At 60.4% G+C, this 55,386-nt stretch carries 56 protein-coding genes, 1 other RNA gene, 1 pseudogene and 1 riboswitch (2 of these 59 running past the window's edge); of the genes and pseudogenes, 35 read left to right on the top strand and 23 right to left on the bottom strand.

What is annotated here, in order from left to right:
* The 5 genes from phrB to NF676_RS22560 all read right to left on the bottom strand — a co-directional run.
* Window positions 1-549, bottom strand: the 5' portion of a protein-coding gene (phrB, locus tag NF676_RS22580; protein ID WP_252886791.1) for a deoxyribodipyrimidine photo-lyase. The gene continues 897 nt to the left of window position 1, outside the view; 549 of the gene's 1,446 nt are visible here — the first part of the coding sequence; it begins with the start codon at window positions 547-549; the stop codon falls past the left edge of the window.
* A 16-nt stretch (window positions 550-565) separates the two neighbouring features.
* Window positions 566-1,507 carry a MerR family transcriptional regulator gene (locus tag NF676_RS22575; RefSeq protein WP_016773222.1) on the bottom strand — a complete coding sequence of 314 codons (942 nt, stop codon included), beginning with the start codon at window positions 1,505-1,507 and terminating at the stop codon, window positions 566-568.
* Window positions 1,507-2,469: a YbgA family protein gene (locus tag NF676_RS22570; protein ID WP_041479992.1), complete on the bottom strand. Its 963-nt coding sequence runs from the start codon at window positions 2,467-2,469 to the stop codon at window positions 1,507-1,509. The genes NF676_RS22575 and NF676_RS22570 overlap by 1 nt, the downstream gene beginning before the upstream one ends.
* Before the next feature lie 214 nt (window positions 2,470-2,683).
* A complete protein-coding gene (locus NF676_RS22565; RefSeq protein WP_076564097.1) occupies window positions 2,684-2,899 on the bottom strand; it encodes a TIGR02450 family Trp-rich protein in 216 nt (71 codons plus the stop codon).
* Window positions 2,896-3,882, bottom strand: a complete 987-nt coding sequence (locus NF676_RS22560) for an NAD(P)/FAD-dependent oxidoreductase (RefSeq protein ID WP_041479990.1) — start codon at window positions 3,880-3,882, stop codon at window positions 2,896-2,898. The genes NF676_RS22565 and NF676_RS22560 overlap by 4 nt, the downstream gene beginning before the upstream one ends.
* 197 nt (window positions 3,883-4,079) lie before the next feature.
* Between NF676_RS22560 and NF676_RS22555 the strand changes: the two genes are divergently transcribed.
* The gene (locus NF676_RS22555) at window positions 4,080-4,982 is read left to right on the top strand and encodes a TIGR01777 family oxidoreductase (RefSeq protein WP_236168901.1); all 903 of its coding nucleotides are present in this window, start codon (window positions 4,080-4,082) and stop codon (window positions 4,980-4,982) included.
* Between the two features lie 13 nt (window positions 4,983-4,995).
* Window positions 4,996-6,021, top strand: coding sequence for a ferrochelatase (hemH, locus tag NF676_RS22550; protein ID WP_122507857.1), 1,026 nt, complete (start codon window positions 4,996-4,998; stop codon window positions 6,019-6,021).
* 106 nt (window positions 6,022-6,127) lie between these two features.
* Here the strand turns inward: hemH and NF676_RS22545 are convergent, their stop codons facing one another.
* Both NF676_RS22545 and upp read right to left on the bottom strand, forming a co-directional pair.
* The gene (locus tag NF676_RS22545) at window positions 6,128-7,402 is read right to left on the bottom strand and encodes a uracil-xanthine permease family protein (protein WP_071173568.1); all 1,275 of its coding nucleotides are present in this window, start codon (window positions 7,400-7,402) and stop codon (window positions 6,128-6,130) included.
* Between the two features lie 2 nt (window positions 7,403-7,404).
* A complete protein-coding gene (upp, locus tag NF676_RS22540; protein ID WP_024014279.1) occupies window positions 7,405-8,043 on the bottom strand; it encodes a uracil phosphoribosyltransferase in 639 nt (212 codons plus the stop codon).
* Between the two features lie 164 nt (window positions 8,044-8,207).
* On the opposite strand from upp, the gene NF676_RS22535 reads away from it, so the two are divergent.
* The 3 genes from NF676_RS22535 (at window position 8,208) to NF676_RS22520 (ending at window position 9,776) form a co-directional block, all read left to right on the top strand.
* Window positions 8,208-8,765 carry a hypoxanthine-guanine phosphoribosyltransferase gene (locus tag NF676_RS22535; RefSeq protein WP_016773231.1) on the top strand — a complete coding sequence of 186 codons (558 nt, stop codon included), beginning with the start codon at window positions 8,208-8,210 and terminating at the stop codon, window positions 8,763-8,765.
* A gap of 180 nt (window positions 8,766-8,945) precedes the next feature.
* Window positions 8,946-9,425: a hypothetical protein gene (locus NF676_RS22525; RefSeq protein WP_056790257.1), complete on the top strand. Its 480-nt coding sequence runs from the start codon at window positions 8,946-8,948 to the stop codon at window positions 9,423-9,425.
* Window positions 9,426-9,488: 63 nt separating this feature from the next.
* Window positions 9,489-9,776 carry a PA4642 family protein gene (locus NF676_RS22520; protein ID WP_041479985.1) on the top strand — a complete coding sequence of 96 codons (288 nt, stop codon included), beginning with the start codon at window positions 9,489-9,491 and terminating at the stop codon, window positions 9,774-9,776.
* A 138-nt stretch (window positions 9,777-9,914) separates the two neighbouring features.
* On the opposite strand, the gene mqo is transcribed toward NF676_RS22520, so the two are convergent.
* Both mqo and NF676_RS22510 read right to left on the bottom strand, forming a co-directional pair.
* Window positions 9,915-11,423 (bottom strand): malate dehydrogenase (quinone), encoded by a 1,509-nt coding sequence (gene mqo / locus NF676_RS22515; protein WP_024014277.1) that lies wholly within the window; start codon window positions 11,421-11,423, stop codon window positions 9,915-9,917.
* Between the two features lie 703 nt (window positions 11,424-12,126).
* The gene (locus NF676_RS22510) at window positions 12,127-12,360 is read right to left on the bottom strand and encodes a hypothetical protein (protein ID WP_252886790.1); all 234 of its coding nucleotides are present in this window, start codon (window positions 12,358-12,360) and stop codon (window positions 12,127-12,129) included.
* A 205-nt stretch (window positions 12,361-12,565) separates the two neighbouring features.
* On the opposite strand from NF676_RS22510, the gene NF676_RS22505 reads away from it, so the two are divergent.
* On the top strand, window positions 12,566-13,150 hold the full coding sequence (locus NF676_RS22505) for a YajG family lipoprotein (protein WP_024014276.1): 585 nt from the start codon (window positions 12,566-12,568) through the stop codon (window positions 13,148-13,150).
* 247 nt (window positions 13,151-13,397) lie between these two features.
* On the opposite strand, the gene NF676_RS22500 is transcribed toward NF676_RS22505, so the two are convergent.
* Window positions 13,398-13,604: a hypothetical protein gene (locus NF676_RS22500; protein ID WP_095181665.1), complete on the bottom strand. Its 207-nt coding sequence runs from the start codon at window positions 13,602-13,604 to the stop codon at window positions 13,398-13,400.
* 193 nt (window positions 13,605-13,797) lie between these two features.
* On the opposite strand from NF676_RS22500, the gene NF676_RS22495 reads away from it, so the two are divergent.
* Window positions 13,798-14,076 carry a hypothetical protein gene (locus tag NF676_RS22495; RefSeq protein WP_016770663.1) on the top strand — a complete coding sequence of 93 codons (279 nt, stop codon included), beginning with the start codon at window positions 13,798-13,800 and terminating at the stop codon, window positions 14,074-14,076.
* A 132-nt stretch (window positions 14,077-14,208) separates the two neighbouring features.
* On the opposite strand, the gene NF676_RS22490 is transcribed toward NF676_RS22495, so the two are convergent.
* A complete protein-coding gene (locus NF676_RS22490) occupies window positions 14,209-15,375 on the bottom strand; it encodes a 1-acyl-sn-glycerol-3-phosphate acyltransferase (RefSeq protein ID WP_041479984.1) in 1,167 nt (388 codons plus the stop codon).
* Between the two features lie 138 nt (window positions 15,376-15,513).
* Here NF676_RS22490 and NF676_RS22485 point away from each other — a divergent pair, with 138 nt between their 5' ends.
* Genes NF676_RS22485 through NF676_RS22475 form a run of 3 tightly spaced genes read left to right on the top strand, consistent with a single transcriptional unit; the run spans window position 15,514 to window position 16,625 of the window.
* Complete coding sequence (locus tag NF676_RS22485) at window positions 15,514-15,696, top strand: CPXCG motif-containing cysteine-rich protein (RefSeq protein WP_041479983.1); 183 nt, start codon at window positions 15,514-15,516, stop codon at window positions 15,694-15,696.
* 9 nt (window positions 15,697-15,705) lie between these two features.
* Complete coding sequence (locus NF676_RS22480; RefSeq protein WP_041479982.1) at window positions 15,706-15,966, top strand: putative signal transducing protein; 261 nt, start codon at window positions 15,706-15,708, stop codon at window positions 15,964-15,966.
* 35 nt (window positions 15,967-16,001) lie between these two features.
* Window positions 16,002-16,625: an SOS response-associated peptidase gene (locus tag NF676_RS22475; protein ID WP_039761324.1), complete on the top strand. Its 624-nt coding sequence runs from the start codon at window positions 16,002-16,004 to the stop codon at window positions 16,623-16,625.
* 208 nt (window positions 16,626-16,833) lie between these two features.
* Here NF676_RS22475 and NF676_RS27875 read toward each other — a convergent pair whose 3' ends face one another.
* Together NF676_RS27875 and NF676_RS27870 are read right to left on the bottom strand one after the other, a co-directional pair.
* Complete coding sequence (locus NF676_RS27875; RefSeq protein ID WP_370695149.1) at window positions 16,834-17,538, bottom strand: methyl-accepting chemotaxis protein; 705 nt, start codon at window positions 17,536-17,538, stop codon at window positions 16,834-16,836.
* Window positions 17,539-17,736: 198 nt separating this feature from the next.
* Window positions 17,737-17,796 (bottom strand): annotated as a pseudogene (locus NF676_RS27870) (hypothetical protein); the annotation flags it as partial.
* Window positions 17,797-19,226: 1,430 nt separating this feature from the next.
* Here NF676_RS27870 and NF676_RS22465 point away from each other — a divergent pair.
* Window positions 19,227-20,045: a M48 family metallopeptidase gene (locus NF676_RS22465; protein WP_016773242.1), complete on the top strand. Its 819-nt coding sequence runs from the start codon at window positions 19,227-19,229 to the stop codon at window positions 20,043-20,045.
* Window positions 20,046-20,202: 157 nt separating this feature from the next.
* Here the strand turns inward: NF676_RS22465 and NF676_RS22460 are convergent, their stop codons facing one another.
* The 3 genes from NF676_RS22460 to NF676_RS22450 all read right to left on the bottom strand — a co-directional run bounded on the left by NF676_RS22460 (window position 20,203) and on the right by NF676_RS22450 (window position 23,036).
* Window positions 20,203-20,787, bottom strand: a complete 585-nt coding sequence (locus tag NF676_RS22460) for a TMEM165/GDT1 family protein (protein ID WP_041479980.1) — start codon at window positions 20,785-20,787, stop codon at window positions 20,203-20,205.
* A gap of 88 nt (window positions 20,788-20,875) precedes the next feature.
* Window positions 20,876-21,000, bottom strand: a riboswitch (yybP-ykoY riboswitch).
* A gap of 39 nt (window positions 21,001-21,039) precedes the next feature.
* The gene (locus tag NF676_RS22455) at window positions 21,040-22,038 is read right to left on the bottom strand and encodes a methyltransferase (RefSeq protein WP_056790248.1); all 999 of its coding nucleotides are present in this window, start codon (window positions 22,036-22,038) and stop codon (window positions 21,040-21,042) included.
* Window positions 22,039-22,070: 32 nt separating this feature from the next.
* Window positions 22,071-23,036, bottom strand: coding sequence for a 2-hydroxyacid dehydrogenase (locus NF676_RS22450; protein WP_252886789.1), 966 nt, complete (start codon window positions 23,034-23,036; stop codon window positions 22,071-22,073).
* 240 nt (window positions 23,037-23,276) lie between these two features.
* On the opposite strand from NF676_RS22450, the gene NF676_RS22445 reads away from it, so the two are divergent.
* From NF676_RS22445 to NF676_RS22415, 7 genes are all read left to right on the top strand, one after another.
* Window positions 23,277-23,906 carry a LysE family translocator gene (locus NF676_RS22445; protein WP_056790244.1) on the top strand — a complete coding sequence of 210 codons (630 nt, stop codon included), beginning with the start codon at window positions 23,277-23,279 and terminating at the stop codon, window positions 23,904-23,906.
* A 267-nt stretch (window positions 23,907-24,173) separates the two neighbouring features.
* Window positions 24,174-25,856, top strand: a complete 1,683-nt coding sequence (locus NF676_RS22440; protein ID WP_252886788.1) for a fatty acid--CoA ligase — start codon at window positions 24,174-24,176, stop codon at window positions 25,854-25,856.
* 337 nt (window positions 25,857-26,193) lie between these two features.
* Entirely contained in the window at window positions 26,194-28,083 is a 1,890-nt protein-coding gene (locus NF676_RS22435) for a DUF1302 domain-containing protein (RefSeq protein WP_073473478.1), read from the top strand.
* Window positions 28,084-28,110: 27 nt separating this feature from the next.
* Entirely contained in the window at window positions 28,111-29,475 is a 1,365-nt protein-coding gene (locus tag NF676_RS22430; RefSeq protein WP_024014265.1) for a DUF1329 domain-containing protein, read from the top strand.
* 253 nt (window positions 29,476-29,728) lie between these two features.
* Entirely contained in the window at window positions 29,729-32,464 is a 2,736-nt protein-coding gene (locus tag NF676_RS22425) for a winged helix-turn-helix domain-containing protein (protein WP_252886787.1), read from the top strand.
* 60 nt (window positions 32,465-32,524) lie between these two features.
* Window positions 32,525-33,169, top strand: a complete 645-nt coding sequence (locus NF676_RS22420) for an MBL fold metallo-hydrolase (RefSeq protein ID WP_024014263.1) — start codon at window positions 32,525-32,527, stop codon at window positions 33,167-33,169.
* A gap of 120 nt (window positions 33,170-33,289) precedes the next feature.
* On the top strand, window positions 33,290-34,024 hold the full coding sequence (locus NF676_RS22415; protein WP_041479972.1) for a YiaD family glycine zipper/OmpA-like lipoprotein: 735 nt from the start codon (window positions 33,290-33,292) through the stop codon (window positions 34,022-34,024).
* A gap of 226 nt (window positions 34,025-34,250) precedes the next feature.
* Here the strand turns inward: NF676_RS22415 and NF676_RS22410 are convergent, their stop codons facing one another.
* A complete protein-coding gene (locus NF676_RS22410) occupies window positions 34,251-34,685 on the bottom strand; it encodes a Z-ring associated ZapG family protein (RefSeq protein WP_016773251.1) in 435 nt (144 codons plus the stop codon).
* Between the two features lie 144 nt (window positions 34,686-34,829).
* On the opposite strand from NF676_RS22410, the gene NF676_RS22405 reads away from it, so the two are divergent.
* The 3 genes from NF676_RS22405 (at window position 34,830) to zapE (ending at window position 38,024) form a co-directional block, all read left to right on the top strand.
* Window positions 34,830-35,459, top strand: coding sequence for an alpha/beta hydrolase (locus NF676_RS22405; protein WP_252887985.1), 630 nt, complete (start codon window positions 34,830-34,832; stop codon window positions 35,457-35,459).
* A 24-nt stretch (window positions 35,460-35,483) separates the two neighbouring features.
* On the top strand, window positions 35,484-36,839 hold the full coding sequence (locus NF676_RS22400; RefSeq protein ID WP_150638824.1) for a tryptophan--tRNA ligase: 1,356 nt from the start codon (window positions 35,484-35,486) through the stop codon (window positions 36,837-36,839).
* A gap of 90 nt (window positions 36,840-36,929) precedes the next feature.
* The gene (zapE, locus tag NF676_RS22395; protein WP_150638826.1) at window positions 36,930-38,024 is read left to right on the top strand and encodes a cell division protein ZapE; all 1,095 of its coding nucleotides are present in this window, start codon (window positions 36,930-36,932) and stop codon (window positions 38,022-38,024) included.
* A 173-nt stretch (window positions 38,025-38,197) separates the two neighbouring features.
* On the opposite strand, the gene NF676_RS22390 is transcribed toward zapE, so the two are convergent.
* Window positions 38,198-39,094 carry a GlxA family transcriptional regulator gene (locus tag NF676_RS22390; RefSeq protein ID WP_163012735.1) on the bottom strand — a complete coding sequence of 299 codons (897 nt, stop codon included), beginning with the start codon at window positions 39,092-39,094 and terminating at the stop codon, window positions 38,198-38,200.
* Between the two features lie 250 nt (window positions 39,095-39,344).
* Here NF676_RS22390 and NF676_RS22385 point away from each other — a divergent pair, with 250 nt between their 5' ends.
* Window positions 39,345-40,481, top strand: a complete 1,137-nt coding sequence (locus NF676_RS22385; RefSeq protein ID WP_041479969.1) for an acyl-CoA dehydrogenase family protein — start codon at window positions 39,345-39,347, stop codon at window positions 40,479-40,481.
* 156 nt (window positions 40,482-40,637) lie between these two features.
* On the opposite strand, the gene NF676_RS22380 is transcribed toward NF676_RS22385, so the two are convergent.
* Complete coding sequence (locus tag NF676_RS22380) at window positions 40,638-41,678, bottom strand: NADP(H)-dependent aldo-keto reductase (protein WP_056790225.1); 1,041 nt, start codon at window positions 41,676-41,678, stop codon at window positions 40,638-40,640.
* 244 nt (window positions 41,679-41,922) lie between these two features.
* Between NF676_RS22380 and rplM the strand changes: the two genes are divergently transcribed.
* From rplM to NF676_RS22345, 7 genes are all read left to right on the top strand, one after another.
* A complete protein-coding gene (rplM, locus tag NF676_RS22375) occupies window positions 41,923-42,351 on the top strand; it encodes a 50S ribosomal protein L13 (RefSeq protein WP_003228062.1) in 429 nt (142 codons plus the stop codon).
* 14 nt (window positions 42,352-42,365) lie between these two features.
* Window positions 42,366-42,758 carry a 30S ribosomal protein S9 gene (gene rpsI, locus NF676_RS22370; RefSeq protein WP_003228056.1) on the top strand — a complete coding sequence of 131 codons (393 nt, stop codon included), beginning with the start codon at window positions 42,366-42,368 and terminating at the stop codon, window positions 42,756-42,758.
* A 273-nt stretch (window positions 42,759-43,031) separates the two neighbouring features.
* Window positions 43,032-43,625 (top strand): ubiquinol-cytochrome c reductase iron-sulfur subunit, encoded by a 594-nt coding sequence (petA, locus tag NF676_RS22365; protein WP_007917031.1) that lies wholly within the window; start codon window positions 43,032-43,034, stop codon window positions 43,623-43,625.
* Window positions 43,625-44,836 (top strand): cytochrome b, encoded by a 1,212-nt coding sequence (locus NF676_RS22360; protein WP_016773261.1) that lies wholly within the window; start codon window positions 43,625-43,627, stop codon window positions 44,834-44,836. The genes petA and NF676_RS22360 overlap by 1 nt, the downstream gene beginning before the upstream one ends.
* Window positions 44,836-45,618, top strand: a complete 783-nt coding sequence (locus NF676_RS22355; RefSeq protein WP_016773262.1) for a cytochrome c1 — start codon at window positions 44,836-44,838, stop codon at window positions 45,616-45,618. Before NF676_RS22360 ends, NF676_RS22355 begins: the two co-directional genes overlap by 1 nt.
* A 146-nt stretch (window positions 45,619-45,764) precedes the next feature.
* Complete coding sequence (locus tag NF676_RS22350; RefSeq protein WP_007961620.1) at window positions 45,765-46,382, top strand: glutathione S-transferase N-terminal domain-containing protein; 618 nt, start codon at window positions 45,765-45,767, stop codon at window positions 46,380-46,382.
* A gap of 16 nt (window positions 46,383-46,398) precedes the next feature.
* On the top strand, window positions 46,399-46,812 hold the full coding sequence (locus tag NF676_RS22345; protein ID WP_016773263.1) for a ClpXP protease specificity-enhancing factor: 414 nt from the start codon (window positions 46,399-46,401) through the stop codon (window positions 46,810-46,812).
* Between the two features lie 48 nt (window positions 46,813-46,860).
* Here NF676_RS22345 and NF676_RS22340 read toward each other — a convergent pair whose 3' ends face one another.
* The 4 genes from NF676_RS22340 to NF676_RS22325 all read right to left on the bottom strand — a co-directional run bounded on the left by NF676_RS22340 (window position 46,861) and on the right by NF676_RS22325 (window position 50,304).
* Window positions 46,861-47,439 (bottom strand): BON domain-containing protein, encoded by a 579-nt coding sequence (locus NF676_RS22340; RefSeq protein WP_024014250.1) that lies wholly within the window; start codon window positions 47,437-47,439, stop codon window positions 46,861-46,863.
* Complete coding sequence (locus tag NF676_RS22335; RefSeq protein WP_008082788.1) at window positions 47,436-48,029, bottom strand: phosphoheptose isomerase; 594 nt, start codon at window positions 48,027-48,029, stop codon at window positions 47,436-47,438. The genes NF676_RS22340 and NF676_RS22335 overlap by 4 nt, the downstream gene beginning before the upstream one ends.
* Window positions 48,030-48,130: 101 nt before the next feature.
* Complete coding sequence (locus tag NF676_RS22330; protein ID WP_016773265.1) at window positions 48,131-48,493, bottom strand: YraN family protein; 363 nt, start codon at window positions 48,491-48,493, stop codon at window positions 48,131-48,133.
* Complete coding sequence (locus NF676_RS22325; protein ID WP_252886786.1) at window positions 48,493-50,304, bottom strand: penicillin-binding protein activator; 1,812 nt, start codon at window positions 50,302-50,304, stop codon at window positions 48,493-48,495. The genes NF676_RS22330 and NF676_RS22325 overlap by 1 nt, the downstream gene beginning before the upstream one ends.
* A 177-nt stretch (window positions 50,305-50,481) precedes the next feature.
* Here NF676_RS22325 and rsmI point away from each other — a divergent pair, with 177 nt between their 5' ends.
* From rsmI to NF676_RS22295, 6 genes are all read left to right on the top strand, one after another.
* Entirely contained in the window at window positions 50,482-51,387 is a 906-nt protein-coding gene (gene rsmI / locus NF676_RS22320) for a 16S rRNA (cytidine(1402)-2'-O)-methyltransferase (RefSeq protein ID WP_016773267.1), read from the top strand.
* A gap of 73 nt (window positions 51,388-51,460) precedes the next feature.
* Window positions 51,461-51,814, top strand: an RNA gene (gene rnpB / locus NF676_RS22315) — RNase P RNA component class A.
* 402 nt (window positions 51,815-52,216) lie between these two features.
* Window positions 52,217-52,672: a division/cell wall cluster transcriptional repressor MraZ gene (gene mraZ, locus NF676_RS22310; protein ID WP_007917012.1), complete on the top strand. Its 456-nt coding sequence runs from the start codon at window positions 52,217-52,219 to the stop codon at window positions 52,670-52,672.
* Window positions 52,669-53,616: a 16S rRNA (cytosine(1402)-N(4))-methyltransferase RsmH gene (gene rsmH, locus NF676_RS22305; RefSeq protein WP_024014247.1), complete on the top strand. Its 948-nt coding sequence runs from the start codon at window positions 52,669-52,671 to the stop codon at window positions 53,614-53,616. The genes mraZ and rsmH overlap by 4 nt, the downstream gene beginning before the upstream one ends.
* On the top strand, window positions 53,613-53,906 hold the full coding sequence (ftsL, locus tag NF676_RS22300) for a cell division protein FtsL (protein ID WP_016773269.1): 294 nt from the start codon (window positions 53,613-53,615) through the stop codon (window positions 53,904-53,906). The genes rsmH and ftsL overlap by 4 nt, the downstream gene beginning before the upstream one ends.
* Window positions 53,906-55,386 carry the 5' portion of a peptidoglycan D,D-transpeptidase FtsI family protein gene (locus NF676_RS22295; RefSeq protein ID WP_174823877.1) on the top strand. 259 nt of this gene lie beyond the right edge of the window, so the window shows 1,481 of its 1,740 coding nt (coding positions 1-1,481); it begins with the start codon at window positions 53,906-53,908; the stop codon falls past the right edge of the window. The genes ftsL and NF676_RS22295 overlap by 1 nt, the downstream gene beginning before the upstream one ends.

Below are 55,386 nucleotides of genomic sequence, written 5' to 3'. Positions count from 1 at the left end.
TGCATCGCTGGCGATATCCAGCGCGGCCTGCTTGCCGGGTGCCTTGACCAGTGCCGGCATCGAGCGATGCAGGCGTTCGTAGCAGACTTTGCGAAACTGACTGAACACCTGGAAGTAGGTGCCGGTCTTGGTCAGCACTGTGCCGGGTTTGAACAGCAACTGATCCAGGTAACTGTGGAATTCGATGCCTTCGGCTCGCAACGTTTCGGCCACGGTTTCATCACGGCGGCTTTCGTGAACGCCGTATTCCTCGTTGGCGTGCACCGCCTCGATCTTCAAATGCCGGCAGAGTTTGAGCAGCTCCGCCGGTGCCTGATCCCAGTGCGGTGCGCTGCGAATCAACAACGGGATGTTCAGCGCGCCGAGGCTCTGGCTCAGTTCGCGCAGGTTGCGCAGCCAGAAATCCACTTTGCACGGCGCATCGTCGTGCTCCAGCCATTGCTGCGGACTCAACAGATACACCGCCACGGTCGGGCCGCGCGCTGCGGCGGCCGCGAGGGCTGTGTTGTCATGTAGGCGCAAGTCGCTGCGCAGCCAGATCAGTTGCATGTGATTAAACCCATCATCAAATCAATCCGCGCTCGAGCAGCGCCTGGTGTGCGGCAAGCGGATCTTCAGCCAGGAACAGATCGGCAGTCTGGGCGGTGCGTGCGGACAACTCGGTGTGGTGGATGTGCACCGTGGGGCCAGCAATCAAGGTCGGGCAATTGACGTTTGCCAACAGCTTGGGCAACTGCGCCAGTTGCATGGCTTTGCTCGAATACAGCAGCACGCCACGGGCTTGCAGATGCTCGACGGTCAGCGCCAGTTCACCGGCCGGCAGTGGCCAGTCGAACACTTGCACCGGGCAATCGGCACTGCTGATCAGCCATGCGCACAGCCACAGATGCGGCTCCAGCGGCAGGTCGGAATGATTGATCAACAACAGCGGCGCCGAATGCAGCTGACGGTTGTTATGGTAGATGCGTGCGCCGAATTTGCTGCGCAACCAGGAAAAGAAAAACGTCCGTTCCATCTGCGCACCGAACTGGCCCTGCCAGCGCTGTTCGAGCTCGGCCAGCAGCGGCATCAGCAATTGCTCGCACAACGTCCGTGGCGGATACAAGGCGATGGCCTGATTGACGCTGTCATCCAGCGCGCGCTCATTGAGCGAGGTGACCGCCGACAGCAACGTCTGATGCAGACGCTGCCAATCGTTTTCCACAGTTTCCGTGAAGGCCTGCGGCGCGTCGAGGAGAGGCTTGACCTGACTGACCGCAACGCCACGGTTGAGCCAGGTAAGGATGGCCATGATCCGCTGCACATGTTCAGCGCTATACAGTCGATGGCCCTTGGGCGTGCGCTGGGGCACCACCAACCCATAGCGACGTTCCCACGCGCGCAGGGTGATGGCGTTGACGCCGGTCTGCCGCGCGACTTCGCGAATCGGCAACCAGCCCTCGTCGAGGGCTTTCTTGAAGTCGGCGCCGAGGTCTTCCCGGGCGCTGCTATCGGTTTTATCGTTCATTAGATCGCGTTTCGCAGACTGAGGTTTTCCGGGTGCGGCTGCAGGTAAACCTGCTGCGCGATGTACGGGTCCGGATGGAGTCGAAAATGGTGTTTGAGCAGCGTCAACGGCACCACGAGCGGCACGATGCCCTGGCGGTACTGGCCGATGATCTGCTGCATTTCCTGTTTGTCTTCGGCGCTCAGCGATTGTTTCAAATAACCGCTGAGGTGCAGCAGCACGTTGCAATGGGTGCCGCGAGTGGCGCATTTCTTCAGCGCGGCCATCAGCTCGCTGAAATAGCGCGGGCCGAGTTCGGCGGGATCGCTGTCGGCCATGTTGCCGAGCATCTTGCCGAGGTTTTTGTATTGCAGCGGGTTGTGCGCCATCAGCAGGTACTTGTAGCGCGAATGGAACTCGGTAAGGGCGCGGCGGCTCAGGCCCTCGGCGAGCACTTGCTGCCAGGCGCTGTAGGCCAGCACGCGGGTGATGAAGTTTTCCCGCAGCACCGGATCGTTGAGGCGCCCGGCTTCTTCCACCGGCAAATCCGGATGCTGTGCACAGAATGCCTGCGCATAGATGCCGCGTCCGCCACCATTCACTGGCGCGCCGTTGTCGTGATAGACCTTGACCCGTTCCAGCCCGCAGGAGGGCGACTGCTGCATGAAGATGTAGCCGGAAAGGTCCTGCAGCTCGGCGGCCATTTTCTCGCCGTACTCGGCCAGCGGCCTGGTGACGTTGATGGTCCGGTCAACGGTGCCGACCGCCTCGGGTTGCTCAGGGTCGCCGACCAGCCGAATCGGCTCACGGGGAATGCCCATGCCGATAGCAACTTCCGGGCACAGCGGGACGAAATCGAAATATTCGGTAAGGGTGCGGCTGCACAGCCGCGATTCCTTGTGCCCACCGTTGTAGCGCACTTCTTCGCCCAACAGGCAGGCGCTGATGGCGATCTTCGGCTTGGACAGGGAAGCAGTAGACATGAGCACCTCGAATCTATACCTGTACAGAGAGTTATCTCTGTACAACTTTTCCTCAGCATAGATCGATGGATGTACAAGTCAAATGATTTGTATAAGATTTTTCTACAGCGCTGAATATGTGGGAGCGAGCCTGCTCGCGAAAGCGGTGGGTCAGTCAGTGATTTCGTATCCGATACAGCGCTTTCGCGAGCAGGCTCGCTCCCACAAGGGAAATCTATTTCCAGCCCAGTAACCAGTGCTCGCTGTCTTTCAGCACCTGCCAATCCAGTCGCTCGCTACGCTGGGTCAGCACCGCCTGCAATTCAACTTCCAGCACCGTACCTTCCTCGTCGCGGATCAGTTCGGTGACCAGAAAATGTTTTTCGCGATTTTGCGGGTGGGCTGCTGTCCACTTCGACAGCAGCAATTTGCGCGGATTGATGCGATTCATTGCAGGTGTTCGTGCAAGCGACGTGCAGCCTCCTGACCGCTCAGCCAAGCGCCTTCAACGCGGCCCGACAGGCACCAGTCGCCGCAGGCGTACAAGCCCAGGTCGGCGTCGGCCAGCGTGGTCCACTCGTGGCCGGTAGCGGGGCGGGCGTAGAGCCAGCGGTGGGCGAGGCTGAAGGTCGGCGCAGGCATGGCGCTGTGCAGCAATTCGGCGAACGCACCGTGCAGATGTTCGATTACTGCTTCCTTGGAGAGGTCGATGTGTTGCCGGCTCCAGGCGCTGGTTGCATGCAGCACCCACGTGTCGAGAGTGCTGTCGCGCCCGGGTTTGCTGCGGTTGCGCGCCAGCCAGTCGAGCGGGCTGTCCTGCACGAAGCAGCCTTCGATCGGCGTATCGAGCGGGGTTTCAAATGCGAGGGCGACGGCCCAGGTCGGCTCCATTTTCACCCCGGCAGCGACGCCGGCAAGTTTCGGTGCGGCGGCCAGCAGCGCGGTGGCTTGCGGTGCCGGCGTGGCGATCACCACATGGCTGAAGGGGCCGTGGGTGCAGCCGTCGGCGTCCTGCAGATGCCAGTGCTCTTCGCCGCGATAGACCTCGGTGATGCGGCAGGCAAACTGCACGTCCAGGCCATCGAGCAGGCCACGGGTGATGGCGCTCATGCGCGGCGTGCCGACCCAGCGGGTCTGCTCGTCCGGCGACATGTTCAGTTGGCCGCCCTGGAAGGTGTACAGCTGCGGCGTCCACTCGGCGGCCCAGCCCCGGCTCTGCCAGCGCTGCACTTCGGTGACGAAGCGCCGGTCGCGCGCGGTGAAGTATTGAGCGCCCAAGTCCAGCGAGCCGGCGTCGCTGCGCTTGCTCGACATGCGCCCGCCGCTGCCGCGGCTTTTATCGAACAGTTGGACGGTATGCCCGGTCTCTGTCAGAGCCTGAGCGGCGGAGAGCCCGGCGATGCCGGTGCCGATGATTGCGATAGGTACAGTCATAGGGGCCTCGTTTACCTTTCTGTACAGACTACGCCGTCGATGAAACCTGTACAATTCTGTTTTTTGGTATAACTTCTAGCGTTCTCGTTCTGACAGCTTGGCCTATTGTTAAACCATAGAGCCTGCCCGATCGAAAAGATCCCTGCCTATAAAAATAGACTAGTGATCCGGGTTAAACGCCACGCGAGGAAGATGTCATGCACATATTGCTGACCGGCGGTACTGGTTTGATCGGACGTCAGCTCTGCCGGCACTGGCTGGAGCAGGGCCATCGGCTGACGGTGTGGAGTCGCCGCGCGGAAAAAGTCGCGCAGATCTGCGGCGCGCAAGTGCGCGGGATTGCCCGTCTGGAGGACCTCGGCGAAGAGCCGCTGGATGCGATCGTCAATCTCGCCGGCGCGCCGATTGCAGACCGCCCCTGGACCCATCGTCGCAAGGCGTTGCTGTGGAGCAGCCGCATCACGCTGACGGAAACGCTGCTGGCGTGGCTGGAAACTCGCGCGCAGAAACCGTCGCTGCTGATTTCCGGCTCGGCGATCGGCTGGTACGGCGACGGTGGCGAACGCGAGTTGACTGAAGAATCACCGCCGGGCATCGACGACTTCGCCAGTCAGTTGTGCATCGCCTGGGAAGAAACCGCCCTGCGCGCCGAAAACCTCGGCATCCGCGTGGTACTGGTGCGAACCGGTCTGGTGCTGTCGGCTGAGGGCGGCTTTTTGTCGCGGCTGTTGCTGCCGTTCAAGCTCGGGCTGGGCGGGCCTTTGGGCAATGGTCGGCAGTGGATGCCGTGGATTCACATCGACGATCAAATCGCCCTGATTGATTTTCTTCTGCACCGGAATCAGGCCAGCGGTCCTTATAATGCCTGCGCGCCGAAACCTGTGCGCAACCGCGAATTTGCCAAGACCCTGGGCAGTGTGTTGCACCGCCCGGCGTTCATGCCGATGCCGACCCTGGCGCTGAAAGTCATGCTCGGCGAGCTGTCACTGTTATTGCTCGGCGGCCAGCGCGCGACGCCGGCACGCCTGGTGGAAGCGGGGTTCAGCTTCCGCTTTACGGATTTACGCGCGGCTCTGGATGATCTCTCCAGCCGCCTCTGAAATAGGACGTTGCATGACCGATCACGCTTTGCTTCTGGTCAACCTGGGCTCTCCGGCCTCCACCTCGGTGGCGGATGTGCGCAGCTATCTCAATCAATTTCTGATGGACCCCTACGTGATCGACCTGCCATGGCCGCTGCGGCGGCTGCTGGTGTCGCTGATCCTGATCAAGCGTCCCGAGCAATCGGCACACGCCTATGCCTCGATCTGGTGGGAAGAGGGCTCGCCGCTGGTGGTGCTCAGCCGCCGTTTGCAAGAGCAGATGACCCGCACGTGGAAACACGGCCCGGTAGATCTGGCGATGCGTTATGGCGAGCCGTCGATCGAAACCTGTCTGCTGCGTCTGGTCAAAGCGGGACATAAGAAGATCACTTTGGCGCCGCTGTACCCACAGTTCGCCGACAGCACCACGACCACGGTGATCGAAGAAGCCCGCCGCGTGCTGCGCGAGAAGAAACTCGACGTGCAGTTGTCGATCCTGCAACCGTTCTACGATCAGCCGGAATACATCGAGGCACTGGCCGCCAGCGCGCGTCCGCATCTGCAGCAGGATTACGATCATCTGCTGCTGAGCTTTCACGGTTTGCCTGAGCGCCATCTGAGCAAACTCGATCCGACGGGCAATCACTGTCTCAAAGGCGCCGATTGCTGCCAGACCGCCTCGCCGGCGGTATTGGCAACCTGTTATCGCGCGCAGTGTTTCCGTACCGCCGCCGCCTTCGCCAAAAGCATGGGGCTGGCGGACGGCAAATGGTCGGTGTCGTTTCAGTCGCGCCTGGGCCGGGCGAAATGGATCGAGCCGTACACGGAAGCGCGGCTGGATGAACTGGCCAAAAGCGGGGTGAAAAAGATTCTGGTGATGTGCCCGGCGTTCGTCGCCGATTGCATCGAGACGCTGGAAGAGATCGGCGATCGCGGCAAGGAACAGTTCCGCGAAGCGGGGGGCGAGGAGTTGGTGCTGGTGCCGTGCCTGAACGACGACCCGCAATGGGCCAAGGCGCTGGCGACCCTCTGCGAACGAGCGCCGCTGGCCCTTTAAAAACTTCGCGAGCAGGCTCGCTCCCACAGGTTGAAATGCATTCCAGACCTGTGGGAGCGAGCCTGCTCGCGAATGCTATCTGTCAGGCGATGAAGATCCGAAAGCCTTAGATCAGCGGCTCATCCGCCTTCTTCTGCTTCCAGCCATCATTGCCCGGCAGGATCAGGTTCAGCGCAATCGCCACCACCGCGCACAGCGCGATGCCTTTGAGGCCGAAGTCATCAGGACCGGTGCCGGTGCCGACCAGCACGCCGCCGATACCGAACACCAGCGTCACCGAAACAATCACCAGGTTGCGCGCTTCGCCCAGGTCGATCTTGTGACGGATCAGGGTGTTCATGCCCACCGCTGCGATCGAACCGAACAGCAAGCACAGAATCCCCCCCATCACCGGCACCGGAATGCTCTGCAGCAGCGCGCCGAACTTGCCGATGAACGCCAGGGTGATGGCGAAGATCGCCGCCCAGGTCATGATTTTCGGGTTGTAGTTTTTGGTCAGCATCACCGCGCCGGTCACTTCGGCGTAAGTGGTGTTGGGCGGGCCACCGAACAGGCCGGCGGCCGTGGTGGCGATGCCGTCACCGAGCAGGGTGCGATGCAGGCCCGGCTTCTTCAGATAGTCGCGACCGGTCACGCTACCCACGGCAATCACGCCGCCGATGTGTTCGATCGCCGGGGCCAGCGCTACCGGAACAATGAACAGAATCGCCTGCCAATTGAACTCGGGCGCGGTGAAGTGCGGCAGAGCGAACCATGGCGCTGCAGCAATTTTCGCCGTGTCGACCACGCCGAAATAGAACGACATGGCAAAACCCACCAGCACGCCGGAAATGATCGGCACCAGACGGAAGATGCCTTTGCCGAACACCGCCACGATCAGCGTGGTCAGCAGCGCCGGCATGGAAATCATCATCGCCGTCTGATAGTGGATCAGCTCGCTGCCGTCGCCGGCCTTGCCCATCGCCATGTTCGCGGCAATCGGCGCCATGGCCAGGCCGATGGAGATGATCACCGGACCGATCACTACCGGCGGCAGCAAACGGTCAATGAAGCCGGTGCCTTTGATCTTCACAGCCAGGCCGAGGAAGGTGTAGACGAAACCGGCCGCCATCACCCCGCCCATGGTCGCGGCGAGGCCGAACTGGCCCTTGGCGAGGATGATCGGCGTGATGAAGGCGAAGCTCGACGCGAGGAACACCGGCACCTGACGCCCGGTGACGATCTGGAACAGGATCGTCCCCAGACCCGCGGTAAACAGTGCCACGTTGGGGTCCAGGCCGGTGATCAGCGGCATCAGCACCAAGGCGCCGAAGGCCACGAACAGCATCTGCGCGCCGGACAGCACCGTGCGCCAGAGCGGATCGTTGAACTCTTGCTGCATGGTTACGCGTCCTTCTGCTTGGTGCCGAAGATCTTGTCACCAGCATCGCCAAGCCCAGGAATGATGTAGCCGTGCTCGTTCAAACGTTCATCGATGGACGCGGTGTAGATGGTCACGTCCGGGTGCGCCTGTTCGACGGCAGCAATGCCTTCCGGCGCGGCCACCAGGACCATGGCACGGATGTCGCGGCAACCGGCCTTTTTCAGCAGGTCGATGGTGGCAACCATGGAGCTGCCGGTGGCGAGCATCGGGTCGATGATCATCGCCAGGCGTTCGTCGATTTCCGGTACCAGTTTTTCCAGATAGGTGTGCGCTTGCAGGGTCTCTTCGTTGCGGGCAACGCCCACAGCGGAGACCTTGGCCCCCGGGATCAGGCTGAGCACGCCTTCGAGCATGCCGATACCGGCACGCAGGATCGGCACGACGGTGATCTTCTTGCCGGCGATTTTCTCCACCGACACGGTGCCGCACCAACCGGCAATGTCGTAGGATTCGAGCGGCAGATCTTTTGTAGCTTCATAGGTCAACAGGGCGCCGACTTCCTGAGCGAGCTCGCGGAAATTCTTGGTGCTGATGTCAGCGCGGCGCATCAGGCCGAGTTTATGACGGATCAGCGGATGGCGGATCTCGAGGATGGGCATGGGAAAGGCTCCGGCGGCGGGCAAAAAAACCGGCCTAGATTAATCTATCCGAGGGTGATGTCCTATAGGACATTCTGTACGTTAGTCCATAAGAGCTTGATTCGACCTCGCGGGATGCGTACCTTTGCCCGCTTTTCCAATTCCGCCAACCCCTGGAGAGCGCCATGTCCGCTGATCTCGAGCATATCCGTCAAATCATGCGAGAGGCTGACTGCCTGTACACCGAGTCTGAAGTCGAGGCGGCCATCGCTCGCGTCGGTGCACAAATCAACGAACAACTGGCTGACAGCAATCCGGTGGTGTTCTGCGTGATGAACGGCGGCCTGATCTTCTCCGGCAAACTGCTGACGCATCTGCAATTCCCGCTGGAAGCGTCCTACCTGCACGCGACCCGTTATCGCAACGAAACCAGCGGCGGCGACCTGTTCTGGAAAGCCAAGCCGGAAGTCTCGTTCATCGACCGCGACGTGCTGATCATCGACGACATCCTCGATGAAGGTCATACCCTGGGCGCGATCATCGACTTCTGCAAACACGCCGGCGCACGCAAAGTGCACACCGCCGTGCTGATCGACAAGGACCACGACCGCAAGGCACGTCCTGACCTGAAAGCCGATTTCGTCGGCCTGCCGTGCATCGACCGCTACATCTTCGGTTATGGCATGGACTACAAAGGCTACTGGCGCAACGCCAACGGGATTTACGCCGTTAAAGGCATGTAAGAACCTGCATTGCCCCCTGTGGGAGCGAGCCTGCTCGCGAAGGCGTCGTGTCAGTCAGCATCATTGAAAACTGACACACCGCTTTCGCGAGCAGGCTCGCTCCCACAGTTGTTTTTGTGTGTGCTGATCCTTGCGCGACAGCCATGCTAGAGTGCTCGGCCCCGCCCCCCGGAGCCTGTCATGCGCCTCTTGATCCGCAGTCTCGCCGCCCTGTTGCTGTCCCTCAGCCTGCCGCTGTCCGCCGCGCCGATGCACAGCCAGTTCCTGCCGCCGGACGATCTGACCCTGCGCGACGCTGAACCCGAGCAGCAGCAACTGCTGCAAGTCAGCGAGTATTCGGTGGTGGTCGGTGCGCAGCGCCAGTCCAATCAGCAGCCGATTCCGGTCACCTCATCCTTGTTGATCCGCCTCAAGGGCAAGTCTCTGAACAAAGGCGCGAACATCAACCAGGTGCTGGTGAGTTTCGACGGCGAAAGCAAAAGCCTGAAGAAACCGGCATATGACGATAAAAGCAAAACCCTGACGCTGTTCTATCCGCTCGCTCAATACCGCGTGGTGATGGATCTGCTGCGCAACGACACGGTGTATGTGCAGTTCCTCAGTTATGCCAATGGCCATATCTGGGCCGATCTTCATACCGGGGCGATTCGTCCGCGTTGAGCCGGGCGGCCGGGCAAGGGTAAACTGCCCGCCCCGTGTCATGTCTGCGAGCTGGAGTCGGCAATGCGTAAAGATAAGAAACAAGTGATTGGTGACGAGATCGGCGATGAGCAGATCAAGCTGTTCCTCGATTTTGAGCCGGTCGACGCCACTTCGCCGTCGCTGCACAAACTGATCAAGGCCTATCGCGGTTTGCGCATCGATGATTTCGAGCGCTTTCTGGGCTTCTTCGTTGCGGCGGGTTATGACGTTGATGGCAAGGATGAGCAGGGCAAGACCTTTGTTGACCTGATCGCCGATCAGCGCAACGCCCCGGACTACATCGAGCTGATCGAAAAGTCCCGCTCCTGAGATCAAAAGATCGCAGCCTGCGGCAGCTCCTACAGGGTGTAAATCAATCCCGTGTAGGAGCTGCCGAAGGCTGCGATCTTTTGCTTTTCAAGGCCATGAAAAAACGCCCCGATCGGGGCGTTTTTTCATGCCGCAAGATCAAGCGAAGCTTGGCGTCTCGCTGCTTTCTTCAACCAGTTCCAGGGCGATGTTGTTCTGCGTGTTGATCTTGCGATACAGCGCAGCATCGGTTTCCAGAACCTTTTCACGGGCCGGGAAGATTTCCGCGAGTTTGCTTGCCCACTCGCCTGACGCCTTGGCCGGGAAGCACTTCTCGATCAGTTCGAGCATGATCGAAACGGTCACCGACGCGCCTGGCGAAGCGCCGAGCAGGGCGGCGAGGGAGCCGTCCTTCGCCGCGACCAGTTCGGTACCGAACTGCAGGATGCCGCCCTTTTTCGGGTCCTTCTTGATGATCTGCACCCGTTGCCCGGCCACTTCCAGGCGCCAGTCTTCGGCTTTCGCCTGCGGGTAGAAACGCCGCAGCGATTCCAGGCGCTGTTCCATCGATTGCATCACTTCGCTGACCAGGTACTTGGTCAGGTCCATGTTGTTTTTCGCCACCGCCAGCATCGGCCCGATGTTGCCGGCGCGCACCGACATCGGCAGGTCCATGAAGGAGCCATGCTTGAGGAACTTGGTGGTGAAACCGGCGTATGGCCCGAACAGCAGGGATTTCTTGCCGTCGACGACGCGAGTGTCGAGGTGCGGCACCGACATCGGTGGCGAACCCACGGCCGCCTGGCTGTAGACCTTGGCCTGGTGGTGCTTGACCACTTCCGGGTTATCGCAACGCAGCCACTGGCCACTGATCGGGAAGCCGCCGAAGCCTTTGCTTTCTTCGATGCCCGAAGCCTGCAGCAACGGCAGGGCCGCGCCACCGGCACCGAGGAAGACAAACTTTGCGTCGACTTCGCGGGTGTTGCCGTTGTTGACGTCCTTGATGCTGACGGTCCAGCCGGCGCCGTTACGCTTGAGGCCGGTCACGCGCTTGCAGTATTTGACCTGGGTGTCCGGGGCACTGCTCAGGTGCTTGAGCAACTGATTGGTCAGGGCGCCGAAGTTGACGTCGGTGCCGTTCATCACACGGGTGGCGGCGAGGACTTCGTCGGGCGAGCGCCCCGGCATCATCAGCGGCATCCACTCGGCCATCTTGCCCTTGTCTTCGGTGTATTCCATGTCGGCAAACGCGTGGTGCTTGCTCAGGACATTGAAGCGTTCCTTGAGGAACGACACACCGCTCTCGCCCTGAACGAAACTCAGGTGCGGTACCGGGCTGATGAAGGATTTGCACGAGCCGAACGTGCCCTTCTTGGTCAGGTACGACCAGAACTGCTTCGACACCTCGAACTGGGTGTTGATGTGCACGGCTTTCTTGATGTCGACGCTGCCATCGGCAGCCTGCGGGGTGTAGTTCAGCTCGCACAGGCCGGCGTGACCGGTACCGGCGTTGTTCCACGGATTGGAACTCTCGGCGGCGCCGGAATCCATCAGCTCGACGACTTCCAGCTTGATCGCGGGGTCTAGCTCTTTGAGCAGTACGGCGAGGGTGGCACTCATGATGCCGGCCCCTACCAGAACTACGTCGACTGCTTCGTTATGCGCCATTTAACGCGTCTCCCAAATCTGCAGCACCAAATTGTCGGCATGGCTGCCAGGCGTTCCAGGGCAGGTCAGTGGGCCCGGGCTATCCGTGGTCAGGTGGGCCATGTCCGAATCTTCGCAATTTTTCGCAACTTCGACGGATGCGTGCGGCCTGGTTTCAAGCGTTCCATGAACGCATTTTCGCGCAGGGCTGGCAATTCGACTTATGGTCGAGTCATCCGTTTTCGTGCAACCAAATCCGTAGCGGACAGGCTTCAGGCTCCGATGTTCGAGGTATACCCGGTCCTGTGTCGTTGGGCTGTTTCAGACGCTAATGGTGCATGTTCAGACGCAAAACTATTCATTTGCTCGCCACACTCTTGTGAAGTTGTGAAAACCCGTTTTTTTCACGCTCTTTTGAAGACGTGAACCTCAAAAAGGGCTGCCTTGGCCTGGCACCTGCCCGCTAGGGCAAAACAACGCGGTGGCCGAGCGAATGACAGCTCTGCAGATTCGCGAAAAGCGGGTTTTTGCCGGAAGAACAGGCAAGCGCGCCAACTTCACTCGATCTGTGTGGGCGGCTCTCTGTGGGCGATTTTGATGTCGATGCATGCGCATTGACGCTGTTGCGGGGCCCGATCAGGAGACGTCCTTATAATCGGGGGGAGATTGTAGCGAAGAAATGCGCGCAGTTGCTCGTGTTTAATGACTTTTATTAGGCATCCGGTCAGATGCTCAACTGCACCTGACCCCGTGCGCGCATTTGTCGCGGTACGACCCGGGCGCTGGCGGGCAGCGGCTGGTTCAGCCAGGTCAGGCGGATTTCTTCGATTTCCACCCAGTCGTCGCCCATCGGTTGCAGGCTGCACTGCTTGAAGGCCTGGCAATGACCGTTGCGGTCGAGCAGGGCAAAGCTGCGATGCAGCGGGCGTGGGGCGAACAGCGAGATCAGATAACGCATGGCAGAGTTCCTTGAAGGAGGACTGCTTTGAAGCTTGTCGGCAAGCCATGACGCCAGGGTGTATGGACGGTGAAGAATGTGTGACAGGAACCGCTTTCGGCGGGGTTTGTCTGACATTGCAGTATTCACTGTGCGACGCTGGTTACGTGCAGTGGCCCACCGCTATACTGCCGGCCTGTTTGTGCCTGATTCTGGAGAGAAGAGCATGTTGCAACGCCTGTTGTTCGGTTTGATCACTGTCGCCGGTTTGACCCTCGCCGGCTGCGCCCACAGCCCGCAACAACTGAATCCGGAGCCGAAGCTGACCACGCAACTGCCAGCGGTCGGTCGCGGCCAGCCTGTCATCGTGCGTGTGGTCGACGGTCGTCCGTCGCCAACCCTCGGCACCCGTGGCGGTCTGTACCCGGAAACCAGCGCCATCACCGTGCAGCGCGAGCAGATCCTGCCCAAGCTGCAGGCCCAGGCCGAAGCCGCCGTGCGTCTGCTCGGCTTCACCCCGACCACTAACGCACCCAACGCGCCGCAACTGACCGTGACCCTGGCCGAGCTGAAATACCAGTCGCCGAAAGAAGGCATGTACGTGACCGAAGCGACCATCGGCGCGACCTTCCGCTCCGACGTGCAGAACGCCAACCGCCGTTACAGCGGCCGTTACGGTGCGTCGCTGGACCAGCGCTTCGGCATGGCGCCGAATCAGGAGACCAATACCAAACTGGTCAGCGATGTATTGAGTGACGCACTGACGCGTCTGTTCAAGGACCCGACCGTGGGTCAGGTTCTGGCTGAGTAAGTTTTCCGTAGATGTGAAAAAGCCCGGGGCCAGTGATGGTTCCGGGCTTTTTTGTGGATCTGAGATTTGTGTCGTATGGGAAATCGATTCCCCTCACCCCAGCCCTCTCCCGAGGGAGAGGGAGCCGATCGCGTGTGCTTCAAAACCTGAATTCGGCGCGGTATCTCATGTCGGCGTATCTACCGCAAACACCTCGGTCAGTCCCCTCTCCCTCTGGGAGAGGGCTAGGGTGAGGGTCTTTTGACGTTCAGGCAGCCTGAGAATAAAAATCGAGCACGCTCACTCCGGTCAGCAAATCCGTCTCGGGCAAGTCCGCATGCTGATGCCCGCCCAGCGCGCAATACACCAGCCAGTGCCGATCCTGCACGTTGAAGGCAAGGCTGCCGATCAGGCTTTGCTGGTCGTCGTAAGGAGTGATGAGGTACAGGCGATCCTGGTTTTCCGCGTGCAGCATGTCGCATTCCATTCGGGTTTCGAGGCGCGCAGGGTGAAGCATCCACGTGACGATGCCATGACACAGGGCAGCCATCGGTCGATTGTCAGGTTATTTGTCGCAAAGGCTGGGGCAGGGCGTCAGGGTTTGGGTAGAATCCGCGCCGCGGTCGTCGGTCTGGCGTCTGCCACACCGGTTAAGTTCGAGGTCTGTGATGTCGCTGCACTTGATGACGCTGTTTACCGCCCATCCCGCCAAGTTGATCAACCTGCTGGCCTTGCTGCTGGCCTTTCCGGGCAGCTGGCTGCTGCACGCGACCCGCCGCCGTGAGCAACGCGCCCAGGCCAGTCTCGCCGCCCAGCGCCAGGCGCAGCCCAATGCCGAGCCGATGCTCGATTGGGCGACGTTGCGCATGAACCGGTTTTTCTATCGCTTCGGATTTGCTTGCCTGGGCCTGGCCCTGATCGTCTCGTGGATCAGCACGCGCTTCTGAAAGCAAAAGCAAACCCTGTGGCGAGGGGATTTATCCCCGCTGGACTGCGTAGCAGGCCCCGTTTTTCTCAGGTAAAAACTTGGGAGCGCTGCGCACTCCAACGGGGATAAATCCCCTCGCCACAGCCGTTGCCTACAGCGGCAACCCAGCCTTGACCCGATACTGATTGCGCACCGGCGTCGCATATTGCAGCACCAGGTACGGACGATGCTCAGCGGGGCAGGCGTCCAGACGGCTTTGCCACTCATCCTGCGCCTTGGCCAGTTCGTCAGCCGGGAACACCTCGGCCGCCGTCGGCACATTCAGTTGCGGATCGGCATCCGCCCACTGCGCGTACGCCAGGTAATGCACCGGGAACAGCCGGTAGCCGCCGAGAATTTGCTTGTCCATCTCGATCGCCAATTGCTTGGTGTCCTCGAACACCTCAGTGATCGGCGCGGCAAAGTTCACGTGGACCCGGCCCTTGTAGCCGGTGATGCCCTTGGCAATGCTCACGTCATCCTCGCCCGGCGCCTTGGCGTAGGTGCCGGTGGTGGCGCGGATGTAGAGTTCGCGGGCCTTGGCCTGGTCGCAGGGGTCGTACTCATAGCTGATCGACACCGGCGTCACGTTGAGCGAGCGGATCACTTCGCCGAACGGCTCGTCCTTGCGGCTCATGTGGAACATCTTGAGGATCGCCGACTCGGTGCGGTCGTCGCCGTCCTTCGCCCGACCTTCAGCCTGAGCAATCCAGATCGAGGCGCAATCGTTGCGGATCGAGTGATTGATGTACGCCGACAGCAATTGATACGCCGCCATTTTCTCGCGACGGCCGGTGATCGAACGGTGGACGATGAAGCTCTTGTTCAAGCGCATCAGGTCACTGACAAAAGGCTTCTGCAGCAGGTTGTCGCCAATCGCGATGCGCGGCGTCGGCAGGCCGGCGTGGTACACGGCGTAATTGACGAAGGCCGGGTCCATGACGATATCCCGGTGGTTGGCGATGAACAGGTAGGCGCTGCCGGACTTGAACTGCTCGACACCGGTATACGTCACGCCGTCGGTGGCGCGCTCAATGGTGTGGTCGACGTAGAACTCGACTTTGTCCTGTAAGGTAGCCACGGAATTCACGTCGGCAAACTCACGACGCAGCCGATGGGCTATAAGAGGTTTGAGCATCCAGCCGAAGGCACCGGCAAAACGCGGGAAGCGGAAGTGGGTGAGGATATCTAGAAACGCCTTGTCGCCGAGCAGCCTTGCCAGTACCGCAGGTACTTCGCTGTCGTCGTAAGGTCGGATGGCATCGAATTCGCCCATCATGCTCTCTTGTTGGAAACGGCTAGGGTAAGTAAAGGGTTTGATCGAAAACCCGCAGGGCACGGTCTGAAAAGTAGCCAGACAAAAATAGCCCTGCAAATAGACCGGCGATTATACGCACAAGTCACTTGGGAGACCGCGATGCTGGAAGATGCACGGTATGAATGTCCGTATTGCGGTGAGGAAGTCGAGACCACGCTGGATTTGTCCGGCGGCGATCAAACGTATATCGAGGATTGCCAGGTGTGCTGTCGTCCGATCACCTTTGTCCTGCAAGTCCATGAGGACGAGTGGCATCTGGAAGTCTTCAGCGAAAACGAGTGAGGGCCGCGTATGCAGCGCATCTACGAACCGGCGAACCTGATGGAAGGCGAGATGCTCAAGGGCATGCTCGCCAACGAAGGAATCGAGGCGCACCTGATCGGCTGTGATCTGGTGGGCGGTACGGGTGAACTGCCGATCTTCGGCCTGCTCGGGCTGTCGGTGGATAACGATCAGGCCGAATACGCCCGCGAGCTGATCAACTTGTACAATGCCGCGCTGCCGCTACACGGCGACGAACCGGAGAGCTTCCCCGGGACGCTGGTCTGTTAGGCTGGCGCTGGTTTTATTCAGAGTTATGTTGCCCCATGTGTGGACGTTATGCCCTGTTTCGCTGGAACCGCGACTTTGCGGCCCTGCCAGGTTTTCCCGCCGATCAACAGGCGCAGTGGAACATTTCCCCCAATGATTCGGTGTTGATGCTGCGTGCCGACGAAGACGGCCAGCGCACGTTGGCCCGTGCGCGCTGGGGCCTGACACCGCCGTGGCTGACCGATCTGTCGAAGACCCCGGCCCATGCTCGCGCCGAAACCGTGGCCGAGCAGCCGATGTTTCGTGAGGCGCTGCGTCTGCGGCGTTGCCTGCTGCCGGCCAACGGTTTCTACGAATGGCGCGGCACTCAGCGCAAGCGGCCGTACTGGTTGACGCCGGGGGAGGGCTCGTCGTTGTTTTTCGCCGCGATCTGGGAAGCGTATCCGGTGCAGGAACAGGTCTGGCTGAGCACGGCGGTAATCACTCAATCGGCGGCGAGTCAGCGGCGACCGTTGATTCTCGATGAAGCGGGGCAGGCTGCCTGGCTTGATCCCGAAACGCCGCTTCATGTGTTGCAGGGTTTGCTCGCCAGTGAACCGGCGGCGCTGCGTGAGCGGGTGTTGGCGAATCTGGTGAATGATCCGAAGTTGAATGGGCCGGAGTGTTTGACCCCGGCTTGATTTGCGTGGATCAAAAGCCCCTCACCCCAGCCCTCTCCCAGAGAGAGAGAGGGAGCCGAATGGGGGATGCTTCAGAGGTACACCGACCTGAACGATCTGTTGTGAATCCATAATCGACTGTTTTTTTCAGGTCGATGTATAGCGCAAGACATCGCGGTCGGTCCCCTCTCCCTCCGGGAGAGGGCTAGGGTGAGGGGCTCTTGATCTTTCAGACCTTGAATTGATTGATCAACCGCCGCTGCTGTTCCGCCAGTTTGGTCAACCCGGCGCTCGCCGAACTCGATTCATCCGCACCGCCGGCCACTTCATTCGCCACCTGACCTATGTTGATCACATTGCGGTTGATGTCGTCGGCCACTGCGCTTTGCTCTTCTGCCGCACTGGCGATCTGCGTGTTCATGTCGTTGATCACCGACACGGCCTGGGTGATCGTTTCCAGCGCTTCGGCCGCTTTCGCCGCGTGTTGCACGCTTTCGTCGGTGCGGTTCTGGCTGTCTTCCATGACGCGCACCACATCGCGGGTGCCCTGTTGCAACTGCTGGATCATGCTCTGGATTTCTTCGGTGGCCTTCTGGGTTTTCTGCGCCAGATTGCGCACCTCGTCGGCGACCACGGCAAAACCGCGACCCTGCTCGCCGGCGCGCGCGGCTTCGATCGCCGCGTTCAGTGCCAGCAGATTGGTCTGTTCAGCGATGCCGCGAATGGCAGTGAGAATGGCGTTGATGTTTTCGCTGTCCTTGGCCAGCGTCTGCACCACCTCGACAGCCTTGCCGATTTCCACCGCCAGTACGCCAATCGAATTCGAGGTGTCGCGCACGATCTGCATGCCCTGGCTGGCGGCCTGATCGGCGTGGCTTGCCGCTTGTGCGGCCTGGGTGGCGTTGCGCGCCACATCCTGGGCGGTGGCGGTCATTTCCTGCACCGCTGTCGCCACTTGATCGATTTCGGCCATTTGTTTCTGCACGCCGATGTTGGTGCGGATGGCGATGTCGGCGGTGTGTTCCGAGGAATCGCTGACGCTCTGCACCGAGGTCACCACCTGGGTGATCATCGCCTGCAACTTGCCGAGGAAGGTGTTGAAGCCTTTGGCAATCGAGCCCAGTTCATCGCTGCGGTCGCTGCTCAAGCGCCGGGTCAGATCGCCTTCGCCCTGAGCGATGTCATCAAGCATGGCGACCATTTGCTTGAGTGGCCGCGCGATGCCGTGACCCACCAGCCAGATCACCAGCAGGCCGATGCCGGCGATGATCAGGCCGACCATGGCCATGCCGAAGGTGTCGGACTTGCGCTGGGCATCAAGGTCGGCCTGCAGGGTTTGCAGATCGGCCATGACGGCGTTGAGCGGCAATTGCAGCATCAGCGTCCAGCGTGCGTCGGTCTGGCCGATGCCGAACGGCAGGTACAGCTCGATGCGGCCCTTGGCCTGATTCACCGAATAGGTGACCTCGTCGCGCTTGAGATTGGCGAGATTGCTGGCCTGTTCGGCGTCGAGGATGTCGCTGACTTTTTCACCGAATTTGCTCGAGTCCTTGGTGTAGGCAACGATCCGCCCGTTGCCGCCGACCAGGGCCATTTCGCCGGCACCGCTGTAGAGTTTCTGGTTGGCGGCGAGGAGCATGTCCTGAATGAAGTTCACCGAGAGGTCGGCGCCGACGATGCCCTGAAACGCCCCGTTGCCCATGATCGGTTCAATGAACGAGGCGAGCATGACGATCTTGTCGCCGACCTTGTACGGTGCCGGGTCGATCACGCAGGCTTTCTTCGTCTCTTTCGAGCACAGGTAGTACTCGCTGGCGCGCACCCCGGTGGACAAGGTTTTCTGATCGTCGACATCGGCCAGTTTGTCCACGCCCAGACTGCCGTCGGTATTGCGGAACCACCACGGCAAAAAGCGCCCGGTGGCTGGATCGATACCGACCACGGCGCTGCCGATGTAGGCCGCGTCATTGTGGTCCAGTGCGTTTTTTTCCCAGCCGATGTAGGTGCCGAGAATCTTCGGGTTCTTTTCGACGTTTTCCTTGATCAGGCTGATCAGTTGTTCGCGGCTGACGCTCAGGCGCGGCTGGCCGTCGGCGCCGGTTGTACCGAGCAGGGCGTTGACGCGCACCAGGCCGCCGGCAATCAGCAGCGGCGCTTCGAGTTCGCGCTGGATCTGGCTGACCTGGGTCTGCGCCAGCGAGGTCAGGCGCTGTTCGATGACTTGCTCGAACTGCGCCTGGGTGCGCTGTTGCACCATTTCTTGAGTGCGGGCGCCGGAGAACAGCGCGTACAGCACCAGCGCCGCGACCACGCTGAGGACGATGGCGCCGGCCAGAGCGGCGACGGAAAACTGGATCGACTTGAACTTCATGGGAGCTCCGCACGCAAGAGGACAATCTGCGAGGGATTTATCGGCGGGGTGTGCGGGGCCATGAGAGACGTTGGTCGGAATCGCCGCGCGATGTCGCTGATGGATCGGTGCACGGCGGATTCAATGCGCGTCGAGGAATTTCCAGCCAGTCTTGCGGCCATAGCTGAATGTACGCGCAATGCGTCCGTTGTATCTGGCGCCAATACAATTAGCCGCCTAGGATACGCCTCAGGTTTTCAGGGAGCTTTTGAATGAACAAGACATTAGTGGTAAGTGCTTTGAGCGCAGCGCTGTTGCTGGCCGGTTGTCAGTCGGTCAACACCACCAGCGGCGGCGCCGTGGGCGTGGAGCGCAAGCAGTACATGTTCAGCATGCTGTCCTCGCAAGAGGTCGACCAGATGTACGCGCAGTCGTATCAGAAAACTGTCGGCGAGGCGTCGAGCAAAGGTGTGCTGGACAAGACCAGCCCGGAAGCCAAACGCGTGCAGACCATCGCCAACCGCTTGATCGCCCAGGCGCCAACCTTCCGCCCGGACGCGGCGCAGTGGCAATGGGAAGTCAATCTGATCAAGAGCGATGAGCTCAACGCCAACTGCGGGCCCGGCGGCAAGATCATTTTCTACACCGGACTGATCGACAGCCTGAAACTCACCGACGATGAAATCGCTGCGGTCATGGGCCATGAAATCGCCCACGCCCTGCGCGAGCACGGCCGTGAGGCGATGTCCAAAGCCTATGGCATGGAAATGGCCAAGCAGGGCGCCGGCGCTTTGTTCGGTCTGGGTCAGGACAGCCTGGCGCTGGCCGACACCGTGGCCAACTACGGCATGACCTTGCCCAACAGTCGCGCCAACGAAAACGAAGCCGACCTGATCGGCCTGGAACTGGCCGCCCGCGCCGGTTACAACCCGAACGCGGCGATCACCCTGTGGGACAAGATGAGCAAGGCTTCCGAAGGCGCGCCACCGGAATTCATGAGTACTCACCCGGCATCGAGCAGCCGCATTGCTGCGTTGCAGGCAGCGATTCCGAAGGTGATGCCGTTGTACGAAAAAGCCCCGAAGTCCTGAGCCAATGATCGTTCCCACGCTCTGCGTGGGAATGCAGCCCGGGACGCTCTGCGTCCCATTGGAACGCGGAGCGTCCCTTGAGGCATTCCCACGCAGAGCGTGGGAACGATCCTTCAAATCCCCTCACCACAGGTTTTGGGTAGTTCAGTAGACGGGGTTAAACCCAGCCGCTGCTCTGCATCGCTTTATAAACCGCAACAATCGCCAGAATCATGAACGCCGAAGCCGCGAGGCGGCGGATCAGGGTCAGCGGCAGTTTCTCTGCGGCAAAGTTACCCGCCAGTACCACCGGCACGTTGGCAATCAGCATGCCCACGGTGGTGCCGATGATCACCAGCCAAAGTTCCGGATATTGCGCGGCGAGCATCACCGTGGCGATCTGGGTCTTGTCGCCGATTTCCGCCAGGAAGAATGCGATCAGTGTGGTCAGGAACGGCCCGAACTTGCGCGCCGTGCTGGCCTCGTCGTCATCCATTTTGTCCGGGACCAGTGTCCACAGTGCCGTGGCGGCGAAGCTGGCGGCGAGGATCCAGTGCAGAACGGCGTCGGAGAAGAAACTGCCGACCCAGGCACCTACCGCACCGGCTGCTGCGTGGTTGGCCAAAGTCGCGGCGACAATCCCGGCAATGATCGGCCAGGGTTTGCGAAAGCGAGCGGCGAGAATCAGCGCGAGCAGTTGCGTCTTGTCGCCGATTTCGGCCAAGGCAACGATAGCGGTGGGAACGAGTAGCGAGTCCAGCATCAGGGATTTCCTAAGGGGCGGGTCGACACGGCTATGACACGTACAGCCTTCCCGCCCCGGGTAAGGTGTGCGTGTCATAGGTCTTGTCAAACCCTGCGATCCGTCTGGTGCGGACGCTTGGGTCGCATACGCCATGATCTGAGGATCAAGTATGTTGACGTATGCCGGACGAGCTTGGCGCTCGTGGGAGACTACTCCCCTAGGACGGAGCGGATTCTGCCTAGGCAAATCCGATTGGGCAAGAACAAATTTTCAACCGCGCTTGGCCCGGTAAATCCGGAAACCGTTGCCTTCAGCCTTGATCGCACACACGCCCAGGTGCTCCTCGATCAACGGCTGATACTTGAGAAAGCTGTTCGCCACAAGGCGCAGTTCGCCACCGTTTTTCAGATGTTTGGCCGCTTTTCGCAGCAGGTTCTCCGTAGCGAAATAATCGGTGTGCACGCCGACATGGAACGGCGGATTGCTCAGAATCGCGCTCAAACCCATCGGCGCGGCATCGATGCCGTCGCCGGTCAGCACTTCCGCCTCCAGGCCGTTGGCGGCCAGGGTCAGACGGCTGCTGGCGGCGGCGAACGCGTCGACATCCAGCAACGTCACCTGATTGTGCGGATAGCGACGTTTCACCGCAGCCCCGAGCACGCCGGCGCCGCAACCGAAGTCGAGCAGATGGCCGCTCGGCAGTTTGTCCAGATGCTCCAGCAGCAGGGCGCTGCCGCGATCCAGTCGACCGTGGCTGAACACGCCCGGCAAACTGATGACTTTCAACGGCCCTTCGGCCAGGGGCAGTTCGTAGGTCTGCGCAAGACTTTCCAGGGATTTCGCTTCAGGCGCATTGGCCACGGTGACTTGCCAGAGCTGGCAGTGCCGGGCGCTGTCGAGTTTGCGTGGCTTGCCGAACGGATTGAGCTGTTTGGATGCGCCTTCGATGCCGCTGCGTTTTTCCCCGACCAGAAACACCTCACGCCCGGCCAGACGCGACGCCACGGCGTTGAGGATGTAATCGGTCAGGTCCTTGGATTTGGGCAGAAACACCACAGCGCTGTCGAACTCACGCTCGGGCACGTTCACGCCGAACTGACTGCGGCCCTCGAAACGCGCGTCCAGTGCGGCTTGATCGCCAGCGTGCCAGCACCAGCCGAATGCGTTGGGCAGACGCCCGAGCAGATCGTCGGCGGGCAGGCCGGCCAACAGCAGCGAACCCTGGAATAACTCGGCCTGACGAAGCAGTACTTCACTGCGCGGATCCATAACTGCTCCTTGAAAAAAAGTGCCGCAGTTTATCAACTGACGACCCGCAGCGCCTCACCGCTGAAGAACGCCTGGGCGTTTTCGCTCAGTTGCCCGACGATACGCTGGCGTGCCTCGCGGCTGCCCCAGGCGTTGTGCGGGGTGACGATCAGGCGCGGGATATCGGCGGCGAGCAGCGGATTGTCCTGGGTCGGTGGCTCGACACTCAACACGTCGGTGGCCGCACCGCCGAGGTGACCGCTGCGCAAAGCGTCGGCCAGCGCCTGCTCATCGATCAGGCCGCCCCGGGCGGTATTGACCACAAATGCGCCAGGCTTCATCGAGGCCAGTTCGCGGGCACCGATGAAATGCCGGGTGTGCTCGTTGAGCGGGCAGTGCAGGGTCAGGGCGTCGATCTGCGGCAGCAGTTCTTCCAGCGGCAAGCGATCCGGCCGAGCCGGGCGCCCGGGAATCTGCCCGAGCAACACACGCATGCCGAACGCTTCGGCCAATCGCGCCACGGCGCCACCGAGCTCGCCATGCCCGAGCAGGCCGAGGGTTTTGCCTTGCAGTTCGACGATCGGGTAGTCGAGCAGGCAGAACTGTTTCGCCTGTTGCCAGCGGCCTGCGCTCACAGCTTTCTGATAGTCGGCCAGGCGCGTGGCGAGGTTGAGCAGCAGCATGATCGTGTGTTGCGCCACCGACGGCGTGCCGTAAGCCTGGCAATTGCACACGGTGATGCCGTGGGCGCGGGCGGCAGTGAGGTCGACATTGTTGGTGCCGGTGGCGCTGATCAGGATCAGTTTCAGTTGCGGGTTGGCGGCCATGGCAGCAGCGTCGATCACAACTTTGTTGGTGATCGCCACTCCGGCGCCTTGCAGGCGTTCGCTGACCTGTTCCGGCAAAGTCTGGGCGAACAGCTGCAAGTCGCTGAAGCATTCGCGCAACGGACCGAGGTCCAGATCGCCGAGATCCAGCGAAGGGTGATCAAGGAATACCGCGCGGCGCGTGTTCGTCATCAACTGTACCTTTTGTGCTGTGAGCGGAGGGCGTACCCTGCCGAGCCTACCAGATGAAACAATTGGTTACTCGACACCGAGATGCCTTGAACTCTTGTGAGAGCGAGCCTGCTCGCGAAAGCTCTGGCCCAGTCAACATCTCTGTTGGCTTACCCAGCGCTTTCGCGAGCAGGCTCGCTCCCACAGGGAAAGCATTCGGCAATGAGCCCAGTGTGAACATTCGAATCCTGAGGAGCCCCCATGTACTGGACCGAGTTCTTGACCGTTGCCCTGATCCATCTGCTCGCCGTGGCCAGCCCCGGCCCGGATTTTGCCGTGGTCGTGCGCGAGAGCGTGACCCATGGTCGCCGCGCCGGCACCTGGACCGCGCTGGGCGTGGGCTCGGCGATTTTCCTGCATGTCGGCTATTCGTTGCTCGGCATCGGTCTGATCGTGTCGCAATCGATCGTGCTGTTCAACGCGCTGAAGTGGGCCGCCGCCGCGTATCTGCTTTACATCGGCTTCAAGGCCTTGCGCGCGCAACCGGCGAAAACCGTCACCGATGATTTGCACCGGGAAACCGGCGTACGCACCGCGCGGGGCGCGTTTACCTCGGGCTTCGTCACCAACGGCCTGAACCCGAAAGCCACGCTGTTTTTCCTCTCGCTGTTCACCGTGGTGATCAATCCGCACACGCCGCTGGCCGTGCAGGCCGGTTACGGCGTTTACCTGGCGGTGGCGACGGCGATCTGGTTCTGTCTGGTGGCGATGCTGTTCAGCCAACACCGCGTGCGCGCGGGCTTCGCGCGCATGGGCCACTGGTTCGACCGCACTATGGGCGCGGTGCTGATCGCTCTCGGCGTGAAAATCGCGTTCACCGAAATGCACTGACCGGGCCGCGTTGTTCTCTTGCAGGAGCTGACGAGTGCAACGAGGCTGCGATCTTTTGATCTTGTCTTTTCATAAGCAAATCAAAAGATCGCAGCCTTCGGCAGCTGCTACAGGGGCCATATCCAATTTCCCGATACCTGGGTGCTGGCGCAAAGCTAGCATTTGTACGGCTCTGCAAATCATTCCTTTGGCTGATTTGACTGTCAGGCAGGCGCACTAGAGTACGAATCTCTCCGCCAACACCGTGCAGTCAGAAAAGGGATTCTTATGTTGCAGACTCGGGTCATTCCGCCGGCCGATGGGGCCTACCAGTATCCATTGCTGATCAAACGGCTGCTGATGTCCGGCGCCCGTTACGAGAAAACCCGCGAAATCATCTACCGCGACCAGTTGCGCTACAGCTATCCGACCCTGATCGAGCGGGTTGCGCGGCTGGCCAACGTGCTGACGGCTGCCGGCGTCAAGGCCGGTGACACCGTGGCGGTGATGGACTGGGACAGCCACCGTTACCTGGAATGCATGTTCGCCATTCCGATGATCGGCGCGGTGATCCACACCATCAACGTGCGCCTGTCGCCGGAGCAGATCCTCTACACCATGAACCACGCCGAGGACCGCTTCGTGCTGGTCAACAGCGAGTTCGTCGGGCTGTATCAGGCCATCGCGCCGCAGCTGACCACGGTGGAGAAAACCCTGCTGCTGACCGATCTCCCGGAGAAAACCGCAGCGCTGCCCAACCTCGTCGGCGAATACGAGCAACTGCTGGCCGCTGCGAGTGCGCAATACGATTTCCAGGACTTCGACGAAAACTCGGTCGCCACCACGTTCTACACCACCGGCACCACGGGCAATCCGAAAGGCGTGTATTTCACCCATCGGCAACTGGTGCTGCACACCATCGGCGTGGCGACGATCATGGGTTCGATCGACAGCGTACGGCTGCTCGGCACCAACGATGTGTACATGCCGATCACGCCGATGTTCCACGTCCACGCCTGGGGTTTGCCGTACGTGGCGACCATGCTCGGGCTCAAGCAGGTTTATCCGGGGCGCTACGATCCGGAGTATCTGGTGGAGTTGTGGCGCAAGGAGAAGGTCACCTTTTCCCATTGCGTGCCGACCATCCTGCAGATGCTGCTCAACGCCAAAGCCGCGCAGAGTGCCGACTTCGGCGGCTGGAAAATCGTCATCGGCGGCAGCGCGCTCAATCGCAGTCTTTATGAAAACGCCAAGGCCCGTGGCATTCAGCTGACAGCCGCTTACGGCATGTCGGAAACCGGGCCGCTGGTGTCTTGCGCGCACCTCAACGACGAACTGATGGCCGGCAGCGAAGACGAGCGCACCACTTACCGGATCAAGGCTGGCGTGCCGGGGCCGTTGGTCGAAGCGGCGATTGTCGACGGCGACGGCAATTTCCTTCCCGTCGACGGTGAAACCCAGGGCGAACTGGTGCTGCGCGCGCCGTGGCTGACCGAAGGCTATTTCAATGAACCGCAGAAGGGCGCCGAGCTCTGGGCCGGTGGCTGGTTGCACACCGGCGACGTCGCCACGCTCGACAGCATGGGCGTGATCGATATTCGTGATCGCATCAAGGACGTGATCAAGACCGGCGGCGAGTGGATCTCCTCCCTCGACCTCGAAGACCTCATCAGCCGGCATGCGGCGGTACGCGAAGTAGCAGTGGTGGGCATCGCCGATCCGCAGTGGGGCGAGCGCCCGTTTGCCTTGCTGGTGGTCCGCGAAGGGCAGGTGATCGGTGCACGGGAACTGAAGGAACACCTCAAGCCGTTCGTCGAGCTGGGACACTTGAGCAAGTGGGCGATCCCCAGTCAGATCGCCCTTGTTACCGAAATTCCCAAGACCAGCGTCGGCAAGCTCGACAAGAAGCGCATTCGCCTCGACATCACCGAGTGGCAAGCCAACAACAGCACCTTCCTTTCCACACTTTGAGTGCCTGATGGCGCGCCGAAACCGGCGCGCCAGACCCACCAAGCAAGCGCTTGGCTTGTGAAATCGAAAAAATCAGCCATCCTTGCCCTGCCGACGTGTGTCGGACTGGCGAAAGGACTGTTCCAGAGTGGTTGGCGGCTGCAAATCACACTTTAGAGGGATCAAGCACTACCACCCGCTGGATATAGTCCGCTCAAGGACTTTTTAGAAACGGAGCACACGCACTGATCGGGGCGAGCAACTCTGGAGTGATTTCGGGCAACCCTGGCGCCCGGTCCTCCACAGCGTTTTTAAAAGTACTCACTGCCATAACAATAATGCACATGGAGTAGCGTCGATGACCTCAGTAAACCAGTTCTGGCGCCGGGCGAAACTGCCTCTGGCGGTCAGTCTTGCCTCCTCGCTCGCCGGGCCTGCATTCGGCGTCAGTTTCAACGTCGGTGAAATCGAAGGCCAGTTCGACTCGTCCCTGTCGATCGGTGCCAGTTGGTCTACTCAGAGCCCGAACAAGAACCTTATCGGCGTCAACAACGGCGGCCGTGGCCTGTCGCAGACTTCCGATGACGGGCACGCCAACTTCAAGAGCGGCGAAACCTTTTCGAAGATCTTCAAGGGCATCCATGACCTTGAATTGAAATACGGCGACACCGGCGTGTTCGTCCGTGGCAAGTACTGGTACGACTTCGAACTGAAGGACGAGAGCCGCCAGTTCAAGGACATCAGCGACAGCAACCGTAAAGAGGGCGCCAAGTCCTCCGGCGGGCAGATCCTCGACGCCTTCGTCTACCACAACTACGCGATTGCCGATCAGCCGGGCTCCGTGCGTCTGGGCAAGCAGGTAGTGAGCTGGGGTGAAAGTACCTTCATCGGCGGCGGCATCAACTCGATCAACCCGATCGACGTCTCCGCGTTCCGTCGTCCGGGCGCCGAGATCAAGGAAGGCCTGATTCCGGTCAACATGTTCTATGTGTCGCAGAGCCTCACCGATAACCTCTCGGCCGAAGCGTTCTACCAACTGGAATGGGACCAGACCGTCGTCGACAACTGCGGCACCTTCTTCTCCCAGCCGGACATCGTTGCTGACGGTTGCGACAGCAATCTGCGCGTACTGAACAAGCGTTCGCAGATTCCGGCGATCGCTTTGGGGCCGTTGGCCGCCAACGGTGTGAACGTCGACCAAGAAGGCGTGCTGGTGCGCCGTGGGCCGGACCGTGACGCGCGCGACAGCGGTCAGTGGGGCGCGTCCCTCAAATACATGTTCGAGCCACTCGACACCGAGTTCGGCGCCTACTTCATGAACTACCACAGCCGTGCGCCGATCTTCAGTGCAACCGGCGCACCGCAGTCGGTCTACAACACTGCCGCCGCGCTGCCGGGGCCGTTCGCCGCACTCGCACCGCTGCTGGTCGCGGGCAATTCGAATTACTTCATCGAATACCCGGAAGACATTCGCCTCTACGGTCTGAGCTTCTCCACCACTCTGCCTACCGGTACGGCGTGGAGCGGTGAGATCAGCTACCGTCCGAACGCGCCGGTGCAACTGAACTCCACCGACATCCTGTTTGCCGGCGTGCGTCCACTGGGCGGCGCGCTGACCAACGCTTCGTTGCTCACTGGCGTGCCGGGTCAGGATCTGCATGGCTATGAGCGCAAGGAAATCACCCAGATCCAGACGACCTTCACGCACTTCTTCGATCAGGTCATGGGCGCCAGCCGTCTGACCCTCGTTGGTGAAGTCGGCGCGACCTACGTCGGTGGCCTGGAAAGCCGTTCCGACAAGCGTTATGGCCGCGATCCGGTCTACGGTCCGGGTGAGTTGCCGGCTACTGGCACAGTCGATACCTGCGCCAACATCCTCAACAACAGCACCATCAACGGCGCAGGCCCGGGTTCGCCGCAGAACAACCGCAGCCGCAATTGCGAAAACGACGGCTTCACCACGTCGATGTCGTGGGGCTACCGTGGTCGGGCGATCTGGGAATACAACGACGTGTTCGCTGGCGTGAACCTGAAGCCGAACGTGGCCTGGTCCCACGACGTGAGCGGTTACTCGCCAGGCCCTGGCGGCAACTTCGAGGAAGGTCGCAAAGCGGTCAGCCTGGGCGTCGACGCCGAATACCAGAACACCTACACCGCGAGCCTGGCTTACACCAATTTCTTCGACGGCAAGTACACCACCGTGGATGACCGCGACTTCGTGGCGCTCAGCTTCGGCGTGAACTTCTAAGCACTGCATTTCAGGACGAACGAATTTATGAAAATAACAAAGAGTCTGTTCCACGCCGGTGTTCTGGGCCTGTCGCTGCTGGCGACCAGCGTCATGGCGGCGGTGCCTGCTGCCGAAGCGGATAAACTGGGCAAGAGCCTGACGCCGATGGGCGCGGAAATGGCCGGTAATGCCGACGGTTCGATCCCGGCCTGGAAACCGCTGCCGAAAAATGCCGGCAGCGTCGACAGCAAGGGCTTCCTGTCCAACCCTTACGCCAGTGAGCAGCCGCTGTTCACCATCACCGCCAAGGATGTCGACAAGTACAAGGACAAGCTTGCGCCGGGCCAGTACGCGATGTTCAAGCGCTACCCGGAAACCTTCAAGATGCCGGTCTATCCGTCCCATCGCGGCGCCACCGTGCCGGATGACGTGTTCGCCGCGATCAAGAAGAACGCCACCAGCACCAACCTGGTGTCCGGCGGCAACGGTCTGGAAAACTTCGATACCGCCGTGCCGTTCCCGATCCCGAAAACCGGTGTGGAAGTGATCTGGAACCACATCACCCGCTATCGCGGCGGCAGCGTGACCCGTCTGGTGACCCAGGCCACGCCGCAACCGAACGGCTCGTACAGCCTGGTGTACTTCCAGGATCAGTTCGTGTTCCGCGACAAGATGAAGGACTACGATCCGGCGAACCCGGGCAACATCCTGTTCTACTTCAAGCAGAAAGTGACCGCGCCGGCGCGTCTGGCCGGTGGCGTACTGCTGGTGCACGAGACGCTCGACCAGGTCAAAGAGCCGCGTTCGGCGTGGGTCTACAACGCCGGGCAACGTCGTGTGCGCCGTGCACCGCAAGTGTCGTATGACGGCCCGGGTACTGCCGCCGACGGCCTGCGTACCTCGGACAACCTCGACATGTACAACGGCGCGCCGGATCGTTACGACTGGAAGCTCGAAGGTAAGAAAGAGATGTACATCGCCTCCGACAGCTACAAGCTCGACGATCCGAAACTGAAGTACTCGGACATCATCAAGGCCGGTCACATCAACCAGGACCTGGCTCGCTACGAGCTGCGCCGCGTCTGGCACGTGGTCGCGACCCTGAAGGAAGGCCAGCGCCACATCTACGCCAAACGTGACTTCTACATCGACGAGGACACCTGGCAGGCAGCGGTCATCGACCACTATGACGGTCGTGGCCAACTGTGGCGTGTAGCCGAGGCACATGCCGAGAACTACTACGACAAGCAAGTGCCGTGGTACGCCCTCGAAACCCTCTACGACCTGCAGTCCGGCCGCTATCTGGCACTGGGCATGAAGAACGAAGAGAAGCAGGCGTATGACTTCGGCTTCACCGCTACCACCAGCGACTTCACCCCGGCCGCTCTGCGTCAGGATGGTGTTCGCTAAACCTGCGTAAACCCGAGGCCGCATCCTCGTGAAAACGCCCCGACCGGTTCGGGGCGTTTTTTTGCGTGCGGTTTCACGCCGCAGCTCCTACACGGATTCATCGTGGTCGCGATTGGTCGGTGATGCCGGATTTTGGCGGCGCTGTGTAGGCTTTTTGTAGCCATTTGTAGCAGTGACCTTCATTACCTCTTCGTTTAAGGCTAGGCTGCGGACATCTGCAACGCCGCCAATCGCCTTCGAACAAGAGCCGGCCATGACTGATCTGTCCCCACTTCCGGGTCCCGCAAGCATCACCGTCGCAGCACTGGACGGGCGTTTTTTCCGCCCGCCGCTGCCTGATGGCTATGTCTTGCGGCCGCGCCTTTGCCAGCGTCTGCAGGCCGGGCTCGGAGGTCGGTTGCTGCTGGTCAGCGCCCCGGCCGGGTTCGGCAAAAGCTCGCTGGCAGTGGAGTTCTGTCAGAGCCTGCCGGCGCATTGGCAAAGTCTCTGGCTGGGCTTGAGTCCGCGTGACAATGATCCCGGACGTTTTCTTGAGCGCTTGCTCGAAGGTCTGCAGGACTACTTTCCGGCCTTGGGCGCTGGCGCTCTTGGTCTGCTGAAAATGCGTCAGCGTCATCAGCCATTCGCTTTTGAAGAATGGCTCGACGGTCTGCTCGATGAGCTGGCGCTGCATCTCGATCCTGCCGCGTCGTTGCTGCTGGTCCTCGACGACTACCACCTCGCCCAAGGGCCGGTGCTGGATCGTTGCCTGCAATTTTTCCTCAATCATCTGCCCGATGGCTTGCTGGTGATGGTCACCAGCCGCCAGCGCCCGGACTGGCATCTGGCGCGTCTGCGCCTGTCGCGGCAGTTGCTCGAGCTGCACGAACAGGACTTGCGCCTGACCCACGACGAAGCCCTGACCTTGCTCGACCGCCACAGCAGCTCACTGCGCGGCGAAGCACTGGAAAGCCTGATCCAGCGCAGCGAAGGCTGGGTCGCCGGCCTGCGCTTCTGGCTGCTGGCGGTGGCCGAGGCGGGCAACGATGCCGCGCTGCCGCAGGCGCTGAACGGCGGCGAGGGGTTGATACGCGACTATCTGCTCGAAGAAGTCATCGATTGCTTGCCGGCCGAAGTGCAATCGTTTCTCTACGAAACCGCACCGCAGGAACGCTTTTGCAGCGAGCTGTGCGACGCGGTCCGCGAAGCCCACGACAGCGCCGAGATCCTGCGCTTTCTCCTCGCTCACCAAGTGTTTCTGGTGCCGCTGGACGAGCACGGTCACTGGTATCGCTATCACCATTTGTTTTCTGACTTGTTGCGCAGCCGGCCGATCGCCCAGGCGATGGTGCCCAACGCTACCCTGCATTTGCGCGCCTGCCGCTGGTTCAATGCGCAAGGCCTGCTCGACGAAGCGGTGGAGCAGGCGTTGCGTGCCGGGCATCTCGACGTCGCGGCGAATCTGGTACAGAACCTGTCCGAAGAACAGCTGCTCGCCGAGCAGAACGTCGGCATGCTGCTGCGCTGGAAAATGGACTTGCCCGACAGCCTGCTGATCAGCACGCCACGACTGATCGTGCTCTACAGCTGGGCGCTGGGGCTGGCCTGTCAGCTCGACGCCGCTGAAGAGCTGGCCAGCCATTTGAGCCGTTTCCTGCCGGCGCCTTCGGCCACCGCGCAAAAATCCATGCTGGCGCAATGGCTGGCGCTGAGCGGGATCATCGCTCGCGGGCGCGGCCATCGCGAACTGACCTTGCGCTATTGCAGCGAGGCGCTGGAAAGCCTGCCGGCCAAACGTTATGGCCAGCGGCTGATGTGCCTGTCGACCTTGTCCAACCTGGCGATCGCCGACGGTGATCTGTGGCGCGCCCGTGGGCTGAACCGTGAATCCCTCGAGCTGGCGCAACGGGTCGGCAATCCATTATTCGAAGCACTGGCGCATTACGACAGGGCGCGGGTTCTGCAATCGCGGGGCGAGATTCTGCGCGCGCTGGATGAAGTGCATCAGGGCCTGGAGCGCTTGCGCGGTCTGTCGCCGCAACGCCTGTACGCCGTGCGCGCGCGGCTGACGTTGTACGAAGGTTTCCTGCTGGCGATGCGTTTGCAGCCGCAAGCCGCACGCGTGCGTCTGCTGGCCGGCATTGGCGAGGCGCGCGCCTGTCGCGACATCAGCGTGCTGATCGGCCACTGCGTGATCGCTCGCTTGGACGGCGCCAGTGGCGAATTCGCCAAGGCCTTCGCCGAACTCGCCGAAGCCGAACGCCTGATGCACATCTGGGACGTACCGCCGATCTACTATCTGGCGATGATCACCCTGGTCAAATGCGAACTGTGGCTGGCCCAGGGCCGGATTGATCTTGCCGAGGCGTGGCTTGCACGCCTGGGCCAGACCTACACCGGCGAACACGCTGCGGCGCCACCGGAATTCCATCCGCAACTGCCACTGCATGTGGAACTGCAACAGGCGCTGCTCGATGTGATTCAGGGGCAACCGATGCTCGCCGAAGGGCGGCTGAACGTGTTGCATGAAAACGGCCAGCGGACCGGGCGGCAGTTGCTCAGTGTGATGGCGTTGACGCAGAAGGTGGCGCTGTTGCTGTCGAGTGGACGCGAGCCCGAGGCGCGCAAGGTGTTGAGTCAGGCCCTGGAAGCAGCGGCCGGCGGCGTCTACCAACCCTTTGATGCGCTGCTGAAAAACCATGCCGACTGGTTGCGCGGGCAATTGCAGGCGCTCACTTGCAACGCGGTCGGCCAGCAATTGCTCACGCATTTTCCAACAGCCGCGCCACGCCCGGCTGTGGAAAGCTCCGCTACCGAACAGCTCAGCAGCCGTGAACTGGCGGTGCTGCGCCTGATCGCTCAAGGCTGTTCCAATCAGGAAATCAGCGAGCAGTTGTTCATTTCCCTACACACGGTGAAAACCCACGCCAGCCATATCAACAGCAAGCTCGGGGTTGAGCGGCGTACGCAGGCGGTGGCGCGGGCGAAGGCGTTGGGGTTATTGCTCTAGCGACGGTAAAATTCGCCATCGGCCGTTGCCAACGGCGTTGACCCTGTCCAGGATTTTTCCATTACCACGCCCAGCCCTGCACTTATCCGCGAAACCTTCCCCGTCGGCCCATTGCAGTGCAACTGCACGATCATCGGCGACCCGATCACCAAAAAAGCCATTGTCGTCGACCCGGGTGGCAACCCCGACCTGATCATGGCGCGTCTCGATGCGCATGGCCTGAAAGTCGTGAGCATCATCCACACCCACGCCCATCTCGATCACTTCCTGGCTTCCGGCCAAATGAAGGAGAAAACCGGTGCGACCCTGCATCTGCACAAGGAAGACCAGTTCCTCTGGGACAACCTTGAAATGCAATGCCAGATGTTTGGCGTGCCTTACACCCCGGTGCCGTCGCCGGATCGTTGGCTGAGCGATGACGAAGAACTCGCCTGCGGTTGCGGCGTGGCCCTGCACACGCCGGGACATACACCCGGTTCCATGAGCTTCTGGTTTTCCGAGGCTAAGCTGTTGATAGCCGGCGACACGCTGTTTCGTCGCGGGGTAGGGCGCACGGATTTGTGGGGTGGCGATCAGGCGACCATCGTGCGTTCAATCAAGCAGCGGCTGTATACGCTGGACGAGGACGCAACGGTTGTCACCGGGCACGGCCCGGACACGCGTCTGGGTGATGAGATGCGCGAGAACCCGTTTGTGCGTGCCTGAATTTTTTGTCACGGGCAGCGGGCGGAATTTTTAGGCATTGTCATGATCCAACGCCCGCGCAGGTCCATTGATTGATCAGTGGCCGCTGCACCACAGAATGCAGAAAACCAGGAGCTCTCCATGTTCACCACGCGTCGTTTGATTATTGTCGCTACTGCCGTGGCCGTGCTGTCCGGCTGCGCCTCGCCTAATCCGTATGACAATCAGGGTCAGGCCGACGGTGGCTCGCAAGGCATGAGCAAAACCGCCAAATACGGTGGCCTTGGTGCACTGGCCGGCGCACTCGCCGGTGCCGCCATCGGTCACGACAACCGTGGCAAGGGCGCCTTGATCGGCGCTGCTGTCGTCGGTGCCTCCGCAGCAGGCTACGGCTACTACGCCGACCAGCAGGAAAAGAAACTGCGCGCGAGCATGGCCAACACTGGCGTTGAAGTGCAGCGGCAGGGCGATCAGATCAAGCTGATCATGCCGGGCAACATCACCTTCGCCACCGATTCGGCGAACATTGCCCCGAGTTTCTACCAGCCGTTGAACAACCTGGCCAACTCGCTGAAGGAGTTCAACCAGAACCAGATCGAAATCGTCGGTTACACCGACAGCACCGGCAGCCGCCAGCACAACATGGACCTGTCACAGCGTCGTGCGCAGAGCGTGGCGACCTACCTGACCTCGCAAGGTGTCAGCGGTGCCAACCTGTCGGCCCGTGGCGCCGGCCCGGATAACCCGATTGCCAGCAACGGCGACGTCAACGGCCGCGCGCAGAACCGCCGCGTTGAAGTCAACCTGAAGGCGATTCCGGGCCAGCAGTATGGTGGTCAGCAGCAACAGCCGGGTACGGTGCAGCAGTATCCATAAGCGATTGCCTGAATGAAGAAATGCCCGATCCTGTGATCGGGTATTTTTTTGTTTCATCGGTGCCGCCCCTTTCGCGAGCAGGCTCGCTCCCGCATTTGAAATGCATTCCCCCTGTGGGAGCGAGCCTGCTCGCGAAGAGGCCGACGAGCGCAGCGAAGATTGCAGATACAAAAAAGCCCCCAGACACATCACTGTCCGGGGGCTTTTTGTTCGCAGCGAAGACTGCTTACTTCTTCAAACCATAATGTTCATCGAGCATGCCAGGGGAATTTGGCGATTTCGGTGCGTAGTCACGCGGTGGCTCCTGATCGCGCGGTGGCGTCAGGCGTTCGCGAGGTGCTTGCGCTGCGTCGGCGTGCAGGGCGGCGATCAGGCGCTGGCGGGTCTGCTCGTCCAGGGCCAGACGATTGGCGCCCTCGGCGAGGTGGTCCTGCACTTCCTGATAGCTCTGGGTCAGTTTCTTGACCAGCATCGCGGTGCTGTTGAAGTGGGTGACCACTTCGTTCTGATAACTGTCGAAACGCTCCTGGATATCATCCAGTTGACGCTGCGTGCGGCTAGGTGCGGCGTTCGGCGCAACGCGCGCGATCAGGAATCCAATGGCGACACCCACAACCAGGGCAAGAGTCGGTAACAACCAAACTAAGAGCGAGTGTTCCACGAGTCCTTCCTCTATAAACGGCTTTGCTTTACGTTAACGGCTCGAACCTGCGCTGTATACCGCGATTCACTCGCAATAGATTGGCACAGACAATTTGCTAGACGAGTCGACCCGATTCGAGGTCACGGAGTTCCTCCCTTGCTGATGCGTGAAACCCCTGTAGTGATTGACGGCCCTGTCGGCCAAATTGAGGCTTTGTATCTGGATAACGAGCAGCCACGCGGCATCGCGCTGATCTGCCATCCGAACCCGGTGCAGGGCGGCACCATGCTCAACAAGGTTGTCTCGACCCTGCAGCGCACCGCGCGCGACGCAGGCCTGATCACCTTGCGTTTCAACTATCGCGGCGTCGGCGCCAGCCAGGGCACGCACGACATGGGCACCGGTGAAGTCGACGACGCCCAGGCCGCCGCCACATGGCTGCGGGAAAAACACCCGGATATGCCGCTGACGCTGTTCGGTTTCTCCTTCGGCGGATTTGTTGCAGCAAGTCTCGGCGGCCGTCTCGAAGCCCAAGGCGTGCAGCTTGAGCACCTGTTCATGGTTGCCCCGGCGGTGATGCGTCTGGGTGAACAGGATCAACTGCCGCAGCACGGCGGGTTGACCGTGATCCAGCCGGAAACCGATGAAGTCATCGATCCGCAACTGGTCTACCAGTGGTCGGAACAACTCCAGCGCCCCCATGAGCTGCTGAAAGTGGCAGAATGCGGACACTTTTTTCACGGCAAGCTGACCGATCTCAAGGATCTGCTGCTGCCGCGTCTCTCGAATTGATTGCAGTCTGACAAGCGATTACCCATGACCAACCGTACCCGCATTCTCACCGGCATCACCACCACTGGCACGCCGCACTTGGGCAACTACGCTGGGGCTATTCGCCCGGCAATCCTCGCCAGCCGCGACAGCCAGGCCGATTCGTTCTATTTCCTGGCCGACTACCACGCCCTGATCAAATGCGATGACCCGCTGCGCATCCAGCGCTCGCGTCTGGAAATCGCCGCGACCTGGCTGGCCGGTGGCCTCGATGTCGACCGCGTGACGTTCTACCGCCAGTCCGACATCCCGGAAATCCCCGAGCTGACCTGGCTGCTGACTTGCGTCGCTGCCAAGGGCCTGCTCAACCGCGCGCACGCCTACAAGGCCTCGGTGGACAAGAACGTTGAGACGGGTGAAGACCCGGACGCCGGTATCACCATGGGCCTCTACAGCTACCCGGTGCTGATGGCGGCGGACATCCTGATGTTCAACGCGCACAAGGTGCCGGTCGGTCGCGATCAGATTCAACACGTGGAAATGGCCCGCGATATCGGGCAGCGTTTCAACCATCTGTTCGGCCAGGGCAAAGAGTTCTTCACCATGCCCGAGGCGCTGATCGAAGAAAGCGTGGCGACCTTGCCAGGCCTCGACGGTCGCAAGATGTCGAAGAGCTACGACAACACCATTCCGTTGTTCAGCAGCGCGAAAGAAATGAAGGACGCGATCTCGCGGATCGTCACCGACTCCAAGGCGCCCGGCGAAGCGAAAGATCCGGACAACTCGCACCTGTTCACCCTGTTCCAGGCCTTCGCCACTCCGGCGCAGGCTGACGAGTTCCGCAGCGAACTGCTCGGTGGTTTGGGCTGGGGTGAGGCGAAGAATCGCCTGTTCCAGTTGCTCGACAATGAGCTGGGCGAGGCGCGCGAGAAGTATCACCAGTTGATCGAGCGTCCTGCGGACCTGGAAGACATCCTGCAGATTGGTGCGAAGAAGGCCCGGGCGGTGGCCACTCCGTTCCTCAACGAATTGCGTGAAGCCGTTGGCCTGCGTTCTTTCGTCAATCAGGTTCAGGTCGCCGCGACTACCAAGAAGAAAGCCGCGAAAGCCGCACGTTTCGTCAGCTTCCGCGAGGACGACGGCAGCTTCCGTTTCCGTCTGCTGGCGGCCGATGGCGAGCAATTGTTGTTGTCGCGCAACTTCGCCGACGGCAAGACTGCCGGCCAGGTGACCAAACAGTTGCAGTCCGGCGAGTCGCTGGATGTGCGTACTGATGACCTGAGCTTCAGCGTCTGGCTGGCCGGTGAGTGCGTGGGCGACAGCCCGGCCTTCGCCAGCATCGGTGCGCGGGACGCCGCCATCGAGGCGTTGCGCGTCGCACTGACTCCAGCTCAAGACTGATCGGCGGCACGACCCGACCAAGGGCCGATTGCCATTCCCACAGGCCGTCGCTACAGTGACGGCCCGTTTTTGTTGCCTTGCTAACGAATTATGACGCCCCTAGAACGATATCAAGCTGATCTGAAACGCCCGGACTTCTTCCATGACGCCGCGCAGGAAACTGCCGTGCGTCACTTGCAGCGTCTGTACGACGACTTGATCGCCGCTGACCAGAACAAGCCGGGTCTGTTCGGCAAGCTGTTTGGCAAAAAGGATCAGGCGCCGGTCAAGGGCCTGTATTTCTGGGGCGGCGTCGGTCGCGGCAAGACTTACCTGGTCGACACCTTCTTCGAAGCGTTGCCGTTCAAGGAAAAGACCCGCACGCACTTCCACCGCTTCATGAAGCGTGTGCACGAAGAAATGAAGACCCTGGGCGGCGAGAAAAACCCGCTGACCATTATCGCCAAGCGCTTCGCGGCCGAGTCGCGGGTGATCTGCTTCGATGAATTCTTCGTCTCCGACATCACCGACGCGATGATCCTCGGCACGCTGATGGAAGAGTTGTTCAAGAACGGCGTGACCCTGGTCGCGACGTCGAACATCGTGCCGGACGGCCTGTACAAGGATGGCCTGCAACGCGCGCGCTTCCTCCCCGCCATTGCGCTGATAAAACAGAACACCGAGATCGTCAACGTCGACAGCGGTGTTGACTATCGTCTGCGTCACCTCGAGCAAGCCGAGCTGTTCCACTATCCGCTCGACGAAGCCGCGCACGAAAGCCTGCGCAAGAGCTTCAAGGCACTGACGCCGGAGTGCACGGCAGCGGTGGAAAACGATGTGCTGATCATCGAGAACCGCGAAATCCGTGCCCTGCGCACCTGCGACGACGTGGCCTGGTTCGACTTCCGCGAACTGTGCGACGGCCCGCGCAGCCAGAACGACTACATCGAACTGGGCAAGATCTTCCACGCCGTGCTGCTTAGCGGCGTCGAGCAGATGAGCGTCACCACCGACGACATCGCCCGGCGCTTCATCAACATGGTCGACGAGTTCTACGATCGCAACGTCAAGCTGATCATTTCTGCTGAAGTCGAGTTGAAGGATCTGTACACCGGCGGACGCCTGACCTTCGAGTTTCAGCGCACGCTGAGCCGACTGCTGGAGATGCAATCCCACGAGTTTCTGTCGCGGGCGCACAAGCCTTAAGCGGAGTCTCGGCGACAAAAAAGGGCCTGCGATTGCAGGCCTTTTTTATGCGCTGAAGTTTTTCCCTGTGGGAGCGAGCCTGCTCGCGAAAGCGCAGTGTCAGCAACGTCAATGTTGCAGGTAAGTACGTATTCGCGAGCAGGCTCGCTCCCACATTGGATCGCGCAGTTGAGTTACGCAGCCTGCTGAAACTGCTGCCGATACTGGTTCGGCGACAGCTCGGTGTGCTGGCGGAACAATCGCGCAAAAAAGCTCGCATCGTCGTAACCGACCTCGTAACTGATGGTCTTGATGCTTTTGCGCGTGCCCGAAAGCAGGCCCTTGGCCGTCTCGATGCGCAGGCGTTGCAAGTAATGCAGCGGCTTGTCGCCGGTGGCGGTCTGGAAGCGGCGCATGAAGTTGCGGATGCTCATGCCGTGCTCGCGGGCGACGTCTTCGAAGCGGAACTTGTCGGCGAAATGCTCTTCGAGCCACTGCTGGATCTGCAGGATGATCACGTCCTGATGCAGCTTCTGCCCACCGAAACCGATACGTCCCGGCGAATAGCTGCGCTGCACTTCGTAGAGGATGTCGCGGGCCACGGCTTGCGCCACGTTCGCGCCGCAGAAGCGTTCGATCAGATAGATATAGAGATCGCAGGCCGAGGTAGTACCGCCGGCGCAGTAGAGATTGTCGGCGTCGGTCAGGTGCTTGTCCTGATTCAGATAGACCTTGGGGAAACGTTCGGCGAAGGCATTGAAGAAGCGCCAGTAGGTGGTCGCTTCCTTGCCGTTGAGCAGCCCGGCTTCGGCGAGCCAGAACACCCCGGTAGCTTCGCCGCACAACACCGCACCGCGCGCATGCTGTTCGCGCAGCCATGGCAGGATCTGCGGGTAACGGCCGCACAGGGTATCGAAGTCGTCCCAGAACGCCGGGAGGATGATCACATCGGCGTTTTCCAGGCCACCGTCGACTGGCATGACCACGTCGCTGAAGCTTTTTACCGGTTTGCCATCGGGGCTGACCAGACGCGTTTCGAACGCCGGTGTCAGGCCGTGGCCCAGTTGTTTGCCGTAACGCAGGCTGGCCACGTGGAAAAAATCCTTGGCTTGCATGAGGGTGTAAGCGAAAACCCGGTCGATGGCCAGGATGCTGACGCGCCGCAATGGCGGGGAGACGTGCTTAGACATAATTCAACTTATGTTTTGTTTTTATAAGGGAAAGTGGTCACCAGACGGCTGGATCGTCTTATTTTTTGTCGGATGTGTCCAGTGTCCCGTAGCGGAAGCGGGGCTTAGTCTCTGAGAGCCGAATCCCTCCAACAACAAAGAAAGGTGCCGCATGATCCCTAGAACCCTGTTCAGCCCCGAACACGAATTGTTCCGCGACAGCGTGCGAACTTTCCTCGAAAAAGAGGCCGTGCCGTATCACGCGCAGTGGGAGAAGCAGGGGCACATCGATCGCGCACTGTGGAACAAGGCGGGGGAGGCGGGGATGCTCTGTTCGCATCTGCCGGAAGAGTACGGCGGGCTCGGCGCGGATTTCCTCTACAGCACCGTGGTGATTGAAGAAGTCGGGCGTCTGGGACTGACCGGCATCGGCTTTTCGCTGCACTCGGACATCGTCGCACCGTACATCCTGCATTACGGCAGCGAGGCGCTGAAACACAAATACCTGCCGAAACTGGTCTCAGGGGAAATGGTCACGGCGATCGCCATGACCGAGCCTGGCGCCGGTTCCGACCTGCAAGGGGTGAAAACCACGGCGGTGCTCGACGGTGACGAATATGTGATCAACGGTTCGAAGACCTTTATCACCAACGGCTTTCTGGCTGATCTGGTCATCGTGGTGGCCAAGACCGACCCGAAGGCCGGGGCCAAGGGCACCAGCCTGTTCCTGGTGGAGGCGAATACGCCGGGCTTCGAGAAAGGCAAGCGCCTGGAGAAGGTCGGCATGAAGGCGCAGGACACCTCGGAACTGTTCTTCCAGGACGTGCGCGTGCCGAAGGAGAACCTTCTCGGCCAGGCGGGGGCCGGGTTTGCCTATCTGATGCAGGAGTTACCGCAAGAGCGCCTGACCGTGGCGATTGGCGGCCTGGCCTCGGCTGAAGCGGCGTTGCAATGGACGCTGGATTACACCCGTGATCGCAAGGCGTTCGGCAAGTCGATTGCCGATTTCCAGAACACCCGCTTCAAACTGGCCGAAATGGCTACAGAGATCCAGATCGGCCGGGTTTTTGTCGACCGCTGCCTGGAGCTGCATCTGCAAGGCAAACTCGATGTGCCGACGGCGGCGATGGCCAAATATTGGGGCACCGACCTGCAATGCAAAGTGCTCGACGAATGCGTGCAACTGCATGGCGGCTACGGCTTCATGTGGGAATACCCGGTGGCCCGGGCGTGGGCGGATGCGCGGGTGCAGCGGATTTATGCCGGCACCAATGAAATCATGAAAGAGATTATTGCGCGGTCGCTTTGATGATCGTTCCTACGCTCTGCGTGGGAATGCCGCCGGGGACGCTCCGCGTTCCGCTGTTGAGGTAATCCGACTGGCCTCTTCGCGAGCAGGCTCGCTCCCACAGGGGATCACCGTACCTGTGGGAGCGAGCCTGCTCGCGAAGCTTTTGGCGGTCAGTTATGGCGCCGGATTCGGATGATCCTTGTGAATCGCCTCGATCCCGGCCAGCACTTCATCGGACAGTTTCAGATCAAAACTGGCAATGTTGCTGTCCAGTTGTTCAAGCGTCGTTGCGCCAATGATGTTGCTGGTGACGAACGGTTGCTGGGTCACGAAGGCCAGTGCCATTTGCGCCGGGTCCAGACCGTGTTCACGGGCCAATGCAACGTAACGGCTGCACGCCGCTTCGGATTGCGGGTTGAAATAGCGGCTGAAGCGGCTGTAGAGGCTCAGGCGTCCTTTCGCTGGACGGGCGCCACCCTCGTACTTGCCGGAGAGGAAACCGAACGCCAGCGGCGAATAGGCGAGCAGGCCGCACTGTTCGCGGATGGCGATCTCGGCCAAGCCGACTTCGAAGCTGCGGTTGAGCAGGTTGTACGGGTTCTGGATCGACACTGCACGCGGCCAGCCACGGGCTTCGGCCAGAGCCAGAAAGCGCATGGTGCCCCACGGCGTCTCGTTGGACAGGCCTATGTGGCGGATCTTGCCGGCCTTCACCTGCTCGTCGAGGGCTTCGAGGGTGTCTTCCAGTGGCGTCAGGTTGGCTTCGATCTTGTGCTTGTAGCCCAGCTGTCCGAAAAAGTTGGTGCTGCGTTCCGGCCAGTGCAGTTGGTACAGATCGATGTAATCGGTCTGCAGGCGCTTGAGGCTGCCGTCCAGTGCTTCGGTGATGTGCTGGCGGTTGTGGCGCAGGTTCTTGTCGCGGATGTAGTCGATGGTGTTGCCGGGGCCGGCGATCTTGCTGGCGAGGATCCAGTCGGCACGGTCACCGCGACTCTTGAAGTAATTGCCGATGTAGCGCTCGGTGGTGGCGTAAGTTTCGGCTTTGGGCGGCACCGGATACATTTCGGCAGTGTCGAGGAAATTGATCCCGGCTTCCTTGGCCCTTTCGATCTGGGCGAAGGCTTCAGCTTCAGTGTTTTGCTCGCCCCAGGTCATGGTGCCGAGGCAGATTGCACTCACGTTCAGATCGGTACGGCCTAGCTGGCGATAGTCCATCGGGTGCTCCTTGGGCAAAACAATCATAAAAGCAGGTTGAAAAATTTTTCGCAATCTGCATAATTGCCGACCTCTTTCTGCAGTGGAAGTGATGCGCCGCCGCCGAAGAATCTTGCCGTTGAACGGACGCGCCGACCCGAGCCCCCGAAAGCGTCTGTATCCGGCTGCCTTTGACTTGTCAAAGTACGCACTATTCAGTAAGATCCGCCGTCTTATTTACAGGCGGCCCCTGAGGCTATAAAGAATGAAAACTTTTACTGCTAAACCGGAAACAGTAAAGCGCGACTGGTTTGTCGTCGACGCTGCTGGTCAGACCCTGGGTCGTCTGGCCACCGAAATCGCGAGCCGTCTGCGTGGCAAGCACAAGCCTGAGTACACTCCTCACGTTGACACCGGCGACTACATCGTCGTCATCAACGCCGAGCAGATCCGTGTTACCGGCGCTAAAACCACTGACAAAATGTACTACTCCCACTCCGGTTTCCCGGGCGGCATCAAGTCGATCAACTTTGAAAAGCTGATCGCCAAAGCCCCTGAGCGCGTGATCGAGACCGCGGTTAAAGGCATGCTGCCTAAAAACCCACTGGGTCGCGACATGTACCGTAAGCTGAAAGTCTATGCGGGCGCTGCACACCCTCATACTGCTCAGCAGCCCCAAGAACTGAAGATTTAACGGAATAGTTCATTATGTCGGCGACTCAAAATTACGGCACTGGCCGTCGCAAGACCGCAACCGCACGCGTTTTCCTGCGTCCGGGTACTGGTAACATCTCCATCAACAACCGTTCGCTGGATAACTTCTTCGGCCGCGAAACTGCCCGCATGGTAGTTCGTCAGCCGCTGGAGCTGACCGAGACTGTCGAGAAGTTCGACATCTACGTCACCGTGATCGGCGGTGGTGTAAGTGGTCAGGCTGGCGCAATCCGCCACGGCATCACCCGCGCTCTGATGGACTACGACGAAACCCTGCGTAGCGCTCTGCGCAAAGCTGGCTTCGTTACCCGCGACGCCCGTGAAGTTGAACGTAAGAAAGTTGGTCTGCGTAAAGCGCGTAAGCGTCCGCAGTACTCGAAGCGTTAATTCCGCTTCCACGTTCAAAAAAGAACGCCCGCCTCCTCACGGAAGCGGGCGTTTTTTTATGCGTGCGATTTATCAAAGAATTGCGTTGTGACAACTTGCCACAGCCGTAGACCCCCTATACTCCAAGGCTTGAGGGGTTGATCCCCGGGGAATTAACCTTGTCAGAATTGGGGGTTTTCATTACCATTCGGGCAAAATTTTTATAAGTAACATTTGATTTATTTAGTAGACGCCTGATTTAACAGGCCAAAAAAGCTGATGGGAGAGGACTGAATGAGCAATGACGGCGTGAATGCAGGCCGGCGTCGCTTCCTGGTGGCAGCCACATCCGTGGTGGGTGCTGCAGGAGCGGTGGGGGCTGCGGTCCCGTTCGTGGGGTCATGGTTTCCCAGTGCCAAGGCGAAAGCTGCCGGTGCACCGGTGAAAGTGAATGTCAGCAAAATCGAGCCAGGCCAGCAGATGATTGCTGAATGGCGCGGCCAGCCGGTGTTCATTGTCCGCCGTACCGAGGAAATCCTGGGGAATCTCAAGAAGATCGAGGGTCAGCTCTCCGATCCGACCTCCAAAAACTCCACGCAACCCACTTATGTCGACCCGGAAGTACGTTCGATCAAGCCGGAAATTCTCCTGCTGATCGGGATCTGTACGCACCTGGGTTGCTCACCGACCTTCCGTCCCGAAGTGGCACCTGCGGATCTGGGCAAGGACTGGGTAGGCGGCTATTTCTGCCCGTGCCACGGTTCCCACTACGATCTGGCTGGCCGCGTCTACAAGTCGCAACCTGCGCCTTTGAACCTGCCAGTTCCCCCGCATTCCTATGAGACCGATGACCTGATTGTCATTGGCGTCGATACGGAGAAAGCGTGATGAGCAAGTTCATGGATTGGGTTGATGCGCGCTTTCCCGCGACCAAAATGTGGGAAGACCATCTCAGCAAATATTACGCACCAAAAAACTTCAACTTCTTCTATTTCTTCGGCTCGCTGGCGCTGCTGGTGCTGGTCAACCAGATCGTTACCGGCGTCTGGCTGACGATGAGCTATACGCCGTCGGCAGAAGAGGCATTTGCTTCCGTCGAATACATCATGCGCGACGTCGAGTACGGTTCGATCCTGCGTCTGCTGCACTCGACCGGCGCTTCGGCGTTTTTCATCGTCGTCTATCTGCACATGTTCCGCGGCCTGCTCTACGGTTCGTACCAGAAACCGCGCGAGCTGGTCTGGGTGTTCGGCATGCTGATCTACCTGGCGCTGATGGCCGAAGCGTTCATGGGTTACCTGCTGCCGTGGGGCCAGATGTCGTACTGGGGCGCCCAGGTGATCATCTCGCTGTTCGGCGCGATTCCGCTGATCGGCGATGACCTGACCCAGTGGATTCGTGGTGACTACCTGATCTCCGGAATCACCCTGAACCGCTTCTTCGCCTTGCACGTTGTCGCGCTGCCGATCGTGATCCTCGGTCTGGTGGTGTTGCACATCCTGGCGCTGCACGAAGTGGGCTCGAACAACCCTGACGGCGTCGATATCAAGAAGCACAAAGACGAAAACGGTATCCCGCTGGACGGCATCGCCTTCCACCCGTACTACACGGTGAAGGACATTGTCGGTGTCGTGGTGTTCCTGTTCATCTTCTGCTTCATTGTGTTCTTCTTCCCGGAAATGGGCGGCTACTTCCTCGAAAAACCAAACTTCGAGCCGGCTAACCCGTTCAAGACGCCTGAGCATATTGCCCCGGTCTGGTACTTCACTCCGTTTTACGCAATCCTGCGTGCGGTGCCGGACAAGCTCATGGGCGTTATCGCCATGGGCGCGGCGATTGCGGTGCTGTTCGTGCTGCCATGGCTGGATCGCAGTCCGGTGAGATCGATGCGCTACAAGGGCTGGATGAGCAAAATCTGGCTGGTGGTGTTCTGCATTTCTTTCGTGATTCTCGGCATCCTCGGCGTTCTTGCGCCGACGCCGGGGCGCACGTTGCTGTCGCAGGTCTGCACCTTCCTGTATTTCGCCTACTTCATTCTGATGCCGTTCTACACCCGGCTCGAGAAGACCAAACCGGTTCCGGAAAGGGTGACTGGCTGATGAAAAAGTTATTTCTTGCTCTGATTTTTACTGCGCTGCCTTCCCTGGCTTTTGCTGCCGGGGGCCATGGTCCGGAACTGGAAAGTGTCGATATCGACGTCTCCGACAAAGCCGCCCTGCAGGATGGTGCACGGACCTTTGCCAACTATTGCATGGGGTGCCACAGCGCCAAGTTCCAGCGTTACGAGCGCGTTGCCGATGACCTCGGCATTCCGCACGAGTTGATGCTGGAGAAGCTGGTATTCACCGGTGCCAAGATTGGCGACCACATGAACATCGGCATGCAGCCGGCCGACGCCAAGACCTGGTTCGGCGCAGCGCCGCCGGACCTGACTCTGGTAGCGCGGGTACGCGGCACCGACTGGCTCTACGGTTACTTGAAGTCGTTCTACGAAGACCCGGCGCGTCCATGGGGCGTGAACAACAAGGTCTTCCCGAACGTCGGCATGCCTAACGTGCTGGTCGGCCTGCAAGGTCGGCAGGTCGTCGGCTGCAAGCAGGTGCAGATCGTCGAGGACGGCAAGAAGCAATACGATCCGCTGACCGGCACGCCGCTGACTCATGAAGCGTGTGATCAGTTGACCATCGTGCCGAAGTCCGGTGCTCTGAACGAAGAGCAGTTCGATGAGAAGGTCAAGAATCTGGTAACCTTCCTGGCTTACTCGGCTAACCCGGTTAAGCTGCAACATCAGCGCATCGGTACTTATGTCTTGCTGTACCTGGCGTTCTTCTTTGTGTTCGCCTACCTGCTCAAGCGTGAATACTGGAAAGACGTGCACTGATACGCTTCAAGCATTGCTGTTAATCGCGCGCGCCCAAGGGCGCCTCCGCTAAAGCAGGGTCTGCTCAGTCAGACCCTGCGGGAGGTGCCCTCTGGGCGCGCGCGTTTTTCCGGTTCCGACAAATTCAACAAGCGAGGAGGATCGCCATGGGCGTGACCAATCGGTTGGCCTGTTACTCCGACCCCGCCGACCACTATTCCCACCGAGTGCGCATCGTGCTTGCAGAGAAGGGTGTCAGCGCCGAAATCATCTACGTGGAAGCGGGCCGCCAGCCGCCTAAACTGATTGAGGTGAACCCTTACGGCAGTCTGCCGACGCTGGTCGATCGTGACCTGGCGTTGTGGGAGTCGACCGTGGTGATGGAGTATCTGGATGAGCGTTACCCGCACCCGCCGCTGATGCCGGTTTATCCGGTGGCGCGGGCCAACAGTCGTCTGCTGATCCACAGGATTCAGCGTGACTGGTGCGGGCTGGTGGATCTGATTCTGGATCCCAAGAGCAAAGAGGCTGCACGGGTTGTGGCGCGCAAGGAACTGCGCGAAAGCCTGACCGGCGTTTCGCCGCTGTTTGCCGACAAACCGTTCTTCCTCAGTGAGGAACAAAGTCTGGTGGATTGCTGCCTATTACCCATACTCTGGCGTTTGCCGATTCTGGGTATTGAACTGCCGCGGCCGGCCAAGCCGCTGCTTGATTATATGGAGCGTCAGTTTGCGCGTGAGGCTTTCCAGGCGAGTCTGTCTGGTGTCGAACGCGATATGCGCTAAGGCTTAAGGAGCCGCTATGAACTCCAGTCGACCTTATCTGGTCCGCGCGCTCTACGAGTGGATTGTGGATAACGATTGCACCCCGCACATGCTGGTCAACTCCGAGTACCCGGCGGTGCAGGTGCCACAGGGTTTTGCCAGTGACGGCCAGATCGTCCTGAACATCTCGCCCAGTGCCGTGCGTCATCTGCACATGGACAACGACGTGGTGACGTTCGAAGGCCGCTTCGGCGGTGTTCCGCACAGTCTCTACGTGCCGATCAGCGCGATCCTGGGCATCTACGCCCGGGAGAACGGCCAGGGCATGGTGTTTGACCTCGAGTTGCCGATGGACGACGAGGAAGACATCGATCCGGATGACGACTCGCCGCCACCGGGCAGCGAGCCGCCACGTCCGAGTGGCCGGCCAAGCTTGAAGGTTGTGAAATAAAAAAAGGCGATCCGGATGGATCGCCTTTTTTATGTCTGCCTTTTACGGTCAGTCGATGTATTCGAACAGCTTCACGATCTTCTGCACACCGGACACACCCTGAACCAGATTGGTTGCCTGAGTGGCTTCCTGTTTGGTCAGCAGGCCCAGCAGATAGACGATGCCGTTCTCGGTCACGACTTTGATGCGCGAGCCAGGAATGCTGGCGTCGGTGAGCATCTGGGTCTTGATCTTGGTGGTCAGCCACGCGTCGTTCTGGCGCGCGAGCAGGGAGGACGGTTGCAGCACTTGCAGTTCGTTATGCACCTTCTTCACGCGCTGGACGTTGGCGGCGGCCTGTTCGGCTTTGGCCTTGAGGTCTTCGCGTGGCGTCTGGCCGGCGAGCAATACCACGCCGTTGAAGCTGGTAATGACGATGTGCGAGTCGTTGTCCAGTGCCGGATCGGCCTTGGCGATGTTCACGCCTGCTTTGGTTTCGATCAGCGAGTCGTCGATCTTGCTGCCGAAGGTGCGCGTGCCACGGTCGTCTTCGATCGGCGCTTCACGGCTGGCATTTACCACCGAGGTGCAGCCGCTGATGCCGAGGCACAGGGTCAAGGCCAGAAGGCCAAGGCGATTAGGGGTCATTCTTCACTCCCGAACAGTTGGCTGTCGATCAGATCGCAGAGGCAATGGATCGCCAGCAAGTGGACTTCCTGAATACGTGCAGTGACGTTGGCCGGTACGCGAATCTCGACGTCCTCGGGCAACAGCAGCGACGCCATGCCGCCGCCATCGCGTCCGGTCAAAGCTACGACAATCATTTCGCGATCATGTGCGGCCTGGATCGCTTGAATAATGTTCGCCGAGTTGCCGCTGGTCGAAATCGCCAGCAGTACATCGCCCGGCTGGCCGAGGGCGCGGATCTGCTTGGAGAACACTTCGTTGTAGCTGTAATCGTTGGCGATCGAAGTGATTGTCGAAGTGTCGGTGGTCAGCGCAATCGCCGGCAGACTCGGACGCTCGCGCTCGAAGCGGTTGAGCAGCTCCGAAGAAAAATGCTGGGCATCGCCGGCCGAACCACCGTTGCCGCACGAGAGCATTTTGCCTTCGTTGAGCAGGGCGTTGACCATGATCTGGCTGGCTTGCTCGATGTGCGGTGCAAGTACGTCCATCGCCTGTTGCTTGGTGTCGATACTGGCCTGAAAAAGCTGGCGAATTCGGGATTGCATGTCCATCTGTGTGACCTTAAGTGGCGCGGCTGTTCGGCACGTGAATGTGCAGCCGGCAAAGCAAAGAGCAAAATGTGTCGGACGAAAACGGGGCAGGGTGCAGGCGATCAACTGTCGAAAGCATTCTGCAACCAGTTCAGCTGATTCGGGTGGCTGTCGATTGCCACCACATCGAAGCGGCAGGGGGAATTGGCCCAACGCGACTCGCGCTGAAGAAAATACTGTGCTGCAAAGATCAGTTTCTGCTGCTTGCGCTCGTCGATACTGGCGAGCGCGCCACCCCATTGAGTGTTTTTTCTGTAGCGAACTTCAACGAATACTACTGTATCGCCATCAAGCATGACCAGATCAAGCTCGCCGCGTTTGCATAACCAGTTCTGCGCCAACAGGCGCAGACCTTGTTGTTGCAGATGTTCGAGCGCCTGGCGCTCGGCATCCTTGCCGCTTTGCGAGCGTGACCTGTCGGGCATCAGCGCGGGGTGTCCGGCAGGCGCTGCACCTGACCGCTGACGAACTGTGCCCACGGCAACTGGCGCACAACGCGCTGGGTCTGGGTCATGCCGAGGCTGCCCGACTGACCTTCGATGCGGCTGTCCGGCAGGGCCTTGAGTTGACCCAGGCGCGGTGCCAGGCGATAGGCATCGGCGCCCATGGCGTACAGGCGACCGAGGCTGCCATTGGCTTGCGGCCATTGCGCAGCTACTTGCTGGCGCAGCGGATCGCTGGTTTCCAGCAGCCATGGGGTTTCGCAGAAGCGAATGCCGTTCATGTCGTTGTACTGATTGACGTCGCCGCTGGCGCTGTAGACGTGGGAGGTCGCGTAGACCGGCACGTCACCGGCGTACTGGAAATTCAGGGTCGGCTTGATCTGCTGGGCCTGTTGCGGCGTGGCGGCCAAGAAGATGAATTCGATGTCCTGACGACGCGAAGGCTGCGCGGCGACATTGGTGCCGGCAACATTCTGCAGGCTCTTGGCGCGAGCTTCGCTCTGACGCAGCTGGAACATGTCGGCAATCTGCTGGGCCAGTTGCACCGGCTGATCGACACGCTCGGTGGCAACGATGCTGCCGCCATTGGCTTGCCAGTCCTGGCTGAAGGCGCGTAGGACGCGATCGCCCCATTCGCCCTTCGGCACCATGATCGCGGCGCGATGCAGGCCGTCGGCACGGGCGCGACGGGAAACTTCGCGAGCTTCGTCTTCAGCCGCCAGACCGAACTGGAACAACTGCGCCGGGCCTTGCTCGCCTTCGCTGTAGTTCAGCGCCAGGGTGGTGATCGGCAGTTGCGGGCGAGTGCTCAGTTGCTTGACCAGTGGTTTTTCCAGTGGGCCGACTACCAGTTGCACGCCGTCAGCCTGAGCCTTGCGATAGAACTCGTCCATCGAGGTCAGCTTCGAGCTGTCGTAGAACTCGATGGCAGGTGGGTTCTGGCCGGCCTGTTGCGCCTGATAATGCGCGGCCATGAAGCCTTCACGCAGCGCTTTGCCGACCGACGCCAACTGGCCGTCCTGTGGCAGCAGCAGGGCGATTTTGCTCAGTGGCTGGCTGGCCAGTTCCTTGAGTTTGGTCAATGGCAGCGGCAGGTTGACAGCCGCCGGGTGCTTTGGATTTTGCCCACGCCAGTTGTCGATCGCGGCTTGTTGCTGTTCCAGCGTGCCTGCGGTTTTCACCGCTTGCGCCAGAGCCATCCAACCGCCGAGATCGTCGGTGTTGTTCGGTTGCAATTGATCGGTTGGCAGCGAAGCGATCAGGGTCCAGATCGCTTCGTGGTTCTTGCTCGCCGCTTCGCCTTCCAGCATCGGTGCGATGAACACACGTTCGCGGGCAGCGGCCAGTGTCTGGCCGTCGGCTTCAAGGGCGCGGGCGTGAACAGTGCCAGTGCGCACTTGCTGCTCTTCCGGCATTTCCCCGAGCTTCTGGAAGCTCGGATGGCTCAGGGCGGTCAGCGCAGCTTTCGGCTGATTGCGCGTCATGGCCAGTTCGGCGGACAGCGTATTGGCGAAAATCTGCTGGCCTGGCTTGAGTTGCTCCACCGGCACTTGTTGCAGGATTTGCGCGGACTGGCCGGCATTGCCTTGGCGGTAAGCCTGGTCCGCCGCGCTCAGGCGCAGCAGGGCGGCTTGTTCCGGGGTTTTAGCCTGGGCAGCCTGTTCGAGCAGTTGCTCGATGCTGGCGTCCGGAGTCCGTGGAAGTTCGCCAAGGCTGGAGGAAGGGGAGCTGGCACACGCGGCCAACAAGGCAGCGAGGCAGAGGGCAGTGAACAGCCGCAGGCAAGCGATCATGTAAGTGTTCCTGATACTCGATCAAATTAGCGTGGAATTGTACCCAAGCACTGGCCGGGGCGCGATGTTACTGGCGTGAATCGGTCAATTTAGCTGGAGTAAATGTTGCGGCAGCGCACAACCGGGCGAAAAACCGCACTCGGCCGGAGCGCATCGCAAGCCTCATGACGCGCTACAATGGCCGCTTTTACCGATCACGAGGTGTGCGCTTTGACTGCTCCAGGTCCTTTGAATTCCGCTGCTGGCTCGCTTTATGTGGTGGCGACGCCCATCGGCAACCTGGACGACATCAGCGCCCGGGCCTTGAAGATCCTTCGTGAAGTGGCCCTGATTGCAGCGGAAGACACGCGGCATTCGGCGCGCCTGATGCAGCACTTCGGCATCGGCACGCCGCTGGCCGCATGTCACGAACACAACGAACGGGATGAGGGTAGCCGCTTTATTACCCGGTTGCTGGCGGGCGACAACGTCGCGCTGATCTCCGATGCCGGCACGCCGCTTATCTCCGATCCGGGTTATCACCTGGTGCGTCAGGCCCGTGCGGCCGGCATCAACGTAGTGCCCGTGCCGGGTGCCTGTGCGTTGATCGCAGCGCTGTCGGCGGCGGGCTTGCCGTCCGACCGTTTTATCTTCGAAGGTTTTCTGCCGGCCAAGTCGGTCGGGCGCAAGGCGCGGCTGGAAGCAGTCAAAGAAGAGCCGCGCACCCTGATTTTCTATGAGGCGCCGCATCGCATTCTCGAATGCCTGCAGGATATGGAAGCAGTGTTTGGCGGCGAGCGTCAGGCTCTGCTGGCGCGGGAAATCACCAAAACCTTCGAAACCCTCAAAGGCCTGCCGCTCAGCGAACTGCGTGCGTTCGTCGAGTCCGACAGCAATCAGCAGCGCGGCGAGTGCGTGGTGCTGGTGGCCGGCTGGACGGCGCCGGAGTCGGAGGACGCGGTCAGCAGCGAAGCCATGCGCATCCTCGATCTGCTATTGGAGGAAATGCCGCTCAAGCGCGCCGCCGCACTGGCAGCGCAAATCACCGGCGAGCGCAAAAACGTGCTGTATCAGGTCGCGCTGGATAAACAGAAAGGCGTGTAAGCCGTCGCCCATGGCGGTCTGGAGGGTTTTAGCGCTTGTTCTTCCGGCGCTCTGCCGTTAACCTTCGCGGCGGAGAGTCGATCGGACAGTCGCTGCCCTCTATGAAAATTAGGGGGGGGAGGAAAGTCCGGGCTCCATAGGGCGAAGTGCCAGGTAATGCCTGGGAGGCGTGAGCCTACGGAAAGTGCCACAGAAAATAACCGCCTAAGCGCGCAAGCGCCGGTAAGGGTGAAAAGGTGCGGTAAGAGCGCACCGCACGTCTGGCAACAGTTCGTGGCTAGGTAAACCCCACTTGGAGCAAGACCAAATAGGGTCCCAAGGCGTGGCCCGCGCTGGGACCGGGTAGGTTGCTAAAGATGTCCAGTGATGGCCATCGTAGACGAATGACTGTTCAAGACAGAACCCGGCTTACAGATCGACTCTCCACCTTTTTCTTTCCCTGCTTGAAACAAAGAAGACGTGGCTGTGTAATATCAGCCGGCCTGGTCTGAAACTCCGGCAGCGGCAAACGCGGTAATAGCCTTTTCCCACCCTGCTTCAATCAACAGCCGAAGCGCCTTTGTAATACCGAAAAAATCTTACTCTTAACAAACTACTTTAACTTTCGAGCGCAGCTTTCAGTGCTGCATCAAGTTATTGACCAAAACTTCACGTCAGATTCTCGTTGAGCCTCCTTTTACGTCGCTAAATCTCCGTTCTGTAAGGCTTTTCCTTTAATCCGCGCCTTGACGGTGTGGTGGGCGCATTCCTATAGTGTGCGCAAGTGGCGGAAAGTGGCATGAAGTGGGTTTTTTGAGCTCAAAACGATAAAAATTGGAGAAACGCTGACGTGTTTCGCGGAGCTAACGCTATCAGTCTCGATGCAAAGGGCCGTCTCGCCATGCCGAGCCGGTACCGTGACGAGCTCGATTCGCGCAGTTCCGGCCAATTGATCGTGACCATTGATGCCGTTGATCCATGCCTGTGTGTCTATCCGCTCGATGAGTGGGAAATTATTGAAACCAAGTTGCGCGCACTCCCTTCGCTTCGCGAAGAGAACCGTCGCCTGCAACGTTTATTGATTGGTAATGCCGTCGACCTCGAACTCGATGGCAGTGGTCGTTTCCTGGTTCCGCCGCGTTTGCGCGAATACGCCAAGCTCGATAAGCGCGCGATGCTGGTCGGCCAACTGAACAAGTTCCAATTGTGGGACGAGGATGCATGGAACGCGGTATCTGCCGCTGACCTTGCTGCTATTCAACAACCGGGCGCGATGCCTGATGAACTGCGTGATTTGATCCTGTGACTATTGATAGCGGCTTTAACCACATCACCGTACTGCTTGACGAAGCCGTCGAGGCTCTCGCCGTACGTCCTGATGGCTGCTATCTGGATGGCACGTTCGGGCGCGGCGGGCACAGCCGGTTGATCCTCAGCCAGCTCGGGCCGGACGGTCGACTCATCGGATTCGACAAGGATCCTCAAGCGATTGCCACCGGGCAAACGCTAGCGGCCGAAGACGGCCGCTTTGTCGTTGTGCAGCGCAGCTTTGCCGAGCTCGGTTCGGTGGTTGCCGAGCAAGGCCTGACCGGCAAGGTCAGCGGCATTCTGCTCGACCTCGGCGTGTCGTCGCCGCAGCTCGATGACGCCGAGCGCGGCTTCAGTTTCCTCAATGACGGGCCGCTGGACATGCGCATGGACCCGTCCCGTGGCATCAGCGCTGCCGAATTCGTCAACACCGCGCCTGTGGAAGAAATCGCCCGGGTGTTCAAGGAATACGGCGAAGAACGTTTCTCCGGGCGTATGGCCCGTGCCGTTGCCGAGCGTCGTGACATCAAGCCGTTCGAGCGCACCGCCGATCTGGCCGAAGTGCTGAAAGTCGCCAACCCGGCGTGGGAAAAGGGCAAGAACCCGGCCACCCGCGCGTTCCAGGGGTTGCGCATTCACGTCAATAACGAACTCGGCGATCTGGAAGCCGGTCTCGACGCCGCGCTGGAAGCGCTGGAAGTTGGCGGCCGTCTGGTGGTGATCAGCTTCCACTCGCTGGAAGACCGCATCGTCAAACTGTTCATGCGCAAGCTGGTGAAAGGCGAGGCCGACAATTTGCCGCGCAACCTGCCGGTTCGCCACGTCGCCTTCGAACCGAAAATCAAAATCCACGGCAAAGCGCAGACGGCCTCCGACGCCGAACTCAAAGCCAACCCACGTTCCCGTAGCGCCGTCATGCGTGTCGCGGAGAAGTTGCGGTGAGCAAGCTTTTCGCCAAACCACTGCCCGGCGGCAGCTTTCTGATGCTGCTGCTGTTTATCGGCGTGCTGTTTTCGGCCATTGCCGTGTCGTACAGCGCGCACTGGAACCGGCAGTTGCTCAACACCCTTTATAACGAACTGAGCGTGCGCGACAAGGCGCAGGCCGAGTGGGGCCGCTTGATTCTCGAGCAGAGCACCTGGACTGCGCACAGCCGCATCGAAGTGCTGGCCACCGAACAACTGAAGATGCACATACCTGGCGCGGCAGACGTGAAGATGGTGGCGCCATGATGAAACTCGAAGGCGCGCTGTTCCCATGGCGCTTCCGCCTGATGGTGGCGCTGCTCGGTCTGATGGTCGCAGCGATCTGCTGGCGCATCATCGACCTGCAAGTGGTCGACCGTGACTTCCTCAAAGGGCAGGGCGATGCGCGCAGCCTGCGGCATATTCCGATTCCGGCGCACCGTGGCCTGATCACCGACCGTAACGGCGAGCCTCTGGCTGTCAGTACCCCAGTGACCACGCTGTGGGCCAATGCCAAGGAAATGCAGTCGGCCAAAGAGAAGTGGCCGGCACTCGCCGCCGCGCTGGGCCAGAACCCGAAAGCCCTGAGCGAGCGACTCGAAGCCCAGGCCAACAAAGAATTCATTTACCTGGTGCGCGGGCTGACCCCCGAGCAGGGTCAGGCTGTGCTCGATCTGAAAGTGCCGGGCGTCTATGGCATCGAAGAATTCCGTCGTTTCTATCCGGCCGGTGAAGTCACCGCGCACATGGTCGGCTTTACCGACATCGACGATCACGGTCGCGAAGGCGTCGAGCTGGCCTATGACGAATGGCTGGCCGGGGTGCCGGGCAAACGACAAGTCATCAAGGATCGCCGTGGCCGGTTGATCAAGGATGTTCAAGTCACCAAGAACGCCAAGGCCGGCAAGCCCTTGGCGTTGTCGATTGACCTGCGTCTGCAATACCTGGCCAACCGCGAACTGCGCAACGCGATCATCGAGAACGGCGCCAAGGCCGGCAGTCTGGTGATCATGGACGTGAAGACCGGCGAGATCCTGGCCATGGTCAACCAGCCGACCTACAACCCGAACAACCGTCGCAACCTGCAACCGGCGATGATGCGCAACCGCGCCATGATCGACGTGTTCGAGCCGGGTTCGACCATGAAAGCGATTTCCATGAGCGCGGCGATCGAAACCGGTCGCTGGAAACCGAGCGACACCGTCGAGGTGTATCCGGGCTCGTTGCAGATCGGCAAATACACCATCAAAGACGTGTCGAAGACCGAAGGGCCAGTGCTCGATCTGACCGGCATCCTGATCAATTCCAGTAACGTCGGCATGAGCAAGGTCGCCTTCGATATCGGCGGCGAAACCATTTTCCGTCTCGCGCAGAAAGTCGGCCTCGGTCAGGACACCGGCCTGGGCTTCCCAGGCGAACGTGTCGGCAATCTGCCGAACTACCGCGAATGGCGCAAGGCTGAAACTGCAACCTTGTCTTACGGCTACGGTATTTCGGTGACCGCGATCCAGTTGGTGCACGCGTTCTCGGCACTGGCCAACAACGGTCGTCTCGCGCCGCTGACGCTGATCAAAACCGACAAGATGCCGCAGACCACCCAAGTGCTGCCGGAAGCCGTGGCGAAAACCATGCAGGGCATGTTGCAGCAGGTAATCGAAGCGCCGCGCGGCGTGTTCCGTGCGCAGGTGCCGGCTTATCACGTCGGCGGCAAGTCGGGTACCGCGCGCAAGACCTCGGTCGGCACCAA

Source organism: Pseudomonas siliginis, from assembly GCF_024072275.1.
In the GTDB taxonomy this organism is placed as follows: Bacteria; Pseudomonadota; Gammaproteobacteria; order Pseudomonadales; family Pseudomonadaceae; genus Aquipseudomonas; species Aquipseudomonas siliginis.
This window is presented reverse-complemented; position numbering and strand designations above follow the sequence as displayed.

Bases quoted from the DNA above. Each gene is read 5' to 3' on its own strand.
- NF676_RS22575 (WP_016773222.1), bottom strand. From the start codon at position 1,507: ATGAACGATAAAACCGATAGCAGCGCCCGGGAAGACCTCGGCGCCGAC.
- NF676_RS22570 (WP_041479992.1), bottom strand. From the start codon at position 2,469: ATGTCTACTGCTTCCCTGTCCAAGCCGAAGATCGCCATCAGCGCCTGC.
- NF676_RS22565 (WP_076564097.1), bottom strand. From the start codon at position 2,899: ATGAATCGCATCAATCCGCGCAAATTGCTGCTGTCGAAGTGGACAGCA.
- NF676_RS22560 (WP_041479990.1), bottom strand. From the start codon at position 3,882: ATGACTGTACCTATCGCAATCATCGGCACCGGCATCGCCGGGCTCTCC.
- NF676_RS22555 (WP_236168901.1), top strand. From the start codon at position 4,080: ATGCACATATTGCTGACCGGCGGTACTGGTTTGATCGGACGTCAGCTC.
- hemH (WP_122507857.1), top strand. From the start codon at position 4,996: ATGACCGATCACGCTTTGCTTCTGGTCAACCTGGGCTCTCCGGCCTCC.
- NF676_RS22545 (WP_071173568.1), bottom strand. From the start codon at position 7,402: ATGCAGCAAGAGTTCAACGATCCGCTCTGGCGCACGGTGCTGTCCGGC.
- upp (WP_024014279.1), bottom strand. From the start codon at position 8,043: ATGCCCATCCTCGAGATCCGCCATCCGCTGATCCGTCATAAACTCGGC.
- NF676_RS22535 (WP_016773231.1), top strand. From the start codon at position 8,208: ATGTCCGCTGATCTCGAGCATATCCGTCAAATCATGCGAGAGGCTGAC.
- NF676_RS22525 (WP_056790257.1), top strand. From the start codon at position 8,946: ATGCGCCTCTTGATCCGCAGTCTCGCCGCCCTGTTGCTGTCCCTCAGC.
- NF676_RS22520 (WP_041479985.1), top strand. From the start codon at position 9,489: ATGCGTAAAGATAAGAAACAAGTGATTGGTGACGAGATCGGCGATGAG.
- mqo (WP_024014277.1), bottom strand. From the start codon at position 11,423: ATGGCGCATAACGAAGCAGTCGACGTAGTTCTGGTAGGGGCCGGCATC.
- NF676_RS22510 (WP_252886790.1), bottom strand. From the start codon at position 12,360: ATGCGTTATCTGATCTCGCTGTTCGCCCCACGCCCGCTGCATCGCAGC.
- NF676_RS22505 (WP_024014276.1), top strand. From the start codon at position 12,566: ATGTTGCAACGCCTGTTGTTCGGTTTGATCACTGTCGCCGGTTTGACC.
- NF676_RS22500 (WP_095181665.1), bottom strand. From the start codon at position 13,604: ATGCTGCACGCGGAAAACCAGGATCGCCTGTACCTCATCACTCCTTAC.
- NF676_RS22495 (WP_016770663.1), top strand. From the start codon at position 13,798: ATGTCGCTGCACTTGATGACGCTGTTTACCGCCCATCCCGCCAAGTTG.
- NF676_RS22490 (WP_041479984.1), bottom strand. From the start codon at position 15,375: ATGATGGGCGAATTCGATGCCATCCGACCTTACGACGACAGCGAAGTA.
- NF676_RS22485 (WP_041479983.1), top strand. From the start codon at position 15,514: ATGCTGGAAGATGCACGGTATGAATGTCCGTATTGCGGTGAGGAAGTC.
- NF676_RS22480 (WP_041479982.1), top strand. From the start codon at position 15,706: ATGCAGCGCATCTACGAACCGGCGAACCTGATGGAAGGCGAGATGCTC.
- NF676_RS22475 (WP_039761324.1), top strand. From the start codon at position 16,002: ATGTGTGGACGTTATGCCCTGTTTCGCTGGAACCGCGACTTTGCGGCC.
- NF676_RS27875 (WP_370695149.1), bottom strand. From the start codon at position 17,538: ATGACCGCCACCGCCCAGGATGTGGCGCGCAACGCCACCCAGGCCGCA.
- NF676_RS22465 (WP_016773242.1), top strand. From the start codon at position 19,227: ATGAACAAGACATTAGTGGTAAGTGCTTTGAGCGCAGCGCTGTTGCTG.
- NF676_RS22460 (WP_041479980.1), bottom strand. From the start codon at position 20,787: ATGCTGGACTCGCTACTCGTTCCCACCGCTATCGTTGCCTTGGCCGAA.
- NF676_RS22455 (WP_056790248.1), bottom strand. From the start codon at position 22,038: ATGGATCCGCGCAGTGAAGTACTGCTTCGTCAGGCCGAGTTATTCCAG.
- NF676_RS22450 (WP_252886789.1), bottom strand. From the start codon at position 23,036: ATGACGAACACGCGCCGCGCGGTATTCCTTGATCACCCTTCGCTGGAT.
- NF676_RS22445 (WP_056790244.1), top strand. From the start codon at position 23,277: ATGTACTGGACCGAGTTCTTGACCGTTGCCCTGATCCATCTGCTCGCC.
- NF676_RS22440 (WP_252886788.1), top strand. From the start codon at position 24,174: ATGTTGCAGACTCGGGTCATTCCGCCGGCCGATGGGGCCTACCAGTAT.
- NF676_RS22435 (WP_073473478.1), top strand. From the start codon at position 26,194: ATGACCTCAGTAAACCAGTTCTGGCGCCGGGCGAAACTGCCTCTGGCG.
- NF676_RS22430 (WP_024014265.1), top strand. From the start codon at position 28,111: ATGAAAATAACAAAGAGTCTGTTCCACGCCGGTGTTCTGGGCCTGTCG.
- NF676_RS22425 (WP_252886787.1), top strand. From the start codon at position 29,729: ATGACTGATCTGTCCCCACTTCCGGGTCCCGCAAGCATCACCGTCGCA.
- NF676_RS22415 (WP_041479972.1), top strand. From the start codon at position 33,290: ATGTTCACCACGCGTCGTTTGATTATTGTCGCTACTGCCGTGGCCGTG.
- NF676_RS22405 (WP_252887985.1), top strand. From the start codon at position 34,830: ATGCGTGAAACCCCTGTAGTGATTGACGGCCCTGTCGGCCAAATTGAG.
- NF676_RS22400 (WP_150638824.1), top strand. From the start codon at position 35,484: ATGACCAACCGTACCCGCATTCTCACCGGCATCACCACCACTGGCACG.
- zapE (WP_150638826.1), top strand. From the start codon at position 36,930: ATGACGCCCCTAGAACGATATCAAGCTGATCTGAAACGCCCGGACTTC.
- NF676_RS22385 (WP_041479969.1), top strand. From the start codon at position 39,345: ATGATCCCTAGAACCCTGTTCAGCCCCGAACACGAATTGTTCCGCGAC.
- NF676_RS22380 (WP_056790225.1), bottom strand. From the start codon at position 41,678: ATGGACTATCGCCAGCTAGGCCGTACCGATCTGAACGTGAGTGCAATC.
- rplM (WP_003228062.1), top strand. From the start codon at position 41,923: ATGAAAACTTTTACTGCTAAACCGGAAACAGTAAAGCGCGACTGGTTT.
- rpsI (WP_003228056.1), top strand. From the start codon at position 42,366: ATGTCGGCGACTCAAAATTACGGCACTGGCCGTCGCAAGACCGCAACC.
- petA (WP_007917031.1), top strand. From the start codon at position 43,032: ATGAGCAATGACGGCGTGAATGCAGGCCGGCGTCGCTTCCTGGTGGCA.
- NF676_RS22360 (WP_016773261.1), top strand. From the start codon at position 43,625: ATGAGCAAGTTCATGGATTGGGTTGATGCGCGCTTTCCCGCGACCAAA.
- NF676_RS22355 (WP_016773262.1), top strand. From the start codon at position 44,836: ATGAAAAAGTTATTTCTTGCTCTGATTTTTACTGCGCTGCCTTCCCTG.
- NF676_RS22350 (WP_007961620.1), top strand. From the start codon at position 45,765: ATGGGCGTGACCAATCGGTTGGCCTGTTACTCCGACCCCGCCGACCAC.
- NF676_RS22345 (WP_016773263.1), top strand. From the start codon at position 46,399: ATGAACTCCAGTCGACCTTATCTGGTCCGCGCGCTCTACGAGTGGATT.
- NF676_RS22340 (WP_024014250.1), bottom strand. From the start codon at position 47,439: ATGACCCCTAATCGCCTTGGCCTTCTGGCCTTGACCCTGTGCCTCGGC.
- NF676_RS22335 (WP_008082788.1), bottom strand. From the start codon at position 48,029: ATGGACATGCAATCCCGAATTCGCCAGCTTTTTCAGGCCAGTATCGAC.
- NF676_RS22330 (WP_016773265.1), bottom strand. From the start codon at position 48,493: ATGCCCGACAGGTCACGCTCGCAAAGCGGCAAGGATGCCGAGCGCCAG.
- NF676_RS22325 (WP_252886786.1), bottom strand. From the start codon at position 50,304: ATGATCGCTTGCCTGCGGCTGTTCACTGCCCTCTGCCTCGCTGCCTTG.
- rsmI (WP_016773267.1), top strand. From the start codon at position 50,482: ATGGCCGCTTTTACCGATCACGAGGTGTGCGCTTTGACTGCTCCAGGT.